Below are 57,671 nucleotides of genomic sequence, written 5' to 3'. Positions count from 1 at the left end.
AGGTGGTTGATTAAAATCAGTGTTCCTAATTAAATTTTCCATTTCTTGCTGTAAATCATTGGTCAAATCAGCAACAGCCTGTCTTGCGGTCAAACGACTTTCTTTATATAGTGGGTAACGTTCCGATACTGATATGGGCTGACCAATGGTAATTTGGACTCGTTGTTTACCTAACTGAGGCATGACAGCTTTATTACCCTTAATTTTAGCAATCATCTGCCACAAAATTAAAGTTGTCTCGGCAAACCTTTCTACTGTAGGTTTTTCCCGGATGTAACTACCGGAAACCGCCACAAAACTTTCCACTAATCTCATGTGCCACATTCGCGCATTGGCTTCGTTAGCAACGCGATCGCCTAACGCCTTTTCTACAGCAGATAATGCTTTAATATCTTTAAAATCTTCCCTAAAGATATAATTCCAACCCGCTTGTTCTACTCGACGACAGCGATCGTTTAATTGTCCTTTGGGCTGTAATCCAAAATATTCCTCTGATATGTGTAAGGCTTTATTTAACAAGGCTTGCAACCGCATGGCTAGGGCTTGATTGCGATCGCTTGTTTCTTGAGCTATGGTTTGAGCGTCGGCAAAATTTTGATGATAAAATCCCTTGTAAAACTGTTCCATTAAGCACAGTAGATGTTCTGCTAAACTTAATAACCTGGGGTAAAGTGACTCGCAACTAGGAAGCTGATCTTGTGCTGAGGGATTGACCACTGCACCACTAGCAACTTCTAACTCACTTAACAGATCGGCAATGGCACTCCAAGGAGTTGTTACATAACTATATTTGATTCCAACTGGTACAATGAGAACTTGTTCAGAGCGTTGCTGCTTTTGCAAATCTTCTGCACACCAAAAACCTAATTGGGCGATACCGGGTTCCAAAGGGCTAATAATTTCCGATAGATTATTAGTAGCACCTTCAGGCGCAGCAGCCATGGGGAATTTCCCGTGAGCGAACAAATCACGCGCCGAACGTAACCCCGTCCAGTCAGCTTTACCGCGTTGAATGGGAGTTCCACCCAACCGAGAAGCTATCCAGCCCACATGGGAACCCGCCCAAAGAGGAATGCCGCGATCATAGATAAAATGAGCATGGATGGGCATTTGTAAGGGTGTGTGGTGTTTGCGTGCTACTTTTGGCATAATTTGGGAAAACAAGTAGCCCAAACAAAAGGGATCTTCTGTTTTGGGATGGCGAAATGCCAACAAAAAGCGGATCTTACCCTCTTGAAACTGGCGATAAAGATCCACCAACACCTCCACGTTATCTGCTTCAATTTGGGTAATAGCTGTTTGCCACCTGATCCAACTTGGTAGTAATAGATGACAACCTCTGAGAACTAAGGGATTAAAAGCCGGAGGAATAAATTCTAGGGGTGCTTGTGCTTGGTAAATGACATCTAACATGGAAAATTATCAAATTAAGTGTTTTTTTAAATTAGCAATTTTGAAAAGGAAAAATAACGATGCGACTGTCACAAATATTATTCGTTACACTCAGGGATGATCCGGCTGATGCGGAGATTCCCAGCCATAAATTATTACTGCGTGCAGGTTACATTCGTCGCATCGGTAGCGGTATTTATGCTTACTTGCCTTTGATGTGGCGGGTATTACAAAAGGTTTCCCAAATTGTCCGGGCAGAAATGAACGCCACAGGGGCGCAAGAATGTCTCTTACCCCAATTACAACCATCTGAATTGTGGCAAGAGTCGGGACGTTGGGATACCTACACCAAAGCAGAGGGAATCATGTTTTCCCTCATCGACCGCCGCCAACAAAAATTAGGACTGGGGCCGACCCATGAGGAAGTGATCACGACTATTGCCAGGGATATGATTCGCTCTTATCGGCAACTGCCGTTACATTTATATCAAATTCAAACTAAATTCCGCGATGAAATTCGCCCCCGTTTTGGTTTGATGCGGGGAAGGGAATTTATTATGAAGGACGGCTACTCCTTCCATGTGGATCAAGTCAGCCTTAAGGCAACCTACCAAGATATGTATCAAGCCTATAGTAATATGTTACGCCGTTGTGGTTTGGCGTTTCGGGCAGTGGAGGCTGACTCTGGCGCTATTGGCGGTTCTGGTTCTACAGAATTTATGGTGTTGGCGGAAGCAGGAGAGGATGAGGTTCTCTACACTGAAGATGGTAAATATGCCGCTAATGTGGAAAAAGCCATTTCTTTACCCATTGATGCGGAGCTTTCACCCTTTACAAGCTACGAAAAACAGGAAACACCAGGAACAGAAACCATAGAAAAGGTTTGTGGTTTTCTCCGGTGTTCTCCCACGCAAGTTGTTAAAAACGTGATTTACCAAACAGTTTATGACAATGGACTGACGGTGTTAGTACTGGTGAGTATTCGCGGTGATCAAGAAGTCAATGAAGTTAAGTTACAGAATGAGTTGACTAAACTAGCTGGTAATTATGGCGCTAAAACCATAATTTCTTTGAGTGTACCCGATGGGGAAACTCAAGAAAAATGGGCAAGTAAATCTTTACCTTTAGGTTATATTGCCCCGGACTTGGCAGATGAGTATATTAATGGTCATAAACAGTTACATTCCCAGTTCCTGCGCTTAGTTGACCAAACAGCAGTTGATTTAAAAAACTTTGTCACTGGTGCTAATCAAACCGGGTATCATGTTGTTGGTGCTAACTGGGGAGAGCAGTTTAAATTACCAAATGCAAAAGTAGATGTGCGTAAAGCCAGACCAGGCGATCGCGCAATTCATGACCCCAGCCAAACTCTACAAACAGCCAGAGGAATTGAAGTAGGGCATATTTTCCAATTGGGTACAAAATATTCCCAAGCCATGGGAGCAACGTATACAAACGAACAAGGAGAAGAACACCCCCTGTTTATGGGTTGCTATGGGGTGGGTGTATCTAGATTGGCACAATCTGCTGTGGAACAATCTTATGATGAAAACGGCATTATTTGGCCAGTGGCCATCGCCCCTTACCACGCCATAGTCACAATTCCTAACATCAAAGATGCTCAACAAGTGGAAGTTGCGGAAAAACTTTACACTCAACTTAACCAAGCTGGTGTAGAAACATTACTGGATGACCGAGATGAACGAGCGGGAGTAAAATTCAAAGATGCCGATTTAATAGGCATCCCCTACAGAATAGTCACGGGTCGGGCTATTGCCAATGGTAAGGTAGAAGTGGTAAAACGAGCCACTCGTGAATCTCAAGAAATAGCCATTGAGGAAGTGGTAAATACACTGCAACAGTGGATTACAGCAGATTCAAGATAAGGGAAATATAAGTATAAATTCTTACTATTTTGTGGCGCGGGCATCCAGCCCGCTGTAGTACCTGGTGTGTGAAATGCACTCATGAGAAACTGATCGGGCGATCGCGGTATTTTCAGGGTAGAATGATTCCTTGAGATATAGGAGGGCAACAGAGATGACTCGTGTCATCATTGTGCGCCACGGACAAAGCAGCTATAACACCGAGCGGCGCATCCAAGGACGCACAGACATATCAATTTTAACAGACAAAGGTTGTGAGGATGCCAGTCAAGCAGGAAAAGCCCTCAGCAATATTTTATTTAGTGCTATTTATAGCAGCCCTTTGCAACGGGCTAAAAAAACAGCAGAAATTATTTATAGTGAGTTAATCACTAATTCCACACAGTCTGTTAGTCCGCAAGTTTCCCATCATCTAATGGAAATTGACTTGCCTTTGTGGGCAGAAATGCTTAGTGCTGAGGTTAAAGACAAGTTTAGCGAAGACTACCAAATCTGGAAAGAACGTCCTCATGAACTGCGGATGTTAGTGAAAGATGGGCAAGGTACAAGAGAACATTTTCCTGTCTTGGCTATTTATGAACAAGCGCGGTTGTTTTGGCAAGAAATTCTGCCCCTTCATCAAGGACAAACCATTCTCATAGTCGCCCATAATGGCATTAATCGCGCTCTCATCAGTACAGCTTTAGGTATTCCCCCTAGTCGTTACCATTGCTTACAGCAATCTAACTGTGGTATTAGCGTACTGAATTTTACTGGCGGTTTAGGAGAACCAGTGCAGCTAGAATCCATGAACCAAACGCAACACCTGGGAGATACTCTTCCCTCCTTGCGACCCCATCATCAGGGAGTGCGGTTGTTATTAGTACGTCATGGAGAAACAGAATGGAATCGCCAGACCAGATTTCAGGGTCAAATTGATATCCCCCTGAATGATAATGGCAGAAAACAGGCACAAACAGCAGGAGAATTTCTGCGGAAAGTGCCTATTGACTTTGCTGTTAGTAGTTCCATGCAGCGTCCCAAAGAAACAGCAGAGTTGATTTTAGCCCACCATCCTCAAGTGAATTTGCAATTACAACAGGGTTTAAAAGAAATCAGTCATGGACTTTGGGAAGGAAAACTAGAAACAGAAATAGAACAAGAATTCCCCGGAGAGTTGCAACGCTGGCGACTCACACCAGCAGAAGTACAAATGCCTGAAGGAGAAAATTTACAGCAAGTTTGGGAGCGTAGTGTGACAACTTGGCAGTTAATTGTACAACAGGCATTAACAAATCAACTCAAAACAGGATTAATAGTAGCTCACGATGCCACTAATAAAACCTTACTCTGCCATATTCTAGGTTTGCCAACAACTAACTTCTGGAACTTCCGCCAAGGTAACGGTGCTGTTAGCGTCATTGATTACCCATCTGGATTAAATGGTTTACCAGTGGTACAAGCAATGAATATTACCAGTCATTTGAGTGGAGGAGTACTAGATAAAACGGCTGCTGGAGCTTTGTAAAAAACAAAAGATAAATAAACTACATATCTGAGGAAAACTTACGGAAAATTTACTCCATCAGCCGCGGATATGTTTAATTTCTTCTCCCGTTACATCCCCAGGGATTAACGGGAGTATCTTGTGTCTCAAGATGATTTACGTAGCTTTGACCTACTCACAGACCCAGAAGGTAGGTGATTCTTGACGGTTCACTGCAACCTGCTACCGAAGTAGTCTGACCGATGCCCCATGGGGACTGCTCCTGCATCATAACTAAAAAGCCGTCCTAGAAGGACGAGCTTTTTATCCCATTCTTGTGGTCATTGCTAATCTTCTACAGGATTCAGCACAACGACGACACATATCCGCGCAGGCTTTCATCTGACCATTACTGCCTATACTGTCGCAGTCATCTGCACAGCGCTCACATACCATAGCACAAACATCGCAGGTACGAGTGTGTAAATCCGAATTTCGCAGCATAAAATTAGCACTGGTGCTGCAAATCTCGGCGCAATCAAGCATGAGCCGGATGTGATTGGGGTCTGCATGACGACCGCCTTCTTGCAGGCAATATGTCACAGTATTTAGGCAAATACTATGACAGTCCCAGCAGTTTTGAATACAATCCCTCAGATCGCGGTTAACTTGATTTAAGCTTAGTTGTTCTATAGACATTAGTGTCAATCCTGGAATTTTTGAATTGATTGATGAGGTGTCTTGACCCCTAAACTCACCTTAAAAGTTGATGGGTGCAATTACTTCTAACTAATGCCATAAAGAAAATATCTAACTATTGAATGAGGAAAATATCAAACTTGTCCTGAATTTCGACTGCGCTCAATTACCATAAACTACCGGGGGGTTAGTTCCTAACCCCCCAGACGCAGATGAGAGAAGCTCAATACCAAAAAATGTCAGGGAAAACTATCCCCTGGAAGCGTGAAAAATCTCAACCTATTTTCCTAATGCTTACAACCACCTTGATCATGATGGTGGTCATGACTGTGACCGTGGGTGCAGCCTTGTAAATTCTGACTCATGAGGCTTTCGCTAAGTGCTTTTAAGGAATCATCCACAGGCTGTAAGCCAATCCAAGCATCTATTGTTTCCACATCGAAACCTACTTCACGACGACTGTCTACTTCTATTAAGGGACGGCGAATTAACAAAGGATCTTCTAGCATTAGTTTTAAGGCTGTTTGTTCATCAATGATTTCTGGAACGACTTCACCAGATTTGATTTTGGGCGCAGAACGATTAAACCATTCAGCCACGGGGCGATGACCAAAAAAAGACCGCAAGCGCTCAACTGTCCAAGGTTCTTTCAGCAGGTTACATACTACAACTTCATGACCAGCTGCTGTGAGTAAAACTTTTTGCTTTACACCACCTTTGCAACCAGGCTTTTCATAGAAAATCACTTTAGCCATTGCATTTACTCCCAATTTTGAAATCATCAAAACTTTTTAGCCTTATGGGTAACTGGGTCAAACTCAAACCTCTGTTCTGGGTCAGTTTCCCCATACACGTTAAAAGTCACAGTTGGTTCTTCACCCATTGCTTCCACACTATGAATTGCATCAGGGGTTAAGCTGACAATATCTCCTGGAAATAAAGTTATTTCTCCGGTAGGTGCAATTTGGTCTGGAAAGTCAGGGTTATGAACACGTCGCCAAAATGTGTTTTTTTCCTGACCTTTTAAGACTGCGACTACTCCCCAGGTTCCATGATTATGTATATTTGAACGAGTTCCCGGCGCAAATGTTACCGTTTGCACAGTTAGGGGAAAACCCAATTCATCATACAAAAGTAAAACTGAGTATCCCGTTTGGGAAGAGGGTGATACATACTGAGTTTGTACCCAGTAGGAATTGACAATTAAGCGTCTGACAAGCATACGGATTTCTGGTAGATGACTAGATTGATCTTCTACCCCATTGAGAACATCCTCTACTTCGGTTAAAAACCGATATAGACGATAATTTTCCCGTAATAAATTCCATGCTCTGAGGGATTTACAAGCCTGATATTTACCGTTGGCAGTTACTAGCCAATCCTGACCTTTAATCATTATTAAATCATAAGTTGGGAAGATTGGGAAAGCACCAATTTAGGAGGAGTTAAGTTATTAGGGATTGGGGGAATGAGAGGTAAAGTATTGATGGGTAGCATCGGCAGGAAAGGGTTAGAATTTTCCGATATTACCACTGGTTGATTAATGGGAAAATTATTCATGGCTATTGATGGTTGATAGTGAATTTATTCATGGTCATTATCGGCTGGACGTGTTAAAATATCCAGCAGGATTCCGGCACCAAAATCATTGTGTTTGTCAATTTGTTTGACTTTGTTCATGATTTCTTTGGCCTGCTCGATTTCCCCTAATTTTGCTAATACCAATCCAGAAGCGGCATAAGCGTTTAAGTATAGTCTGATTTGGGGCTGCTCTTGCCGTTGCATTAATATGGGCTGGAGTTGTTCCCAATCATCTGGAAAGTTCTCTACTTGTTTAATCTTATCTAAAACTTTAACTGCTGTTTGTAGCGCTAGGGGATAATTATTCTTGTAATAAAAAAATCTGTAGGCTGATACTAAAATATCTGTATTTTCCCCGGCTTTAGCTAAGGCTTGATGAATATATTGTTCTGATTGTGAGGTGTTTTCCCAGGTTTGTGTTGCCAAAATTAATAATTTTTTGACATCTTCTGGAACCTGAAACCAGGAAAATTTATTTGTTTCCAGCATAACAATTTCTTTAGTTGGTTAAGGTGTACAGAAGGTAGGGAATAGGGTAAATCAATAATCCCTACTCCCTCATACCTTAAAACAAGGTCAAAATGTAGATTAAAGTGAATAAAACAATCCAGATAATATCTACAAAGTGCCAATAGATTTCTGCCATTTCAATACCAGTGTGTTTGGTAGCAGAATAATGACCGGGACGACGCGATCGCCACACTACACCTAAAATCAATAACAGTCCCACAAACACGTGTAGACCGTGGAACCCAGTCATGATATAAAAGCAGTTGGAGAAAACGTTAGCAGTCAGCCCATATCCCAAATTCATGTACTCATAAACCTGACCAAATAGGAAAACTGTTCCCATCACTGCGGTGACAAGATACCAAAACCGCATGGCTTTGACATTATTCTTTTTAATCGCCACATCACCTAAATGAATGACGAAACTACTAGATAGCAGAATAATGGTGTTAATGGTGGGTAAAAACAGTTCTACTTCTGTTCCTTCTGGAGGCCAAACTTCAGTAATGCCTCTAAAGAATAAGTAAGTGGCAAAAAAGCCCCCAAACATCAATGATTCAGAACAGAGAAAAGTCAATAGCCCCCAGATGCGTAAATCTGGGTGATGTTCTTCGTGATCTTCCCTTGTTGTCGCTATGGTCATATTTTTTTACCCTCTAAGAACATGGTTGAACTTAGGCGCTAATTTCTGGTGTGCCAACTTCTGTTTGACTATGGCCGTAGTCATAGGGACCATGAGTGACAACAGGTAATACTTCCCAGTTTTCAATTAGGGGTGGTGAACTGGTTGTCCACTCTAAACTTAAAGCCTGCCAAGGATTATCACCAGCTAATTCTCCTTTGCGCCAACTTTGAATAATGTTGATGGTGAAGGGAATTACTGAAATACCCAGTACAAATGCACCTATAGTACAAATTTGATTGAGGTTGACAAATTGGGGGTCATACATAGCCACTCTGCGGGGCATTCCTTGTAAACCCAATTCGTGCATAGGTAAAAAAGTTAAGTTTGTGCCGATGAAAGTTAGGGCAAAGTGAATGCGTCCCCAGGTTTCATTCAACTTACGTCCGGTAATTTTGGGGAACCAGTGATAAACACCGGCATAGATGCCAAACACCGAACCACCAAATAAAACATAGTGGAAATGTCCCACTACATAATATGTATCGTGGACGTGAATATCAAAGGGCGCAGTTCCCATGGTGACACCGCTTAAGCCACCCATGACAAACATGGACAGTAGGCCAATGGCAAATAGCATGGCACTGGTGAAGCGAATCTTACCACCCCAAAGGGTAGCAACCCAGGCAAAAATCTTTACGCCAGTGGGTACAGCGACGATGAGAGTGGAGATGGTGAAAAATATCCGCATCCAACCGGGTGTACCACTAGTAAACATATGGTGTACCCAGACGAATAAACCAACAATACAAATAGCTACACTAGAGTAAGCGATCGCCTTATAACCAAAGATTGGCTTACGGGCGTGAACTGGTACTACTTCCGACATAATGCCGAAGATGGGCAGAATCATTAAATATACTGCCGGGTGAGAATAGAACCAGAACAAATGTTGATAAATAACAACGTTACCCCCTGCATCTGGTTTAAAGAAAGATGTGCCAAAGTTGAGGTCAAACAACAACAGCACCAAACCAGCAGCTAATACAGGTGTAGAAAGCAAAGCCAGAACAGAAGTTGCTAGGATTGCCCAGCAAAACAAGGGTAGTTGATCCCATTTCATACTGGGAACCTTCATCATCAGGATGGTAACAACAAAGTTCACAGAACCCAAAATTGAGGAAGTTCCCACTAAAACAATGGCTAATATCCACAGAGTTTGAGCGATGGGTGCTGTTACTAAGCTCAATGGTGGGTAAGCTGTCCAACCTGATTGGGAACCACCAAAGATAAAACTAGCTAAAACCAGCAGTCCGGCCACTGGGTTTAACCAAAAAGCGATCGCATTTAACTTTGGAAAGGCCATATCCCTCGCCCCCACCATCAAGGGGATGAGATAGTTACCAAATCCCCCAATGGCACTGGGAACAATCCACAGAAAGATCATAATCGTTCCGTGGTTGGTCATAAAGGCGTTATACAGATTAGGGTCGAGGAAGTCTGATGCTGGCGTTGCTAGTTCAACGCGGAGAGCCACAGCCATCAGTCCACCGATGAGATAAAACACAAATGCTGTGACTAAGTATTGGATCCCAATAACTTTGTGGTCAACATTAAATGTGAAGTAGTCGTACCATCTCCAGGACTGGGGATGATTTTCAGCGCTGGATTTTTGGGGTGGGATGTTGGGGGCAAATTCTACTTGTGTCATAAGTTATTTTGCTCCAGTTGTGCGAGGGTTGCTGCACTAATCCCCAAATCATGAACATGGGGAGCGAGAAATTCTGATGTTGATAACTCAGCTGGATTAACTGCAACTAAGGAGTTGAGGTCTTGCTTTTGAGCAATTTGGCTTTGTGCTAACCAGCTATCAAATTCTTCTGGGGTGTGGACAATGACTTGTGTCCGCATGGAACCGTGATAACCACCACACAATTCTGCACATACTACGGGATATGTACCTGGTTTAGTGGCCACAAATCGCAATTGGGTAGCCATACCGGGAAGAGCGTCTTGCTTCAAGCGGAATTGTGGAACCCAAAATGAGTGAATGACATCTTGCGCTGAAAGATTCAGTTGCACATCTGCACCAACGGGAATGTGTAACTCGCTGGTGGTAATTCCACTATTGGGATAGTTAAATATCCAGGCGTACTGCATTCCTTGAACATCCACAAGCAAGTCCGGTTGTTTTCCTTGGGAGTGGGGAGATGCACCAATGCCGATATTTGTATTAGTTGTAGGTGGTAAGGTGTCATCCAAAGTAGCTGCGAGGGCTGTTCCCCTTACATGGGTAACATGGGCTGAACTGTGGGGATGACTCCCTGGTTCAAATCCCCCCATTTGGTTATAAACATCTACACTATAGATGCCCAAACCAATTACAATCACTGCGGGAATTGCTGTCCAGAAAATTTCTAACTGAAGGTTACCTTCTACGGGTACGCCATCGGTATTATCACCCTGACGGCGACGGTATTTCACCAAAAAAATCAGTATAGTTCCTTCTACTACCAAAAACAGAGCGATGGCAATGGTAAACATGATATTGAAAAATCCGTCTACCAAGGGCGCTTGTTCCGAGGCTTGTACTGGCAGTAGATTGTGATTTTGTCCGAGCCAAATACTGATTACTGTAACTATTACCCCAGCAACTAGAGTCCATAGTGAAACAGGAATTTTTTGCATATATACTACCTGCTGTTTAAGCCATGATTCAAGGTGTGATTTTCCGTTTTCACTTATTAACTTTCTAGCTTACTCTGACAAAAATTGGGGGAATTTTCCAGATATTTTCATATCCTTCCCCCAAAAATTAATACTATATTAAATTATTTGACCAGATGCCTCTACCACCAGAAATTTAGGTACTCAAAAGCAAGTATTAATTTGTTAATAACTAACAACTTAAGATTTACAATTCTGTTTACTGTTAACTTGTGGCTTGTAACAGTAAGTCTCTATTATTCCCCTCTAGTTACCTTGCTTTGTGCTGATGCGCTTGATTTATAAAGTACCTCTTGTAACTAGAACAATTTTGAGCAAATTCCCAAAAACTTAATTGTCTAATACAGTATGGGTGTAGCAATTCTTAGGACATATCCGAGAACAAGCTTCACAACCAATACAGTTTTCTGGGTGAGCAACAACCATTACTTTACGCTCAATTTCATCATCATCTTCATCCTCGACAAATTCCCCTTCTTCGTTGAGGGCTTGCAATGCCAATACATTGTGGCCGCATATCTTAAAGCATCTGCCACATCCTATACATTTTTCTTGGTCAATTTCCTGGGCGAATTTTGGTATCCAGGTATTACCTCCAAATGTCAATCCTGTTAGTTGTGCCATGAATAAACGCCTACGAATTTCTTTGTACCTTAATCATCATCCTAACCTAAAATTATTCTTTTGCTTTACGGTTAAGCAATTATTTTTTTATCAATTTAATTTTTCCTGACTTGTGAAAATATCGGTGATTAATTTAGATATTTAACCATTAGTTGAAATTTATTATCAATAACTTTAATTTCAATTAAATTATTTAACCTCTAAATACTCCTTTATACCGAGTTTTTTTAGGTAAAATAGCTCTAATAATAATGAAATTTTTTCTTTTATATTAATATCAAATATATCACTAATAGTGTTGATTAATACACTGTTTATGTTTATTTATTACATTTAATATTTTTTCACTAGAGTAAATGGTATCTTTAGTAACAGAAGAGTTGCTTGGGTTAAATATTAAAATTTTTAATAAAGAAGATTACATTTAGTCAAATACATCTATGTTCTAACCAAACAATTTAAAAATAGTTTTTAACTCAGGCTCATTATGAACAAACTTATCTAATTACTTATGAAATTTATAGTTAATAAAGAAGTCATCTAAGCCTCCCATTAAGAGATGAAAATACCTTCTATTTGGATGTGTTATTTAAATATGGATCTGGGGAATTTTGACAGCAAATAGAAATTATTTTAGCTGAAAATATAGTTGGGTGGCAAGTGATAAACACAGAGGAAACATCCAGGGAAGATTTAAACCAAACATCTCAATGATTAAATTGGGAACAAGTTCTATAGCCTTATGCCTTATACAATTCCTAACAACAATTGCGTTGGATGTGACAACTGCCGCCCCCAATGTCCTACGGGTGCAATCAAAATAGAGAATAATGAATACTGGATTGATCCTGGTCTTTGTAATAACTGTGAGGGTTATTATCCTGAACCGCAATGTGTAGTAGCTTGTCCTAATAATTCTCCCATACCTTGGCAAGCAAAAAAAGGTAGATGCAAGGTTGAACCGAGAGAAGCGCCAAGCCCAGATTTATTTGCCAATGGTAAGAATAATCCCTTTGCTTCGGCTATTGTGATTTGGGAAGCCTGCAATGTATTGGCACAACGTACATCCCTTAATTGGGAAAATGATCCACAAGGTAATTTATGTTATCAACGAAAAGTCAAACAAGGACGGGGTGCGATCGCTTTTCATCTCCAAGATCCATTTCCAGTGAATCAGAGCATGAATAGCATAACTGATTTACCAGCAATTGCTGCACTTGATATTAGAGCCGCTGTTATTCATCTGATATTTGCCGCTTATGCCACCTTATTAGATCAACCTTGGCAAGAAGAATTCGCCATTGATGAACGCCAAATTGAGAAATATTTAGGTTTAGAAAAGCGCAAGGACTTAAGCAAAAATGCCAAACTAGCCTTAATTAAAAATATCGTCAGTCAAGCTTGTTCGTTGATGGTTTCCATTGACTGGCCGCAACAAGGTCGCATTTTAGGCTTTTCAGTCAAAAAAAGCCGTTTATGGCACTTAATCAATATTCAGCATCACTTTCAAGAAGATGATTTGGGGTGTAAATATTTGGTGGGACTGACTTTTAAAGTAAAACCGGGAATCTGGACGCAATACTTCTTAAACAAACAAGCCTGTAAAGAGAGAACTGCATTTTATCAATATGGCAGTTTACCCAAAACGCTATTAACCACAGTCATGAGCATTTGGCAACAACATGAAGGTGCTGTAAGACTGATGCTATGGTTACTGTTTAAAACCAAAATGGGCAAAGAACAGCGCATTACCATTCCCACATTACTACGTATTGCTTACGGTGAAGAAAAAATTGCCATTGCCTGTAGACAGAGAGAAGAACGTAAACGCTTAGTACGGACTTTTGAAAGTGACTTGGAAGTTCTCAACCATCATGGAATTAAACCTATTTTTGACCCCATCACTTACCCCTTAGAAATTCAACCATTGTGGGCTAAGTTAATGAGTATTCCGGAAGATCCAGACGAGGCTTTAGAATTTTGGATTAATGATGGTGGTTCTAATACCAGTATCACAGATTCAGCCCCCCGTGGTAAGTGGAATCTGTTGATGAATGCTCGCATTTTGTCTTTTGAACTACCGCCGGAATGGCAACAGCACACCTCGGAATCATCAAAAAAGCCACGGCGAACTGTAAAAAGGAGAAGAAAGACCCCTACCAGTAGCAACTTACCCGGTGAGGAAATTTTACAAGCACGAAAAAATTTACATCTATCCCAGAGGGAGTTGGCAAAGTTGACGGGTAAAAGTCAAAGCTGGATTCGCGATGTGGAAAATGGGCGTTTGAAAGTTAAAGTGGAAGACCAAGCACTGTTACGGAAGGTGTTAAATATTAGATGAACTACCCCGGCTTAAATAACCGAGGCGTTTACGCTTCGACTGGCTTTCATCCCTTGCCTAAAGAAGGTTTCTCCGCGCATTTTCTTATAAAATCCCACCCAGGCATCGGCTTGGATGGGTAACACTATTAAATGGCGGTAAATTTTACAACTACTTGCTTTCAGTAAAATCAGCGTCAATCACATCATCACCGCCGCCGGGTGGGGTTGAACCAGCATCTTGAGGCCCAGCACTAGCACCAGCATCACCACCAGCTTGTTGATAGATATTGCTACCAACGGCGAATAATGCTTGTTGTAATTCTGGTGTCAGCTTCTTGATTTGCTCGTCGTCTTCTTTGGCCACGGCTTCCCGTAGGTCTTTGACCAAACCTTCTATTTTGGTTTTGTCAGCTTCAGGAACTTTATCACCTAACTCCTGCAACTGCTTCTCGGCTTGGTAGGCTAAGGAGTCGGCTTGGTTTTTGCGTTCGATTTTTTCACGGCGTTCTTTATCAGCAGCAGCGTTTTGTTCTGCCTCTTTCACCATGCGGTCAACGTCGGATTTATCTAAGGTAGAAGCGCCAGTAATGCTGATAGATTGTTCTTTACCAGTACCTTTGTCTTTAGCGGTAACGTTGAGGATACCGTTAGCATCAATATCAAAGGTAACTTCAATTTGTGGTACGCCCCGTGGTGCTGGGGGAATACCATCAAGTCTAAAGGTTCCTAAGCTCTTATTATCATTGGAGAATTCCCGTTCACCCTGAAGAACATGAATTTCCACATTGGTTTGTCCATCCACTGCGGTGGAGAAAACTTCGGATTTTTTGGTGGGGATGGTGGTATTGCGGGGGATAATTTTAGTCATTACACCGCCCAGGGTTTCTACACCTAAAGACAGTGGAGACACATCTAATAATAAGATGCCTGTGACATCACCTGCTAGCACACCCGCTTGAATAGCTGCACCAACCGCTACCACTTCATCAGGGTTAACGGTTTGGTTAGGTTCTTTACCTAATATCTGCTTCACCACTTGTTGTACAGCAGGAATACGGGTAGAACCACCAACTAGTACAACTTCATTAATATCACCTTTGCCTAACTTGGCATCGCGAATGGCGTTTTCAACCGGAATGCGGCAACGGTCGATTAAGTCTGAGCAGAGTTCCTCAAACTTAGCACGGGTGAGGGTTGTATCCAGGTGCTTGGGACCGTCTTGGGTAGCAGTGATAAATGGTAAGTTTATTTCTGCTTGGGAAACGCTAGAAAGTTCAATTTTGGCTTTTTCTGCGGCTTCAGTTAAACGTTGTAAGGCTTGTTTATCTTGACGTAGGTCTATACCTTCTTCTTTTTTGAATTGTTCCGCTAAGAAGTCAACTATTTTTTTATCAAAGTCGTCACCACCTAGGTGAGTGTCACCGGAAGTGGCTAGTACTTCAAATACTCCATCACCTACTTCTAGGATGGATACATCAAAAGTACCACCACCAAGGTCAAATACTAAAATGGTTTCGTTGCTTTTCTTATCAAAACCATAGGCTAGAGAAGCTGCTGTCGGTTCGTTGATGATCCGCAGAACTTCAATACCTGCTATCTTGCCAGCATCTTTTGTGGCTTGTCTCTGGGAATCGTTAAAGTATGCAGGAACGGTGATGACAGCTTGGGTGACGGTTTCACCAAGATATTTGCTGGCATCTTCAACGAGTTTACGCAGAACTTTGGCAGAAATTTCTTCTGGTGCAAAGGGTTTACCGCCTATGGGACAATCTAGCTTGACATTACCGTTGCTGCTCAGGACTTTGTAGGAAACTTCTGTGGTTTCCTTACCAACCTCGTCGTAGCGTCTGCCAATAAAGCGTTTGACTGAATAAAAGGTATTTTCAGGGTTCATCACCGCCTGGCGTTTGGCGATTTGACCAACTAAGTTATCACCATTTTTGGCAAATGCCACTACTGATGGTGTTGTCCTAAACCCTTCTGCGTTAGCAATAACTGTGGGCTTACCACCTTCCATTACTGCTACGCAAGAGTTCGTTGTACCTAAGTCAATTCCAACTACTTTTGCCATTTTAAGTGCTGGCTCCGTATAACTACAAATGAATGAATGGGAATATAAGGGACTAACAACCTTTAATTCGGCTTCCCTGGGGTTAACACCTCAAGTTATCCTGATATATATACTGATGAGTTCAGTTATAGTCAGTTGATTAGGGAGGGTTTACCGAACCTTGGACGGGACGGTTAATTTTAAAGGATGTATTTAGTTCGTTGATTGAGAAATTTACTTTCACTCTGTCTAATGTATGAGAATTAATACTTTCAGTAATTAGGGTCAACCGTAATCTCAAAGTGGTGTTTGCCGTCTTTGAGCGAATTATAAAGAACTTAAAGTAGTGTGATAGAATATTTAAGTATATTTTTTATTTATAAAAAATTTAATATTTTAAATGCTGGAAAAAGGTGCTAGTAGTGGCAGACCCTTCGATCCATCAAGGGCGGGTGGCAAAATCCTGAATCTCTTTTATACAAAGGTCAGGATTACACACAAAGGTACTGATATCGTTGAAGCGCATATTCGGAGATTTAATCCTGTTGGTAATGAAGAAATGAAAATGGTAGAGAGATTAAGAAAAATTGCAGCAGATGAACTTGAAGCAGAACCAGTAGATATCCGTTTTTATACTCATGAGTTACGGGAATATCTGAGATACAAAAAACTTAAATACCCAATTGGACAACCAGATGATCCAGATGCAGCTTATGAACTCTGGAATAATGCTCACACAGCAACACTAGAGGATTATGGGCTAAAGGAAGGCCCAGGTGTTTTATTTTTTGAGTAAAACTTTGTCAAATAATTCTCTTCTAGCATATTCAATTTTTAAACTTAATCAAATCCTTTTACAATTGCATATAGGAGGAATATTTATGAAAAACTCAATTCAATTAACTCAACTGGAGTTAGTACTTCTCAAATTAGTTGCCAAAGGACAGGGAAATTTTAGCTGGTATGAACTAGCCAATTCTCTTTCTCGTCTGGATGTACCAAGAGAACCTGATATGATGACTGTTCTCAAGAATCTGGTGGCTAAGGGTTTGCTAAAAAGACACATACAGCCTGGATCACCACGAGATAGTTGGGACTTGACTCCAACAGGTATGAAGATGGTGATGCAATGTGAATAATATAGCGGTTTTCGCGCTTAGTGACGTATGTCATTAGCAAGCAGGACTTGTAAAGATTAAAGGCCCGTAAATAACCTTAAATATCATCATCTTTGATTTTCACAACTTTAAGTTCTATGGTGACACTATCTCCCACTTTAAAAGCTACTCTGTCTCAACCCCTAAAAATCGGCTCTTTTGAGGTAAAAAGTCGAGTTTTGCAGTCACCTTTATCTGGGGTGACGGATATGGTGTTTCGTCGTCTGGTGCGTCGCTATGCGCCGGATTCTATGTTGTATACGGAAATGGTCAATGCTACGGGATTACACTATGTGAAAGAGTTGCCCAAAATCATGGAGGTAGACCCCAGGGAACGACCAATTAGTATTCAATTATTTGACTGTCGGCCAGATTTTTTGGCACAAGCAGCTATTAAGGCTGTGGGGGAAGGTGCTGACACTGTTGATATTAATATGGGTTGTCCGGTGAATAAAATTACTAAAAATGGGGGTGGTTCATCTTTGTTACGTCAACCAGAAGTGGCTGAAGCTATTGTGCGGGAGGTGGTGAAGGCGGTTGATGTTCCTGTGACAGTTAAAACCCGTATTGGCTGGAATGACCGGGAAATCACTATTCTTGATTTTGCCAAGCGCATGGAAGATGCGGGGGCGCAAATGATTACGGTGCATGGACGCACCCGCGCTCAAGGTTACAATGGTAATGCTCGATGGGAATGGATAGCTCGTGTAAAGGAGGTGCTTTCTATCCCGGTAATTGCCAATGGTGATATTTTCTCCGTGGAAGCTGCTGTTAAATGTTTGGAACAAACTGGCGCTGATGGGGTGATGTGTTCTCGTGGGACTTTAGGTTATCCTTTTTTGGTGGGAGAGGTTGACCACTTTTTGAAAACAGGGGAAATATTGTCGCCACCAAGCCCAATTCAGCGTTTAGAATGTGCCAGAGAGCATTTACAAGCTTTATGGGAATATAAAGGCGATCGCGGTGTCCGTCAAGCCCGTAAGCATATGACTTGGTACGCTAAAGGTTTTGTGGGTGCTGCTGAGTTGCGGGGACAGTTAAGTGTCATTGAAACAGTGCAGCAGGGTTTGGATTTAATTGATCGAGGGGTAGAACAGTTAAATCATAGTTATCAGCCCATGGAGGAAGCTAGTAACTTTCAAGTCGCTTAATTATCTATCAGCAGAGGACATAATCAGCCTTTTTGTTGCTCAAACCTTTGATACGGGCTAACATTAATTCATCCCGTTGTTGCCAAACTGTAAATATGTTCTCTCTACCATCAAATAAAGTTTCTGTATCTATTTGATAGCAATCATTTACCTTTCGTAACTTTAACCCCAAGAGAGCTAAAAGTCGGCTCAGTATTTTTATTGGTGAAATATGCCCGTTCCCTTTGATTAAATCAATACCCAGTAATCTTTTGATGTGTTTACTATGCTGAAATACTACATTTTTTAGCAAGAGTAAATCAACATCATGTTCTGTAAATTGTCTTTTTGGTTCTAACAATTGAAGCATTCCTAATGCTCTCATAGCTTCAACTTTGCAGGTATAAATTGTTAAATCTGGTAGAAAAACTTTACCATCCCCCCACAATAATTGTTCACGCCATTCTTGCTGATCTTTAACATGAAAAAACTCGCTTTCATGTGTGAGATAATAGTGAATTAGTAATTGAGAATAGTAACCTTTATCATCTTTTAATTTCAATAAAGGAGTAATTGGAATACCATACCTCTGTTTGAGGTTATATTTATGAATTTGGTGACGTTCTGCTTCTGAGAGAGAATGTTTATTTAATAATTCCTCATACTCCATATAATTAATATCTCGCGCTGTAGCCACAGCAGTGGCGGACGTGAACTGATGTTGTTGCTTAATTTGTCTAATTTTGTGTTTAATATCTTTGGCTTTCTGACGCTTTTCTGCCCAATCTTTTTGCACTTTAACTATTTCTAAAACTAATCTTTTGCGGTTTTCTACATCCTGGGAATCTGTTGCTAAAAATGCTAGGCGTAAATCTCTAATAATATTATTGTGAACCGCGTTACTGCGTAACCAAATTTGATGTCCATCTGCTATTAAACCATCTTGCATGGATTGACGATATAAACTCATAGAAGCGTTTACCCTAGCAGATAGTTTTGCCCATGTCCGCAAATGCAGAGGGTCATAAACTAATGGTAGGTCTACATCTATTTTATGTAAGGGACTGAGCAAGGCTAGGTTTTCTTTCTGATTTTCTTGATACCAGTCAGATAGTAGTCGGTAATTAGTGCTACCACTACCAATTAAACCTATTCCTCGCTTGGCGCACCAAATAATACGTGGTACATCATCTCTTACTCTTGCTAATGCTTGTCGTGCTTCTGAATCAGGAATTACTCCCTGAAAAATGCCATACACTCGGTCGAAGTGTTGCACATCAATACTAATTCCTGTACCCACACTAGGAGTCACAAAAACTGTATCATATTCCGCAATTCTTTGATTAATATCTCTGACAAAATCAACTGCTGGATGACCGGGTGTGCTGGTTGTGTGGCTACTAATTACTAAAGATTTGGGAAATTGCCGGCGTAATTTTTCTAAACGTTCTTGGAGGTAGCTTTCAATGGTTTCACAACTATAACGCCCTGAACGACTATCAGTAGTAACGTAACATTTACGCCCGGCTATTAAATCTAATTCCAGTTGATGAATTAAGGGTGTGGGGTTGGGAGAGTCATAAAAGGTAACATCCCAGCCTTTGTGGGGTTTCCATTGATTTATTAACACCCAGGGGGTTAGTTTAATGTCTGATAATCCTTGCAAATATTCTAAAGATATATCAGATAAGTCAGCATCTTGAGCAATTACTAATCCTCCAGTAGTCAAAACTGTATTAATTAATTGTTGAAATAATTTTAAAATTTTGACTCGTTTATGTTTACAAGTGTTGCTGTTGAGTAAATGCCACAAACTCTGTTCTACTTCATCCAAAATTAATATTGCCCCTTGCCAGTCTTTAGGGTTAAGTTTCCAAATTGAATCAACACATAAACCAAAAGCTTTATTAGCTAATTTGTTATCTGTTATGGTTAAATCTTCCCTAGAATTTAATCCCCATTGAATCCCAATTTTATCACACAAAAATCTACCTAGCTGAATCCTATGTGTAATTAATAATATTGGTCTATCGGCAAGTTTAGCTTTGTTAACAATAGTTTGCAGTGCTGTGGTTTTTCCTGTGCCTTTGGCTGATTTTATCCCTACTAGTCCAGTGGTGGGATAAGATACATTTTCTAGGTAAGGACAGTTGACTGTGAGTGCTGGGGGAATGGTTAACTGAGTATGGGGTTGGCTTTGGGATAAATAAATTTCTAAATCAGTACTTTGGCGATACAATTTATCGAAAGCACCTGCGCCTTTAGCAACAATGAACTCATCAACACCTTTTTCTGTTCCTGGAAGTTCTATGACTTTGACCGGGCATTTTTTGGACTGGAATAAATAACCTAACTGAGAAATAGCATTGTTGATAGCAGCAATTTTTCTGGGTTGAGTTTCAAAATCAAAGCAAATCAAAAAAGAGCGCTTTGTTATGGCGAATGCTCCTAAGTCGGGAATTAGTTGGCGACTGGTGACTTTACCAAATATATCTTTGACGACCCGGTAACCACTGGTAATACCTGGAATGGCGATCGCCGTATATCCTTGTGTTAATAGGGCTGCTGCTTTTTTTGCTCCTTCGCAGATAATCACTGGTAGGTTATGTTGCATTACCCACTGCCAAAACCCTTCGGCTGCGCCATGGGGGTCAATGTTGATACTATTGGGCATGGCTAGATTATAGCGTTGAGAAACTAGCTGCCAGATTTTTAATGTCACCCGCAAACAAAATACTCGTGTTGGGGTGCTGGGTGGATGTTCATATTTGATGGGTTTGCCATTTTGATTGCTTCGGGGTTGGTTGGGCTTAAAGCATCCCCATTCCATTGATTGCCAATTATTGAGGGGATCTAAACCAGAACACCACCAACCACCTGCGGTGACATGATTATAACGTTGTAACCAACTATTTTTCACCATACCTGTGTTGGTACGGGGCAGATGCTGAGAAATTAAGAGATATTCTAAGGCTGATGCGTCTTGGAGAGATTTAAAGTTGAGTTGAGCTAAGTCTACATCTATACTGCTTTTCTTGACTAATTCCTCAAGGTGTTTGATGTGTAAGGATTGCAGAGGCATGGTAAGACCCTTGAACGGAATACGACGGATTTAAAACTTATCATGCCTGGCCTGGATTTCTATGGGGATTATTACTAAGTTTAAATGATGTTTTTTTAGCTATGCACGACTAAATACATCGGTAAATGAGCAAGTGCATAACTCTATCAGAGTATATTGCTGTATTAATAAACTTGTATTGTCAGATTTAAGGGGGATTATTTTTGATATTTCAGTAAATTTGCTCAATAATCCTGATTAGCAGCCAGGGAAAATATAGCTTTAAATTCCCTGTCTAATAGCTTAAGTCGGTTAAAACCCACTAGTAACACAAGCATCCTGCTTGTTTGATTTATTGTGCGATCGGTTAGCGGGCGGTGGGGGGGAGCCAGGGAATAAATTCCCTGTCTAATAGCTTAAGTCGGTTAAAACCGACTGGTTTATGGTTTGTGTTTTATGGTTTGGATGTGTGGGGAGGGGGTTTTATGGTTTGGGTTTTAGCTTGACTAAAACCGACTGGTAACACAAGCATCCTGCTTGTTTGATTTATTGTGGGGTGGGATGGGTTGGCGATCGGTGGGGGGGGAGCCAGGGAATAAATTCCCTGTCTAATAGCTTAAGTCGGTTAAAACCGACTGATTTATGGTTTGTGTTTTATGGTTTGGATGTGTGGGGAGGGGGTTTTATGGTTTGGGTTTTAGCTTGACTGACTTTTGCTTGGGCTTGGGTAATTTATTCTCGGACAAGCAGGATGCTTGTGTTACGTGGACAAGCAGGATGCTGGTTTGGGTTTCGGGAATAAATTCCCCGGCTATATTCCCCCGGCTATATTCCCTGTCTATATCCGGTAACTTTAAATTCGCCAGCCCTTTCTTCCTCTTCTGGTATGGGGGTAGTTTCTGGAACTACTGGTATGGTGGGTTCTTGAGGGGGAAAATATTTTTCTACTGGTTCTTCCTGTGCTGGTGACTCAGTGGGCTGTGGTGTTTCCGGTTCTTCCAGTTCCTTAACTTCAGGGGTGGGAGTTATTTGTGGTTGTGTTTCTGGTGCTGGTGACTCAGTGGGCTGTGGTGTTTCCGGTTCTTCCAGTTCCTTAACTTCAGGAGTGGGAGTTATTTCTGGTTCTTGTAACTCCGTTGGGGGTGTTTCTGTAACTTCAGTTTCAGGAATCAGCTGGGGCTGTGGTTCCGGTGTTTTTTCAACGGTGGGTGTGGGTGTTGGTTCAATAACTTCTTTTTTAACTTCTTTTTTGGCTGTGTAATCAGGGTCTACAATGCCAAGGGACTGATCCGCTTTTAATTCTCCTCTGACAATTTTCGCCAGTGTGTCTTCTCCCTGGGGCTGGTAATTGATCACTCTGGCGGTGGTATTGAAAGCATTTTTGATGGGATTGCCTTGATTATCCAGAAATTCTAGTTTTACCCAGTTTTTACCAGGTTTGAAGCCCTTGAGGTAAATTGGTTGCCAGCGATCTAAAATAAAGCTTTCATCATTAATAGTGCAACGAATACGCCAATCGCTGATGGTATCGTTGGGGTTGTCTTCAGCCACAAGGTGCAGAGGAGCGTTGGTTAAGTAAAAGTCTAGTAAAATTGGTTCTGCTCCATAACTGCCTTTAGGACGGCTATAGGTTAGGACTGGTAGAGTAGGATCTGGGTTATTGTCGTCTGTTTTGGTGAAGATATGAAATGTTGTCTGGGCATAAGCACCCTCATTTTTAAAGCTTTCGTGCCACGGACGAGAAGCAAAAACCCGCAGGGTGTGTGTACCTGGAGAAAGGTCTGGTAAAACTAGGGGCTGGTTAATATTGTAAACCGCTATATAAGGTTGATTATCCAGAATTACGTGGAGATGGGGTCCCAGTTCTAATTGAGGATCTTTAAATATGGGTAAGTCTTTCACCTCAAAGTTGACTGTAACTGTATTATCTTGAAGAATTTTATCAGGTTGGGGAGTAACTATTGTCACCTGTGGAAGGTAATTTTCTAAAGTTGGGCGTAGTTCTTGAATTACCGCCGGTGGGGAAACTTCGGAAAATTGTGCTGATATCTGAGAAATTTCCGAAGGGTTACTGGTATTGCTCACGGGTATTTCTTTGCCACCAGCTTTTTCACTACAACTGGTTACACTCAATACCAGAACAAATGTCATGAGCCACTTAAAAATAGTCAATTTCATAGAAAATATCCGATCTAACACCGCTTGCTGCCAGGATTTCATACATTTCATCCTTCTATGAGTCGTCAGTAACTGAATAAGCTATTGTGGCTTAATTGTGGCTTAATTCTGCATCTGACACCATATCCCAAAAGGTTAAATTTTTATTACAGCTTTTAACATTATTTCTTATTTCTTTATTCTTTTTTAAGAAAACTTTAGAAAAATTTAGAAAACTTAATAATTGGGTGTTTTTGTTTGTAGCAACGGAAACAGATAAATTCTTTTTCGGTTAAGTTTGGTTGAAGTTAAATCATAAGTATTACAAATTGTTATGCTTTGTAAATTAAATGCAAAATCTCTTGACTTTTTGCTCAAACCTTGAAATATCAAAAGCTTATTAGACAATTATTCCAGCTAATTTGAATTATTGTTAAAATGTGTTTAACAATTCACCAGTTATGACTCTATAATTCAACAGAAACGAAATTCCACATGGACTCATTATCACGGCTTACGGAGTTTCTGTAGTTTGCGACTGGGATTAACTGTGTGGTACTTATGATTCCTCATTCCTTATCAAGAGAGGAGGTCGAATGACGATTAGTCCTCCGGAGCGAGAGGAAAAGAAAGCAAGGGTCATAGTCGATAAAGATCCGGTTCCTACCTCATTTGAAAAATGGGCAAAGCCAGGACACTTCGACAGATCCTTAGCAAAGGGACCCAAAACCACCACATGGATTTGGAACCTTCACGCTCTCGCCCATGACTTTGATACACATACAAGCGATTTAGAAGACATTTCCCGCAAAGTCTTCGCAGCCCACTTCGGCCATTTAGCCGTAGTAACCATTTGGTTGAGCGGGATGTTATTTCACGGCGCTAAGTTCTCGAACTACGAAGCTTGGTTAAGTGACCCCTTAAATGTGAGTCCTAGCGCTCAAGTCGTTTGGCCTATTGTGGGACAAGACATTTTAAATGGTGATGTGGGTGGAGGATTCCACGGTATTCAGATCACCTCTGGCTTGTTCCAAGTGTGGCGCGGCTGGGGTATTACTAGCTCATTCCAACTCTATGTAACAGCTATTGGCGGCTTGGTACTAGCAGGCTTGTTCTTATTTGCTGGTTGGTTCCATTACCACAAACGCGCTCCCAAGTTGGAATGGTTCCAGAATGTGGAGTCAATGCTGAATCACCACTTGGCAGTATTGCTGGGTTGTGGTTCTCTGGGATGGACAGGACACCTAATTCACGTGTCAGCACCAGTCAACAAACTCTTGGATGCAGGTGTCGCAGCAAAAGATATACCTTTGCCCCATGAGTTTCTGCTGAACAAGGACTTATTAACAGATTTGTACCCCGGCTTTGCCAACGGGTTAACACCATTCTTCACTTTGAATTGGGGTCAGTATGCTGACTTCCTCACCTTCAAAGGCGGTTTAAACCCGGTAACAGGGGGCTTGTGGATGACTGATATCGCCCATCACCATTTGGCGATCGCGGTTCTGTTCATCATTGCTGGTCATATGTACCGTACCAACTGGGGTATTGGTCACAGCATCAAAGAGATCCTGGAAAACCATAAAGGTCCTTTCACAGGAGAAGGTCACAAAGGTCTGTACGAAAACCTGACCACATCTTGGCACGCTCAGTTGGCAACTAACCTTGCTTTCTTGGGTTCACTGACAATCATCATTGCTCACCATATGTACGCAATGCCCCCGTATCCGTATTTAGCAACGGATTACGCAACGCAATTGTGTATATTCACCCACCATATGTGGATAGGTGGCTTCTTGATTGTGGGCGGTGCGGCTCACGCAGCCATATTTATGGTGCGGGACTACGATCCGGTTGTTAACCAAAATAACGTGCTAGATCGTGTGATTCGTCACCGGGATGCGATCATTTCTCACCTGAACTGGGTGTGTATTTTCCTGGGCTTCCATAGCTTTGGACTATACATTCACAACGATACAATGCGTGCTTTGGGTCGCCCCCAAGATATGTTTTCCGACACGGCAATTCAGTTACAACCAGTATTTGCTCAGTGGGTGCAAAACCTGCATACTCTAGCGCCTGGTGGTACTGCTCCCAATGCCTTAGAACCGGTTAGCTATGCCTTTGGCGGCGGTATTTTGGCAGTGGGCGGCAAAGTGGCAATGATGCCCATTACATTGGGGACTGCGGACTTTTTAGTTCACCATATCCACGCCTTCACCATTCACGTTACTGTCCTCATCCTGCTCAAGGGTGTATTGTTCGCCCGTAGTTCTCGTTTGATTCCAGACAAGGCTAACTTGGGCTTCCGCTTCCCTTGTGATGGTCCCGGTCGTGGCGGTACTTGCCAAGTATCTGGTTGGGACCACGTGTTCCTCGGATTATTTTGGATGTACAACTCCCTATCTATTGTCATCTTCCACTTCAGCTGGAAAATGCAATCAGATGTCTGGGGAACAGTAGATGCAGCAGGTGATGTGTCTCACATTACTGGTGGTAACTTTGCCGAAAGTGCCATCACCATCAACGGCTGGCTGCGTGACTTCTTGTGGGCGCAAGCTGCACAAGTAATCAACTCCTACGGCAGTGCTTTATCTGCCTATGGGTTACTGTTCTTAGGCGCTCACTTCGTCTGGGCATTCAGCTTAATGTTCCTGTTCAGTGGTCGCGGCTACTGGCAAGAACTAATTGAGTCCATTGTTTGGGCACATAATAAACTGAAAGTAGCACCAGCAATTCAGCCCCGCGCTCTGAGCATTATTCAGGGTCGGGCTGTGGGTGTAGCTCACTATCTCCTAGGAGGAATTGTAACCACCTGGGCATTCTTCCACGCACACATCCTTTCAGTAGGGTAGCAATTAACTTGACTGAGTGCTGAGTGCTGAGTACTGGGTGATGAGTAATTCATCAAATCTGAAAACTTGGTACTCAAAACTCAGAACTCTACAAGTTGACACCTAATGGCTAAGGGTCAGAGGAATTATCAAAACCTATGGCAACCAAATTTCCCAAATTTAGCCAGGATCTCGCACAGGACCCGACTACTCGTCGGATATGGTACGCGATCGCCACTGGAAACGACTTTGAAAGCCACGATGGCATGACGGAAGAGAATCTTTACCAAAAGATTTTCGCCACTCACTTCGGTCACTTGGCAATCATCTTCCTGTGGGCTTCCAGCCTCCTGTTTCACGTAGCCTGGCAAGGTAACTTTGAACAGTGGATCAAAGATCCGCTTCATGTCAGTCCCATCGCCCATGCGATTTGGGACCCCCACTTTGGCGAACCTGCTATTGAAGCATTTACCCAAGGTGGCGCAAGCAATCCGGTAAACATCGCTTACTCTGGTGTTTACCACTGGTGGTACACCATCGGGATGCGGACAAACAACGAACTGTACACAGGTTCAGTATTCCTGTTGTTGTTGGCAGCATTATTCTTATTTGCTGGTTGGTTGCACTTGCAACCCAAGTTCCGTCCTAGCCTCTCTTGGTTTAAGAGTGCTGAACCCCGCCTGAATCACCACTTATCAGGTTTGTTTGGTGTTAGTTCTCTGGCTTGGGCTGGTCACTTGATTCACGTTGCTATCCCCGAATCTCGCGGACAGCACGTTGGTTGGGATAACTTCCTCACCACATTACCCCACCCAGCAGGTTTGACTCCTTTCTTTACAGGTAACTGGGGCGTTTACGCTCAAAACCCTGATACTGCCAACCATATTTTTGGTACATCTGAAGGTTCCGGTACAGCGATCCTCACATTCTTAGGCGGCTTCCATCCCCAGACAGAATCCTTGTGGCTGACCGATATGGCTCACCACCACTTGGCGATCGCAGTTATCTTCATCATTGCTGGTCATATGTACCGGACTAACTTTGGAATTGGTCACAGCATTAAAGAAATGCTCAATTCCAAATCTGGTTTAATCCCTGGTAGCAAGAGTGAAGGTCAATTTAACCTGCCTCACCAAGGTTTATACGACACCATTAACAACTCACTGCACTTCCAGCTGTCCTTAGCTTTGGCAGCACTAGGAACCATTACTTCCTTGGTAGCGCAGCATATGTACTCTCTGCCTCCTTACGCATTCATTGCTAAGGACTACACAACTCAAGCAGCGCTGTACACTCACCACCAATATATTGCTGGTTTCTTGATGGTTGGTGCTTTCGCCCACGCCGCCATCTTCTGGGTACGTGACTATGACCCAGAACAAAACAAGGGGAACGTACTAGACCGGATTTTACAGCACAAAGAAGCGATTATCTCTCACCTCAGCTGGGTATCGCTATTCTTAGGCTTCCACACCCTCGGTTTGTATGTACACAACGACGTAGTAGTTGCTTTCGGTACTCCTGAAAAGCAAATCTTGATTGAGCCTGTGTTTGCTCAGTTCATTCAAGCTGCTCACGGTAAGGTTCTGTACGGTTTAGATACCTTACTATCTAACCCCGATAGCATCGCCTACACAGCTTATCCTAACCACGGCAACGTTTGGTTAGGCGGCTGGTTAGATGCCATCAACTCTGGCACTAACTCCCTGTTCTTAACAATTGGCCCCGGCGACTTCCTAGTACACCACGCCTTCGCTTTGGCAATTCACACCACCACCCTGGTACTAGTTAAAGGTGCTTTGGATGCTCGTGGTTCTAAACTGATGCCCGATAAAAAGGACTTCGGTTATGCCTTCCCCTGCGACGGTCCAGGCCGTGGCGGTACTTGCGACATTTCCGCTTGGGACTCCTTCTACCTGGCTATGTTCTGGATGTTAAACACCATTGGTTGGGTAACCTTCTACTGGCACTGGAAACATCTAGGTATTTGGCAAGGTAACGTTGCTCAGTTCAACGAAAACTCTACTTATCTCATGGGCTGGTTCCGTGACTACCTCTGGGCTAACTCTGCTCAGTTGATTAACGGATACAACCCCTACGGCGTGAATAACTTGTCTGTTTGGGCTTGGATGTTCCTGTTCGGACACCTAGTTTGGGCAACCGGTTTCATGTTCCTGATTTCTTGGAGAGGTTACTGGCAAGAGTTAATTGAAACCCTGGTTTGGGCCCACGAGCGTACACCTCTAGCTAACTTAGTTCGCTGGAAAGATAAGCCCGTTGCTCTCTCCATTGTTCAAGCTCGCTTGGTAGGTCTAGCTCACTTCACCGTCGGCTACGTCCTCACCTATGCCGCGTTCTTAATCGCCTCCACTGCTGGTAAGTTCGGTTGATCCTAACTCTAGTTTTGTAGGTGAATAATAAAAATAGCCCCACCGTAAGGTGGGGATATTTCTCTTTTAACTTAATTAAAATAAAAAAATAATATTAATCTCAATTATCCTTCAAAATTCCTTAAATCTGTACATTCATAGACAGTTGTGTCAATTTTTCGAGCAACTTGTAAACTTCCGTAGCAATTTTACTTTGTGGATAATGTGGATCATTGGGGTTACATTCACCCAGGATTTTGGCTCTCGGAATGGCTTGTGGTATGTATTCTATTAGTTGTACATAAGATGGTTGCTTCTGTCTTTGGTGAATCATATTCCACAATTTTTTACAATATTTTGCTCTTTGTTTAATAGATTGATTTTGAATATAATCTTTTAAGGTAATATCTTCTGTATTTCCTGGAATAGCATCTTGTAACCCGGTTTCTAAATCAAAAAAGTGGAGAATCAACCAGATTTCAAAGCATGGATTGCTAATGCCTAATTTATACATAGGATTTTCACGACATATTTGCTCTATCTCAGAAATATCTGTTCTACGATTATCATATTCGTCAGTGTCTATTATCATCCATAATTCATCATATTCTGTAAGATCCCATTGTTTCTTTAACTCTTCAGAGAATTTAAGCAAAGTTTTATATACATACCGAGGAGATGAGTTTCCAGCTTCCTCTTCTTTTCTATCTATAAACTCCACATGAACATTACCAAGATTAAAATGCTGTTCATATTGTGTCTTTAAGGCCTTAAAATATTTATATTCTGTTTTATCCCCTTCCGCAGCTATGATATATAGTCTCCATTTTCCATCTTTACCACATTTACTAGCAATATAACTTGATCTACCTTGATAATCTGTGTTCCTTTCTCTCCCCATGTTATTACTCCTGACTCCATCCCAATAATTTTAAATCTTCAATAAAAGGTATTGCTCCAAATCTTCCATTAAGATATCCAGCAGCTAAATCTAGACCTTCAACATCTGTATTCGCTAGGGAATAAAGTAAAGATTGGCCGTATTTATCTTTTTCTACAAACCAAATTTCATCTTTTCTAAAAATATTTTTTATATCTAGTAAGTAAACATCATGGGTAGTTGCAATTAATTGACTATTTAAGTTTTTTCCCGGTTGATTTGGTTGATTTAGAAAATAATCAAACAGTTTTTTCATTAGTAGAGAATGTAGACTTCTTTCAATTTCATCTATTACATAAACAGCATTTCCCCGGGCTAAGTGCTGTAGCATAGGGAATAAATCCATTAATCTTTGTGTCCCATCGGACTCTTCTGATATTTCAAATTCTACTTCGCTATTTTCTTTATCGAACCTGACTGGTGATAAATTAATAACTATCAATTTGTCGGTTTCATCTTGTGCTTTAGAGATAATACATTGTAATGTGGGTATAAATATTGCGTTATTTTCACCTTCTGCATAAGGAAAGTCTTTCTTGATTTCCTCTTTAATTTCTGAGGGTATTTCTTTATACTTTTCTAAATCAATTCTCTTAGTAGTAATTTTTTTAATTCCTAAATCTAATGATTCTAAAAACTTACTTAAAGAATCTTGAACTGTAAAAAAAGGTAGTGAAGGCTTGGAATTAGGAAAAACAATTTTTAAAACATCACTAAACCATTGATATATAGGTTTTACCTCTTTTATTTTCCGTTCTTGTGAATTGGTCAAAAAAAGTAAATTTTCTCTTGTACTCTTTGCTTCATAACGAATTCTATTTTTTTCATCTTCAGAAATATTCATAAAAAACTCATGATTAAAATCATGAAAATTAATATCTTCTCCCATTCTTTCATAAATTGGTGTTTCTATATTTATACCAATTTCAAACAACCATTCTTCATGGATTTGATGTTTATCAACTAAAAAACCATAAGCATACTGTTTATTATGAGTCCTAAACTCAAACTCAAATCTAGATGGTTTTATGTAGCAGGTTTTATCTAGTTTAAAATTATTAATATTTATATTTGTATTTTTTTCAACCCCATTTACAATAAAATCTCTAGCAAATTTCATAGCTTTAATTAAGTTAGATTTGCCAGAAGCATTAGCACCATAAATTATAGAGGTTCTGAGTAATTTTATTGACTCCTGAGAATCACCTCCAACTACATGATGACTGTGATTAGTATCATGGGAAGCAATCATATTAAAATCTATCCTTTGGTTGAAGGAAAGGAAGTTTTCTACTGTAAACCGGATTAACATAATTATTGAGGTGTTTAGTAAATTCCTTCTATCGTAACTATAAGAAATTCAAAATTACATATTATTAACATTAGGCGGGCAAGATGCCCACCCCGTGACTTATAATCGCATCAGAGTTATTCTGCCGGCATTAAAAACTTGGCGACGGTTTGCACATCCTTATCGCCCCGTCCAGAACAGTTAAGAACAATGCGCGGACTACCACTCAGTTGAGGACAGAGGGTTTCCAGATAGGCGATGGCGTGAGCAGTTTCTAAAGCTGGTATGATTCCCTCTAACCTGGATAAACGCTGGAATGCTGCTAAAGCTTCTGCATCGGTGACGCTGTAATATTCAGCCCGTCCGGTATCTTTTAAATAACTATGCTCTGGTCCTACACCGGGATAATCTAAACCCGCACTAATTGAGTGTGCCTCAGTGATTTGCCCTTCTTCATCTTGTAACAGATAGCTCATGGCACCGTGCAATACACCAACTTGTCCTTTTGTCAAGGTGGCTGCGTGTTTGTCTGTGTTGACACCTTCACCTGCTGCTTCTACACCAATTAACCGGATAGAAGCCTCATTAACAAACTCGTGAAATAAGCCCATAGCATTGGAACCACCACCCACACAAGCCATGAGAATATCAGGTAAACAGCCCCACTTTTCCAGGGATTGGGCGCGAGTTTCTTGACCTATCACAGCGTGGAAATCCCGTACTATCATGGGGTAAGGATGGGGTCCCGCTACAGAACCCAAAATGTAGTGAGTTGTTTCTACATTGGTTACCCAATCCCGGATGGCCTCAGAAGTAGCATCTTTCAGGGTTCCCGTTCCCGCTTCTACTGGACGAACCTCAGCCCCCATCAGTCGCATTCTGAATACATTTAGGGACTGGCGTTCCATATCATGAACGCCCATATAAATTACACATTCCAGCCCAAAACGAGCGCAAACCGTGGCCGTTGCTACTCCATGTTGTCCAGCGCCTGTTTCAGCAATAATTCTTTGCTTACCCATGCGCTTGGCCAATAATACTTGACCTAATGCGTTATTAATTTTGTGAGCGCCTGTGTGATTTAAATCTTCACGCTTTAAGTAAATTTGCGCTCCAGTGCCATCTGGTCGGGCATAATGAGCGGTCAGGCGTTCAGCAAAGTATAAAGGTGTTACACGTCCTACATAGTCTCGCAGTAGTTGTTGTAATTCTAGTTGAAAACTGGGGTCATGGCGGTATTGCTGATAAGCTGTTTCTAATTCAGCCAAAGCCGGCATAAGTGTTTCCGGGACGTACTTACCGCCAAAGCGTCCAAAGCGTCCTTGTACGTCGGGAACTTGAATATTTAATCGGGAATTTGGAGAAAGGGGTGTAGTAGTCACGGAAATTTTTTGATTACAGCAGGGACATTATCATTTTGACATACTCACCGGCCTTGAAGGTCGGTGATTCTTGACAGTTCACAGTAACTCGCTGCCGAAACAGTCTTACAGTCACTCCCTGTCCATTTTAGGTCGTGCCGATGCCCCATGCCGACCATTTATTTTTATATTCTTAGCACCATTCTCATTTCTGTCTGCAAGAGTATTGCAATTTAAACACAACACTGAGCAAACAGATTTGTGCTAACATTAGTCTGTTGATAACATAGCCAATAGATTCTACACTGTTTAAGCAAAAATCACAAGTGGTTTAAGACATGAAACACATAGTATCTCAGACTTGAAAATACACTGGGTTTGTGTTACTAACTATAGAAGAAAAGTTTTACGCATGAAAGTCTTGAACTAATTTATAGTTACTTTGTGTCTTCTGTTGGTGGTGCGCCATTTGAGGTGCTGAAGAAATATATCCAGAATCAAGAAAAGCCGTCGTTCTACAACGGGGTTTTCAACCCATTTTTTAGATATAAAGCATAGATGGGAGTGCAAGTCCCATCCCAATTCATGTTAGATTTTTTCTGTTCAAAAAATTTATGTCTTCTTCTCAACCTTCCCAGCAACGTTTTGTCTACCGCGAATTTGGCGATGATAATTCTGCGGCTACAGAAAGAGCGACTCCTGAACTACCCCCACAGCAACAAAACCTCAAGGTACAGGCTTCTCGTAAAGGACGCAAGGGTAAAACTGTGACAGTGATTAGCGGTTTTCAGACCAAGCCAGAAGTTTTAGCAGGTTTAGTTAAGCAGTTAAAAACTCAATGCGGTAGTGGTGGGACTGTCAAGGACAATGAAATTGAAATTCAGGGAGACCATAAACAAAAAATTTGGGAAATTCTCACCAAGTTAGGTTACAAAGCCAAAATTAGCGGTGGTTAATGGGTGTGGGTTACTACACTTCCATAAAACCATTTACTCACCAATCTAATGGTACTGGATGAGCAGATTTGAATATTAACAGGAGGTTGTAATGGATATAATTCGGATCTTATGTGCTATTTTCTTCCCACCTCTGGGAGTATTTCTACAGGTTGGTTTTGGTATGGATTTTTGGATTAACATCCTGTTGACCCTGTTGGGTTATATTCCAGGAATAGTTCACGCAGTGTGGATCATTGCTAGGAAATAATAGTTAGGGGAGATGGGTGTGTTAGCTGATCTCCCCTGGTTGAGTATTATTAGTAAAATTAGTGGGACGGGGTAGCAGAAGATTAGAGGAAAATACTACTTGCTCAAGACGTGAACACCGATCCAGGTAAATTATCCCCGGTTCTTAGAATATTGATTAATCATAGAAGTTTGAAGTCGGCAGAGCCAGCAGTTACTCTTGGCAATTCCTCTTTATTATTGCAAAAGCCTATGCAGCCTACTAATCCTAACCAATTTACTGAAAAAGCCTGGGAAGCCATCGCCCAAACTCCAGATATAGCTAAACAACATCAGCAACAGCAACTAGAAAGCGAACACCTGTTAAAAGCGTTGTTAGAACAGGAAGGTTTAGCTAGTAGTATTTTAACTAAAGCGGGTGTGAATTTGCCAAAAATTCGCGATCGCACCGACCAATTCATCCAACGCCAGCCCAAAGTATCTGGTAGCAGCACATCTGTATTTTTGGGACGCAGCTTAGATACCCTGTTAGATAGAGCAGAACGATATCGTCAGGATTTCCAAGACGAATACATCTCCATCGAGCATTTATTGTTGGCTTACGCCAAAGATGACCGCTTTGGTAAAAGTTTATGCCAAGAATTTGGGTTAGATGAAGGCAAGCTAAAAAACATTATTAAGCAAATTCGTGGGAGTCAAAAAGTGACCGACCAAAATCCAGAAGGAAAATACCAGTCACTGGAAAAATACGGGCGTGACCTGACAGAAGCAGCACGTAAAGGTCAACTTGATCCAGTGATTGGTCGGGATGATGAAATTCGCCGCACTGTGCAAATACTCTCCCGTCGTACCAAGAATAACCCCGTGCTAATTGGTGAACCGGGGGTTGGTAAAACAGCCATTGCTGAAGGACTAGCACAACGCATTATTGCTGGAGATGTCCCCCAGTCTCTCAAAGACCGGAAATTAATCGCCTTAGATATGGGGGCTTTAATCGCTGGGGCAAAATTCCGGGGGGAATTTGAGGAACGGCTGAAAGCAGTATTAAAGGAAGTGACGGAATCAGGTGGGAATATAGTTTTATTTATTGATGAAATTCATACGGTGGTGGGTGCTGGGGCGACCCAAGGGGCGATGGATGCTGGTAACTTGTTAAAACCGATGTTAGCCAGGGGTGAGTTGCGTTGTATTGGCGCTACCACTTTAGATGAGTATCGTAAGTACATCGAAAAAGATGCGGCTTTAGAAAGACGGTTTCAACAAGTTTATGTGGGTCAGCCCAGTGTAGAAGATACAATTTCTATTTTACGCGGGTTGAAAGAACGCTATGAAGTCCACCACGGTGTGAGAATTTCCGATAGTTCTTTAGTGGCGGCTGCTACATTATCTAGTCGGTATATTAGCGATCGCTTCCTCCCAGATAAAGCCATTGATTTGGTAGACGAAGCAGCGGCCCGGCTGAAAATGGAAATTACCTCTAAACCAGAAGAACTGGACGAAATTGATCGCAAAATTTTACAATTAGAAATGGAAAAGCTGTCTTTACAAAAAGAAACAGATGCAGCTTCCAAAGAACGTTTAGAAAGAATTGAAAAGGAACTAGCGGATCTTAAAGAAGAACAAAGGACCCTAACGGCTCAATGGCAGTCTGAAAAAGATATTATCACCAAAATTCAATCAATTAAAGAAGAAATTGACCGGGTTAACTTAGAAGTCCAGCAAGCAGAAAGAAATTATGACCTCAATCGGGCGGCTGAATTGAAATATGGCAAGTTAACCAATTTACACAGCAAATTAGAAACAGCAGAAGGAGAATTAGCCAACGCCCAAAAAACTGGTAAATCACTATTGCGGGAAGAAGTGACAGAAGCCGACATTGCCGAAGTTATTTCTAAGTGGACAGGCATCCCCATCAGCAAATTAGTAGAATCGGAAAAAGAAAAACTGTTACACTTGGAAGAAGAACTACATCACCGCGTAGTTGGGCAAGGGGAAGCCGTCACGGCTGTGTCCGATGCTATACAGCGATCGCGTGCTGGACTGGCGGACCCTAATCGTCCCATAGCTAGCTTTATCTTTTTGGGACCTACAGGGGTAGGTAAAACAGAATTAGCCAAAGCCCTGGCGGCTTATATGTTCGACACTGAAGAAGCTTTAGTGCGAATTGATATGTCCGAGTATATGGAGAAGCACGCAGTTTCCCGGTTAATTGGTGCGCCTCCTGGATATGTGGGTTACGAAGAAGGGGGACAATTGACAGAAGCCATTCGTCGTCGCCCTTATGCTGTGATACTGTTCGATGAAATCGAAAAAGCACACCCAGACGTTTTTAATATCTTCCTGCAAATTCTCGATGATGGTCGTGTCACTGATGCCCAGGGTCATACTGTAGACTTCAAGAATACAATTATTATCATGACCAGTAATATCGGTTCTCAGTATATTCTGGATGTGGCCGGGGAACCAGCCCATTACGACGAAATGCGTCGCCGAGTCATGGAAGCTATGCGGAATACTTTCCGCCCAGAATTCCTCAACCGTATTGATGAATTTATTATCTTCCACAGTTTGGATAAAAAACAACTGCGGCAAATTGTTCTGTTACAGGTTGAGAGACTAAGGGAAAGACTAAGCGATCGCAAGATGTCCTTGAGATTATCAGATGCTGCCCTTGACTTTTTAGCTGAAGTAGGATATGACCCAGTTTATGGGGCGCGTCCACTCAAGCGGGCTATCCAAAGAGAATTAGAAACTCAAATTGCCAAAGCTATCCTGCGTGGAGAATTCAACGACGGTGACACTATTTTTGTTGACGTAGAAAATGAGCGCCTTTCCCTCAATCGTTTACCTGCGGAGGTATTCACAGTCTAAAAAAGGCCGGGGAATGAGATTTTCCTCACCCCGGCCTCTCTTATTCAACTTTACATAGAACTTGTCGCATTTTACGCATATTTGCGGGCAACTCATAATTCATGGCTTGTTGAATAAAAACTGCCGGGATGGGAATATTCGGTGTAGCTTTGACTTGATATGCCAACAAAGTGCCATTGGCAAAGTCTTTTAAGTCTAAATTAGCTGTAAAATCCAGAAAGCTCCCTTTTTGCATCCGAAATTGAATTTGCTGCCCTAGTAGTTCTACTACATCCAGATAAATTTCCACTTGAGCCGTAAAAAATAAAAAACTCTTTTGTGCCGCCTGATACAAGCGTTTGACTTCACCTTTAGATAAAACTTGGCTGGTGGTGATGTCAGGAAAATACTGTACCCAACGGGGGTAATCAGTTAATTGCTGCCATACCTGCCAGCGCAGCAAAGGTAAATACATACAGGCTGTCACACATCCACCCCAGGCCGTGTGGGATTCCGTTTGCAATAATATTTCACCCTGCATCAAAGACGATTGCCTTTCTTGACTCCAAGGCATATTCAAACCTTTAATAATTGAGTCCGAGATATTAGACGCAGACATATTAATTTTACTTACTCCTCAACTTCTCCATCGGTTAGGGATACCGAAAGTTTACTGGGATAACTGTATTTTTTGTCACTTTTTTACAACCATAGGTTAGTACTTCTGAAAATAGTAGCACTTGTGGAGGAAAATTGGACTTGAAACAGCTAGAATGGCACAAATACAATCTGATATTTTCTGATTGTGGGTTAGCAAATTGATATTGTCAACATCAAAAAATAAATATTCAAATGTGTCTGGCATCAAAAAATCGGTTTTTACCACTAATTTGGGCTAAAAATCTCCATATAAGCTAAAAAAATGATTTCTTGGGTGCTGGTTAATCTTGATGTGAGAGGTAAATTATTGTAATGAATCGTTCTTCCTTAAATCGGACATTAACGCAAATTTTTGGTGTTTTGCTGGGTATTGGATTAGCCATCTGGATACTAAGAGGTTTTGGTATTTTGACCTTTATTCCAGGGGGAGTAATTGGTCTGTTGTTCCTAGGGGCTATCACCACAGGGATTTTTAGCTATATGCAAAGGACTTGGTGGCGCTTGTAGTCTGTATGTTGGACTAAAGGAGGTTATTATCATATATAAAAACCTTGTTGTTGTTGAATATTAAACCGTTGCCATTAAACATAGTCGTTATTGGGGGAGGGGCTGCGGGATTTTTCGCCGCCATCGCCTCTGCTCAAGTTAATCCCGGCGCTCAAGTCACTTTACTGGAAGCTAGTCGTCAACCACTAGCAAAGGTATTAATTTCTGGTGGAGGGCGTTGTAATGTTACTCATGCTTGCTTTGAACCCGCTAGATTGGTACAAAATTACCCCAGAGGTGGTAAAGCCTTGCGGGGTGCTTTTAGCCGTTTTCAAGCCCAAGATACTGTAAATTGGTTTAGAGACCATGGTGTCCACTTGAAAACAGAAGCCGATGGGCGGATGTTTCCCATTACAGATAGTTCAGAAACTATCGTAGAATGTCTCATCAAAACTGCGGCTCAATGTGGGGTAGAACTACGCATGGGGACAGCAGTAGTTGCTGTGAAAAAACTTGCTTCAGCAGATGGTTTTGAAATTAGTTTAAAATCAGGAGTAAAGCAACAGTGCGATCGCCTACTATTGGCCACGGGAAGCAACCCCATAGGTTATAAAATCGCCAGAGAACTAGGTCATCATATAGAACCCCCCGTACCTTCTTTATTTACCTTTAATATTCCCGACCCTAAGCTAAGGTGTTTAGCTGGGGTGAGTGTCAACCCAGTACAATTACGTTTACCTGATACAGTCAAACCCCAACTAACACAAACAGGGTCATTATTAATTACCCACTGGGGTATGAGTGGTCCTGCTGTCCTCAAACTTTCGGCTTGGGGTGCAAGATTTCTCCATGAAAACCGCTATCAAGCCAGATTATTAATCAATTGGCTACCTGATTTCCATCAAGAACAAGTGCGGCAAAAAATCTTAGGAATTAAGAGCCAATGGGGACAAAAAGCCATAGCTTTACATCGGGGAGTTGAGCTACCCCATCGCCTCTGGCAATATGTTATTGATCGGGCAGGTATAACCACAGAAGACCGTTGGGCGGAACTATCCAACCAAAAATTAAATCAGCTACTGCAAGAAATAACTCAGGGAGAATATTTAATCACCGGTAAAGGAGTTTTTAAAGAAGAATTTGTCACCTGTGGTGGTGTTAACCTGAAAGAAGTTAACTTTAAGACTATGGAAAGTAAGTTAATTCCAGGTCTTTACTTTGCCGGAGAAATTTTAGATATTGATGGTGTCACCGGTGGTTTTAACTTCCAAAGTGCTTGGACAACAGCATATTTAGCGGGTAATGCTATGGGAAGTAGCGACTGTTCGCAAAAGCAGCCCCAAAATAACTGTTGCAAAGCTTAAACAAAATATTATCTGTAGTTTAGCCTAATTAGCCAATAGAAAGATTACAATCAAGACGGACAAATTAGCACTGTAACAAAGGAGGATTACAAAGCTATGTCCGATTTAAACCGAGGAATTATGAAATTTAAAGGTGCGGACTCACCCAAAGTAGTCACTATCTCTACTGTGCTGCTATTGGGTTCCATTGCTGCCTTGATTATCTGGGCGCTGCAATCCGCCTATGCCTTAAACTAACCTAATTAGCATTGAATGAGGACACTGGCAACAACGGTTACCACCGTGGCCAAGTGTCCATCCACCACAAGGAAAAAGTGCCAAAAAACTTGAGAATTTCTGATTTGCGGTTTTAGATGGAAAATAAGTCTAAAATCTAAAATCCATAATGATTGAACTTTGGGGTGTCCTAATCATTTTCATTACCTGTCCTATTCTGGGCGCATTGCCAATTATCGGTTGGATTACCAACGCCCTGAAAGGCAGGCAGTTGTCACAAATTGGCACAAAAAATATCAGCGTTTCAGCTGCTTTCTACCATGGTGGTACATGGGTAGGAATTTTGGCTGTTTTATCAGAAGCATTCAAAGGAATTACCGCAGTGTTGCTGTGTCGGCTGTTTTTTCCCCCTGGATCGGTCTGGGAATTAATAGCACTGATTACTTTAGTATTAGGTAGATACGGGGTAGGCAGGGGCGCAGGTACAACTAATGTGGTTTGGGGGTTCTTGGTGCATGACCCTCTGGTTACGGTATTTACAAGTTTGTTGGCAATTATCAGTTTTACCCTTTTAAAATCTAAACAACTGGTAAAATTCGGAGTTTTATTTGTGTTTCCTCTGTTCGTAGTACTTCTGAATGTAGAGAACTTCCCTAAAATCATGGCGGCCATTGTTCTGGCCGGAATGTTGGGGTGGATTTACACAAAAATTCCCGATGATTTAAAGCTACCGGCAGAAGCAGCCGACACAAACTCCCAAGTAGCCTTTACATATCTACGAGGCCAAGGCCAGATTCTTTCTCTGGATGACGAGTTAGATCCGGCTGTAGTTGGACAAAAAGCAGCAGCCTTATCTCAAATTAAGCGCTGGGGCTATCCAGTCCCCAAAGGATGGGTGATTTCTCCTGTGGATGATCCCCAAGAGTTGGTTGCTATGCTTCAACCCTCTGATTTATCGCCTTTAGTGGTGCGTTCCTCTGCCATCGGTGAAGACTCGGAACAAGCCTCTGCGGCTGGACAATACACAACAATTTTGTCTGTCACCAGCCAAGAGGAACTACAAGCCGCCATCGCTCAAGTCCAAGTTTCTTACCATCAGCCATCTGCTGTAGAATATCGTCGCCATCGTGGTTTACCAGATACCGCTATGGCTGTGCTGGTACAACAACAAATTCAAAGTGTTTATTCTGGGGTTGCTTTCAGTCGTGACCCTGTTACCCAGCAAGGGGATGCTATTGTGATTGAAGCCCTACCAGGTAGCCCTACTCAAGTAGTTTCCGGCCAAGTCACACCAGAACAATATCGCGCCTTTGTCATGGAAACAGATAATATTTCTTCTGTGCAAGTGGAAGGACAAGGACAAGTACCACAGGCATTAATTAAACAAGTAGCCTATTTAGTCCGGCGATTAGAAAAACACTATCATGGCATCCCCCAAGACATGGAGTGGACTTATGACGGCCAGAATCTCTGGGTTTTGCAATCCCGACCGATTACTACTCTATTACCTATCTGGACAAGGAAAATAGCAGCCGAAGTTATTCCCGGTGTGATTCACCCCTTAACTTGGTCAATTAATCGCCCCTTAACTTGTGGAGTGTGGGGAGATATTTTTACCATCGTTTTAGGCGATCGCGCTTCAGGGTTGGATTTTACCGAAACTGCAACCCTGCACTATTCCAGAGCTTATTTTAATGCCTCCCTCTTAGGAGAGATTTTTTTGCGGATGGGCCTACCACCGGAAAGTCTGGAATTTTTAACCAGAGGCACAAAAATGAGCAAACCGCCCTTAAAGTCTACCTTAGAAAATTTGCCTGGTTTAATCCGTTTGGTAAAGCGAGAACTCAGCTTAGAAAAAGACTTCAAGGGGGACTATGGTAATATCTTTGTTCCAGGTTTATCACAATTAGCACATGAGTCTGTAGAAGAACTACCAGCAACCCAGCTATTAGAAAAAATAGACTTGATCCTGGAATTGCTTCGCAGTGCAACTTACTACAGCATTTTAGCCCCCTTGAGTGTTGCTCTCAGACAAGCAATTTTTCGCGTCAAAGATGGGCAAATTGATAACAGTATTACCCCAGAGGTGTCAGCGTTGCGATCGCTCACTGTTTTAGCCGCAGATGCCAAGGCAATATTACCTAACTGTCCACCAGAACAAGTATTTGAGCAATTGGCACAAACCCCAGCAGGGAGTAAAATTATTGCTGAATTTAACGAACTCCTGGAAGATTACGGTTATTTAAGTGATGTGGGAACCAATATTGCCATTCCCACCTGGAAAGAAAACCCCCAACCCATCAAAGAATTATTTGTCCAGTTATTACAAAACCAACCACCAACAAAAGATGTAGATTCCATAACCAAACGTAAACGAGGAGTAGTGCAGCGACGAGTGGATATTAAAGGACGAGTTACAGAACTTTATTCTCGCCTATTAGCCGAATTGCGCTGGCGATTTATCGCTTTAGAGCAAATTTGGTTAAACTCCGCCTTACTCCAACAAACCGGAGATATCTTTTTTCTAGAATTAGATGAAATTCGCCGCTTAGTAACTGATGATGATTTTCAACTCAGAGAAAATCTATCTGCAACAGTGGAATTGAGGCGATGGCAATTCCAACAAGACAGTGAATTTAATCAAATCCCCCTAGTGGTTTACGGCCATACACCCCCCCATCCTCTACCCCCTTCTCCTCTTTACTCAGACCAAGTATTACAGGGTATTCCCGCCAGTCACGGTCAAGTAGAAGGAAGAATCAAAGTCTTACGAAACTTACAAAATTTACCAGAAATCAACCGTGAGACCATCTTAGTAGTACCTTACACAGATTCCGGCTGGGCTCCCTTGTTGGTTAGGGCTGGGGGCTTAATTGCTGAAGCCGGCGGGCGACTTTCTCATGGTGCTATCGTAGCCCGTGAGTACGGTATCCCCGCTATCATGGATGTTCACAATGCCACCTGGTTATTACAAGATGGGCAACGAGTTAGAATGGATGGAACTAGAGGAATTGTGGAATTATCTAAGGACTTAAGACCAGATTAATCTTTTGTGAACTTTTCCCTCTTCTTAGTCAGGAGAGGGTAAGCAGTAATGCTCATCTGGTTGCCAAACTTTGGGGATGTCCTCCCCTAGCTTGCTTGGCAAGATTTAAAATATTTACTGCTGCATTCACATCTCTATTGCAACTCACACCCACAACTAGATTACTTCAAGGGTTTTCCGCCTGTTTTCTGATAATGGCTCTGCCACTTCAGTAAAATCTTGGTACACTGAATTCTGATATCTACAGCCCAAAGATTAAAGTTATTTAGTCTATCATGCTGTGTTTTGCCAAATCCAAGAAAGTTTATATTAAGGATAATGATTTCGGTGGAAATACGCTACAATTGGGAGAAAGCAGAAATTCAGGCGATATACAATACCCCCTTGCTAGAGCTAATTTATCAAGCTGCTACCGTACATCGCCAATATCATGACCCCAAAAAAATACAAGTTTGTAAGCTGATCTCAATTAAAACAGGTGCTTGTCCGGAAGATTGCAGTTACTGCGCCCAATCTTCCCGTTATAAAACGGAGGTCAAGCCCCAAGCACTGTTAGAAAAACAAACCGTGGTTGACATGGCCCAAAAGGCTAAAGCATCGGGGGTAAGCCGGGTTTGCATGGGTGCGGCCTGGCGGGAAGTGCGAGATAATTCTCAATTTGAGACAGTATTGGAAATGGTGAAAGCAGTAACTAACATGGGTTTAGAGGTCTGCTGTACTCTGGGAATGCTGACCGCAGAACAAGCAAAACGCCTAGAAGCTGCTGGACTATACGCTTATAACCATAACTTAGATACATCACCAGAGTATTATAATACCATTATTACCACGAGAACCTATGGCGATCGCCTTAATACCATAGAAAATGTCCGCCAAACAAAGGTCACTGTATGTTCTGGTGGTATCTTAGGTTTAGGCGAAAGTGTAGATGATCGTATGGGAATGTTACAGACCCTCGCCAATTTACAGCCTCATCCTGAGTCAGTACCTATCAACATTCTTTCCCAAGTTCCGGGTACACCCCTAGAAAATCAACCAGATGTACCCATTTGGGAAGTAGTACGCATGATCGCCACCACCAGAATGATCATACCTACTGCTGACGTGCGTCTCAGCGCTGGTAGGGCGAGACTGTCCCCAGTGGAACAGTCCATGTGCTTTATGGCGGGAGCAAATTCCATTTTTTCCAGCGACGATCATAAAATGCTCACAGTCACCACACCCTGTCCAGATTACGACGCTGACAGAGAAATGCTGAACCTACTGGGCTTAGAAATGCGTCCTCCCCACGTCAAACCAGAACAAGCTCATTACTCTGAACAACTACCATCACAGGAGTTGGTTTGATTGAGTTAGGAATATTTGACTTGACATTTCCCCTGGTTGAAACACGGGGGATTCTAAACTGATGTTGCTACGCGGTCATCAGACACCCTAGGCAAGGTTTACGACATAATTTATTTAACCTACTAAATAAATCATATTGTTTTGGGAGTTTCAAAGCTCCCCTACTCATCTTAACTAAGATTGTACTTAGCTGTGTGACTACTTGATTTGGCATCTTATGGATCTTTCACCGACTCGTGGATGCTTTTTTTATTTTAACTGAACAAAAATGCTTTGTAAATACCCATGGCCTTTTGTTAAGGATGCAACAGGATAAATCCTAGGGTAGGGTTTCTCAGGCTCTTACTATGTTTTGATAGACTTTTTGATTTTTCTTAACCTTTTGTTAACCTTTAAAGTTACCACTTAGAGGTATCCTGGTATCGCCCGTATTATTCAATTAACCAAAAATTGACAACAATGTTATCAATCTGCACTGTAATCAATAAGAGTCGTTTAGCTACCACAGCTTCCCTGTTAGCACTAACCATCGGACTAGGAGCGTGTGGCGGCGGACAGCAAGCCTCAGACACCACTGGTGGTGCTGCTACAGATACTACGGCTACCAGTCCTGTGAAATTGGACTTAGGCGGAGACATAGCATTAACTGGTGCGGGTGCTTCTTTTCCTGCACCTTTATTTCAGAGTTGGTTTGTAGATATCAACAAAAAATACCCGAACTTGCAGGTTAACTATCAATCAGTGGGTAGTGGTGCTGGCGTTGAACAATTTACTAAAGGTACTGTAGACTTTGGTGCCAGTGATGTGGCCATGAAGGATGAAGAAATTCAGCAAGTACCAGCAGATAAAGGGGTAATTTTGCTCCCGGTGACAGCAGGTGGCGTTGTACTAGCTTACAACCTGCCCGATGTTCCCGAACTCCAACTACCTAGGGACTTATACGTAGATATCATTTTGGGTAAAGTGACAAAGTGGAACGACCCCAGAATTGTTGCAGCTAACCCAGGTGCCAAACTTCCCGACCAACCAATTACATGGATACATCGTTCTGATGGTAGTGGTACTACAGGTGTGTTTACAAAACACCTAGCGGCTATTAGCCCAGAGTGGAAAGACAAAGTGGGCGAAGGTAAAACTGTAGAATGGCCGGTGGGCGTAGGTGGTAAAGGTAACGAAGGTGTAACAGCCCAAATCAAACAAACTCAAGGATCCCTTGGTTATATTGAGTATGGCTACGCCAAGCAAAACAACCTCAGCTTTGCTGCTTTAGAAAACAAAGCGGGCAAATTTGTTAAGTACAATGATGACTCAGCATCTAAGACTTTAGCTGCTATAGAACTACCAGAAAATCTCCGCGCCTTTGTACCAGATCCCGAGGGTGATGAATCCTATCCCATTGTTAGTTTCAGTTGGATTTTAGCGTACAAAAATTATGCTGATGCTAACAAAGCAAAAGCAATGGAAGCAGTAATTGAGTACGTTTTAACTGAAGGACAAAAAATATCTGGAGAATTAGGGTATATTCCCGTACCTGCATCTGTGGCAGAAAAAGTGGCAAAAGCAGCAGATCAAATCTCTTCAGATTATCAAATATCCATAGCTGGCAGTGGTTCTAGCGCTAGTAATTAGTGTTAATAAATTGTCAGGTGTACCTAAACTTTAGGGTTAATTAGTTGATTAACTAGGCTGTCGCTTTATTAACATTCCCAACTAGCAACCCTTGCAGATTTGATAGAGCGACAACTTTAATAATCTGGTTCGCTCGCACATTTTTTTTCCGTGATTTAACTTTTGTATTGAGTAGTTATGACTACAAGTTCTTCAAGTCTGCTATCGGAAGAAACTAAAAAACGTTCTCAACTCAGAAATTCTTTGGACCAGTCCTTTATCTGGTTAACTCGAATTTTTGCCCTAGCGGTGGCTGGTACTTTATTATGGATTGCCCTCCAAGTTACTGTTGAAGCTTGGCCTGCTATTCAAAAATATGGCGCAGCTTTTTTAGTTCAAAGTTCCTGGAACCCAGTTGTAGATGAATATGGGGTGCTACCGCAAATTTATGGAACTCTTTTAAGTTCCTTGATTGGGTTGTTAATAGCTGTACCCATTGGTGTGGGCACTGCTATATTATTGAGCGAGAATTTTCTCCCCACTCAAGTGCGGACAGTAACAGTATTTTTAGTAGAACTGCTGGCGGCAATCCCCAGTGTTGTCTACGGTATCTGGGGAATTTTTGTTTTAATTCCCATTTTGAACGAAGTTGGAAAATGGATTCATACCTATTTTGGCTGGATACCATTGTTTAGCACTCCTCCCACGGGTCCATCTATGTTTCCGGCGGGAGTGATTTTGGCGGTGATGATTGTGCCAATTATCACGGCTATATCTCGTGATGCACTAATTTCTGTCCCTTCTGCCCTGCGTCAAGCATCCATAGGATTGGGCGCTACTCGTTGGGAAACCATTTTTCTAGTGATTATTCCATCTGCCTTTTCTGGTATCGTCAGTGCTGTTATGTTGGCTCTTGGTCGCGCCATGGGGGAAACAATGGCAGTAACAATGTTGATTGGGAACGCCAACAAAATTAACATCTCAATTTTTGCTCCTGCCAATACCATAGCCTCTCTACTAGCAAATCAATTTGCTGAAGCCAGTGGGTTGCAAGTTGCTGCTTTAATGTATGCAGGCTTGATTTTGTTTTTGATCACACTGTTTGTCAACATCATGGCAGAGTGGATTGTTCAGCGCGTAAAGCCGATCTAGGGTAGTTTGGAATTTAATTATGACATCGAAATTTCCGGAACGTAGTTTGACCTATTCTCCTACATCTCCCCGGACCCTGTTTAATACAGTGATGACAGTGGTATCATTTATCTGTGGGGTGTTGGTGTTAGTGCCTTTGGTGGCGGTATTGAGTTACATTGTGATTAAAGGCTTCGGCAGCCTATCACCTAGTGTATTTTTTGAACTCCCACCCCCACCTGCTAGAGGGGGAGGAGGCTTTGGTAACGCCATTTTGGGAACTCTCATCATGGTCACCATTGCCGCATTAATTAGCATTCCTTTTGGTGTTTTAGCTGCAATTTACTTAACAGAATTCAGCACTGGCAGTCTAGCTAGATGGGTTAGGTTTGCTACTAATGTCCTGAGTGGAGTTCCGTCAATTATTGCTGGAGTGTTTGCCTACGGGATTGTAGTTTTGGGATTGGTAAAACTTAATTTAGGCTCATACTCAGCCATTGGTGGTGGCTTTGCTTTAGCGATTTTGATGCTGCCGATTATTATAAAAACCACAGATGAAGCGTTACAGTTAGTATCGCAAGACTTACGACAAGCATCTGTAGGTTTAGGGGCGACAAATTTTCAAACAGTAACACAAGTTGTCTTACCAGCCGCACTACCAGCTATTGTCACTGGTTCCAGCTTGGCTATAGCCCGCGCTGCTGGGGAAACAGCCCCGTTATTGTTTACGGCTTTGTTCTCCCAATTCTGGCCTAGTGGCTTACTTAAGCCTACTCCTTCCCTAGCTGTTTTAGTTTATAACTTTGCCATTTCTCCTTTTGAAAATTGGCAGTCGCTGGCTTGGGCGGGGTCATTGGTATTGGTATTGATGGTTTTAATTACTAGTGTCTTTGCTCGTTGGGCAACCAGTCGTAATGGTTAGTTAAACTCTATCTCAAGTCAAAATTCACACCACATAAGAATAAATCATGGCTACTAACACTACTACGGTGAATGACACCGAAACTGTTTTACGGACGGAAAATCTCAATGTGTACTATGGCAAATTTTTAGCTTTGCAGAACATTTGGCTAGATATCCCCAAAAATAAGGTGACATCTTTTATTGGTCCTTCGGGCTGTGGTAAAAGTACATTACTGCGATGCTATAATCGTCTTAATGACTTGATTGAATCATTCCGCGCTGAAGGTAAAATCTATTTCTACAATGATAATTTGTATGCTCCAAACATAGACCCAGTAGAAGTGCGCCGCAGAATTGGGATGGTGTTTCAAAGACCAAACCCGCTTCCTAAATCAATTTATGACAACATTACCTTTGGACCGAAAATCAATGGCTACAAAGGTACTAAGGAAGATTTTGATCAATTAGTAGAACGAAGTCTGCGACAAGCAGCGTTGTGGGATGAGGTCAAAGATAAACTGCGGCAAAGTGGCGCATCTTTATCTGGGGGACAACAACAACGCTTGTGTATTGCCAGAGCGATCGCGGTGCAACCGGAAGTTATTCTCATGGATGAACCATGTTCAGCCCTGGACCCGGTTTCTACTCTGCGGGTTGAAGAACTTATTCACCAACTTAAAGAGAATTATACTATTGTCATCGTCACCCATAATATGCAGCAAGCAACACGGGTTTCTGACTACACGGCATTCTTTAATGTTAAAGTCTCAGAAGGTGGTCGCAGTGGTTACTTAGTTGAATACAATTCCACAGAAGCCATTTTCAATGACCCCCAGCAAGAAGACACCCGCAATTATGTTAGTGGTAGATTTGGCTAAATTGCTAAATTTCCAAATTCCTAAAAATCCTCATCATCCACAAAAAACTCGGCATCTTCATTCCATTGAGATTGACTCTGCTCAAAACTGCCAATATCCCACAGTGGCTGCAACAGCGCCATACCAATTAAACCCACCCCCATAGAGAAAGCCAGCAGTAAACCCACTGGTATTTGAATGGACTGAAACATTAAAAATTTCAAAGATACAGGGGTGGCGTTTTGGACAGAGACAATGGCTATGGCCATTACCCATGTAGCCATCACTAAAGATATGGCAATAGGAATCAAAATTCTCATAGTTCAAAGGCCCCTCTCCGTTAAGGAAGAGGGGTTGATGCTAATTTACTAATGAATTGCTACAGGTTCTAGTTTGGTGATGGCATTTTTCATTGCTTCAGCAACTTTGGTTAATTTCTCGGCTGAATTAGTTTCCATGTAAACCCTGACCAAAGGTTCTGTACCGGAGGGACGTAGCAAAATCCAGCTACCTTCTTCTAGGTACAACTTAATTCCATCTTTCCGTCCTACTTCTTTAACTTTAATCCCAGCTACCTCTGAAGGAGGATTGTGAGTAAAAGAGTCTATGACAGTGGTTTTATGTGCTTCAGTTAGATGTAAATCTAGACGCTGATTGTAAACCGGACCGTCTGCTTCGGCTATGGCTTCTTGTACCAATTGACTCAAGGGTTTACCTTCATAAGCAATGGCTTCTGCCACGAGCATATCGGCCAAAATACCATCTTTCTCAGGAATATGCCCAATTACACTTAAACCGCCGGACTCCTCACCGCCAATCAACACTGTGGTTTCCCGCATTTTTTCGCCAATGTATTTAAAGCCTACAGCTGTTTCATAAATTGGCAGCCCATGTTTAGCTGCAAAATTATCTAATAAGTGAGTTGTAGCGACGGTGCGAACGATCGCCCCTTGTTTCCCTTTGTTTTTCATTAAATGACGTGCGAGTAATAGCAGCACAGTATTAGGGGTCAGCACATTTCCCAACTCATCGACAATCCCAAAGCGATCGCTATCCCCATCTGTAGCCAAGCCCACATCGGCTTTATCTCCTTGTACTGCTGCTACTAAGCCTATTAGTTGTTCACCTTTTGGTTCAGGCATTCCCCCACCAAATAAAACATCTCGCTTAGTATTAAAACTTTCTACCTGACAGCCGCAATATTGCAAAACTTCATCTAAGTATCCGCGAGAAGTAGAATAAAGAGCATCATATTTTACCTTTAAATTGGCGCTCTTAATTCTTTCTACGTCCAACAAAGTGTAAATAAACTTGAGATACTCTGGTTTAGGGTCAAAGGTAGAAATCTGACCCACAGGGTTACTGCTGGGCAGTCCATCCCATGCCCCTTCAATGTTGGCTACAATGGTATCAGTAATTTCCGGGGTGGCAGGTCCGGCATAATCAGGAATATACTTAATACCACAGTAAGGGGCTGGATTATGGCTGGCAGTAAACATCAAAGCCCCAGCAGAATTTAACAACCGGGCATTATATGCGATTACTGGTGTTGGGCAATCCCGGTCAGTAATTTTTACGTTCCAACCCAAGTCAGCCAACACTCCCGCCGCGGTTTGGGCGAACTGGTCAGCTAAAAACCTAGTATCGTAAGCAATTAAAACCGGTCTGTCTTTTGCATAAGCTGTTTCTAAATAACTGGCGATGGCTCTGGTTACCTTCCGTACATTAGGGAAGGTAAAATCATCGGCAATAATTCCTCTCCAACCGTCAGTACCAAACTTGATTTGTTTAGAATTGCTACTAGCGCTCATGTTTACCACTTTCTCCCGCACAACTTTACTACTATAGGAAGCTTCTCGCAAAGGGTGCGTAGCCGCAAGTATCCCCTAGAGTATTTTTTCTCATTTTCTGTAGGGACAGGTTAAATTGCCCCTACATTACTTGTTTGAGTTGACTAATCACTGCTCATCAAAAGGTGGCAGTTCCTTAAGAATTGTAAAGCGAATGTGATTAATTGCTAAATCCCCAATGGGTAAATCTTCTTTGGTGAGCCGTACTCCTTGACTACTCAAACTTTCAAAGGTTATTCCTTTGCCAATTTCAATGTGATACCAGGATAAACCCATAAAAAACCTGGTGGGGTAGGGTCCATTATTCCCCAAATCATCAGGATTAGATTCCATGGGTAACCAACCAAGACCGGGTATGTAGAACTCTAACCAAACATGATTAAAATCTGGTTGTAAGGGGACTCCTTGATGTTCGCTATGGGGGGGACATTTATATCTGCCCACTGTTCGGCAAGGAATACCATTTAAACGGCACAAAGCCAGTAAAACCCCTACATACTCACCACAAGAGCCAATGCCCCGTTCTAAGACTAAATCAGGAGTGTCAATATAGGGTTTTATGCCATAGGACAACTCATCATAAACATAATTGCGGATATTGTACATTTTTCGCAGCAGATTGGTTTCCGAACCAATGGCCTCACTAGCAGCCCGGCGAACAATGCCAGTATCCATAGCCAAATCATCGTCATCAACTAAATAACGACTTTCAAACTCTGGGGATAATTCCGGTATATCTTCTACATCCCTGGGAGTAATGCGATACTTAATGCCCCGCACTTCTAACAGTGCTTTCCACCCAAATATATGCCTTTCCCCAGGAGTCAAAGCATCAAACTTAAAGACTGCGACACGTTGTCCATCTATCACTTCTTCTGTGAAGGGAATACCAATAGGTTCGACGTGTTGCAACTTTTGCCTTTCGGTGTCTGAAGGTAAAGCAATGCGCCATTCCACATCTGGTAAATACACCTCTTCTAAAGGAGCAATTTCTTCAACATAGGACATTTCTATTAAATAGCCATTAGACAAGGCATATTTTTTGTCCTCATTGTGATGGTAATGTAGAGGGTGAATAAAAGTGCGATCGCGGTAGGTTAGCTCATGACTGGGATCAGCATTGGGATTATCCCGGATATAAGGCTCATCTGAAGCATAGGCCACAAACAAGGTTTCCTTTCCGGTTTGTTGATGCTTGTGTATAGCAATGCCTGTAGGACATTCAAAGGGGGTTAATAAACTAAACTGTATTTCTCCCGTTGCCCTATCCATAGCATAAACTGTTTGTTCCGTGCGATCGCACACCCACAGAGTGTCATGGCTAACTGCCAAATTTTCCACACCCACCCCTGGAGCATAAAACCGAGTAATTTCCTTCCGGCTCTGGCGGTCAAAAATCAAAATGTAACCCAACTTCTGACAGCTTACATAAACTGTTGATTCCCAAACGGCCACTCCATCAGCAGTGTAAGGCAATGTGACAAAATGTTCCAGCCCCAAGGACGGGAGTTTAGACACATAAACACTATTTTCCCGCGTTACCCAGAGAGAATCTGACCATACAGCTAGACCCGTGACATCTCGAAATTCCCTCACTTGATGGGGATTTTTAATTTTGCTGTTGTCTGAAGCTGGATCAATCTCCAGTAAATGCCCTTTAATACTATCAACAGCAATTAGTGTATCTTTGATAAAAGCAATCCCACAAAGAGAGGCTGCTGTTAACGGTCGAATTGTTCTTTGACCAAACATTTGGCTGGTAATCAAACTAGGAAGTGCAAAACTCATATTAAGCATATTTATTTAATGATTTACCACGCCCCCAATTAATTTGGGCATATTCATCTAAATTTAATGGGTAAGGGCTTATTACGTTTTTGGCTGCTTAGTGAGGTACATCATGAGCAAGCTGGATGCTCGCGCTACAATTAACAAATTGGTAAAAAAACCATAAGATGCAAACTCAAGTAGTCACACGGCTAAGTATAATCTTAGTCAAGGTGAGTGGGTGAGCTTTGACAATCCCAAGACGATATTATTTAATAAATCATATCGTGTGCGTTGCCTAGCTTGTCTGATGACGGCGTAGCAACATCGGTTTAGAATCCCCTTTGTTTCAACTAGGGGAGATGTGGAAACTACTTCAGTGACATATACAATGTCTGCTAACTCTCAGCCTGAAAATACTAGCCCTTCCCATAGTTGGGAAATTGACGAGTCCCTAGACTTGCTCAATAGTGACCCAAACAACGGCTTAACATCTCAACAAGCCCAAGAGCGCCTAGGAAAGTATGGACCCAACGAACTGGAAGAAAAAGAAACTCGCAGCCCTTGGGAAATTTTTTTAGACCAGTTTAAAAACATCATGTTACTGATGTTAATAGCTGTGGCTTTTATATCAGGTTTTTTAGACCTCATCGCCTGGCAAGCGGGAGAATTTAAACCCGGTGAAGTACCCTTCAAAGATACCATTGCCATTTTAGCCATTGTCATTCTCAATGGAGCGTTGGGCTATGTCCAAGAAACCCGGGCAGAAAAAGCGTTAGCAGCCTTGAAAAAACTTTCCTCCCCCCTAGTGCGAGTCATCCGCAACAGTACCACTATGGAAATAGCGGCTCCAGAAGTAGTACCAGGGGATATTATGCTGCTAGAAGCCGGAATGCAAATAGCCGCGGACGGACGGTTAATTTCACAAGCTAATTTACAGGTGCGAGAGTCAGCGCTCACAGGCGAAGCAGAAGCGGTTAACAAGCAGGCTAATTTAATTTTACCGGAAGAAACATCATTAGGCGATCGCCTCAACTTAGTTTATCAAGGTACAGAAGTAGTCCAAGGACGGGGTAAAGTCCTGGTTACCAATACGGGAATGCAAACGGAACTAGGTAAAATTGCCACGATGTTGCAGTCTGTAGCTAACGAACCTACCCCTCTGCAACAGCGGATGACACAGCTTGGCAACATCCTAGTTACGGGTTCCTTAATTCTGGTAGCCTTTGTGGTCATAGGTGGAGTCATTCAAGCTAGGGGACTGAGCAATATCCGGGAATTATTAGAAGTATCCCTGAGTATGGCAGTAGCTGTAGTCCCAGAAGGCTTACCAGCGGTGATCACAGTTACTCTAGCACTGGGAACCCAGCGCATGGTACGCCATCATGCTTTAATTCGCAAACTACCCGCAGTGGAAACCTTGGGTTCAGTCACCACCATCTGCTCCGACAAAACCGGCACATTGACCCAAAATAAAATGGTAGTCCAGTCAATGTATGCCAACAATCATATTTTTGCCGTCACAGGGGAAGGTTATACACCCACAGGGGAATTTTACCTCAATAATCAAACGATCGCCATAGAAGATTACCCAGAAATCCCTGCAATTCTGATCGCAGCCGCCATTTGTAACGATTCTGTACTACAAAAACAACCAAAAGAATGGACAATCATTGGCGACCCTACTGAAGGCGCATTAGTCACTGTCGCCGCCAAAGCCGGCATTGAACAGGACCAATGGCAAAGCAAATTACCCCGCATCAGCGAAATTCCGTTTAACTCCCAACGGAAACGCATGAGCGTAATTTGTCAAATAGAACAGGTAGCCACACCAGAACCATCTTTAACAGACCTAGACCCCCTCATTGCCAACCTCACAGCAAGTCAACCTTACCTAATGTTTACCAAAGGTTCGCCAGAACTAACCCTAGGTAATTGCACTCATATACATTTAGGTAATGAGTTTGCCCCTTTAACGGACTCACAACGCCAACAAATCCTGGAGGAAAACAACCGCATGGCTCAAAAGGGTCTGCGAGTCCTGGGATTTGCCTACAAACCTTTCACTGACACCCCACCATCAGCACCAGATGAAACATGGGAGCAAGAAATGATCTGGCTGGGGTTAATAGCAATGCAGGATGCTCCCCGACCAGAAGTGAGAGCAGCAGTACAAGAATCCCGCACGGCAGGTATTCGCCCTATCATGATTACAGGCGACCACCAACTAACAGCCAGAGCCATCGCCGTTGATCTGGGAATAGCCGGGGAAACAGATCGGGTCCTCACTGGTCAAGAATTGCAGCACATGAGCGACCAAGAACTACAACAACAAGTTGATTTGGTGAGTATTTACGCTAGAGTCGCCCCGGAACACAAACTCAGAATCGTTCAAGCACTACAACAACGGGGCAAATTCGTAGCTATGACCGGGGATGGTGTCAACGATGCTCCAGCATTAAAACAAGCAGATATTGGGATTGCCATGGGCATCACTGGCACTGATGTTAGTAAAGAGGCTAGTGATATGATATTGCTAGACGACAACTTCGCCACCATTGTCGCCGCTACTAAGGAAGGGAGGGTGGTATATACTAATATTCGCCGCTTTATTAAATACATTCTCGGTAGTAATATCGGCGAAGTCCTCACCATCGCCTCGGCACCACTGCTAGGATTAGGAGGCGTTCCCCTCACACCATTACAAATTCTCTGGATGAATTTAGTCACAGACGGTTTACCGGCTTTGGCTCTGGCGGTTGAACCCCCAGAAGCAGATGTCATGAAGCGCCCCCCGTTTAGCCCTCGGGAAAGCATTTTTGCTAGGGGACTGGGTGCATACATGGTTCGCATAGGAATCATTTTTGCCATCATCACTATTATCTTAATGCGGTGGGCATATGATCACACCCAGGCTACAGTTAACCCGGACCTTGACCCGGAACGTTGGAAAACAATGGTCTTCACATCCCTATGTATTGCCCAAATGGGTCACGCCATCGCTATTCGTTCTAACAATAAACTCACTATCGAAATGAACCCATTTTCTAATATTTTTGTACTGGTGGCGGTGGTGGTGACAACAATCTTACAACTGATGTTAATATACATACCCCCCATCCGCGCTTTTTTTGGGACGCATTTCCTACCTCTACCAGAATTAGCCATTTGTTTTGGCTTTAGTTCGTTAATGTTTGTCTGGATTGAACTAGAAAAAGTTTTCTTTCGCCTCACTGGTAAAAAAAGTGTATGAAAACAACCATAAATCCAGTCTTCATGATCTATGTATCTGAAAAACCTACACCTTAAACAATTTCGTAATTACCAAGACCAAAAAATTCAGTTCACCGCCCCTAAAACAATCATCCTGGGTAACAACGCCCAGGGTAAGTCCAACCTACTGGAAGCTGTGGAAATCTTGGCTACATTGCGATCGCATCGCCTAGGACGCGATGGGGACTTTATTCAAACGGGACAGGATACAGCCCAAATTCACGCCCTCATCGACCGAGATAACAGCATCACAGAAGCCACATTAACCATGCGCCGCAACGGTCGCCGCACCGTGGCCATCAACGGTCAAACCCTGCGGCGACAAATGGATTTTCTGGGTGTACTTAATGCGGTGCAATTTTCCAGCTTGGATTTAGACTTAGTACGCGGTAGCCCAGAAAACCGTCGTCACTGGCTAGATACACTCCTGATGCAACTGGAACCCATCTACGCCCACACTTTGCAGCAATATAACCACATCCTCCGCCAACGCAACGCTTTTCTGAAGAAAATTCAACACTCAGAAAACTCACCCACCCAGATAAATCACTCCTCTAGCCAAAAATCAACACTGGCCATCTGGGACACCCAATTAGTCACCACCGGTACAAAAATCATCACCAGACGCGATCGTATCCTACAAAGACTAACCCCCATCGCCGCCGCCTGGCACAAAAAAATTAGTGGTGACACTGAAAAATTACAAATCAACTACCTCCCCAATGTCCCCATCACCCAACCCCATCCACAAGAAATACAAACTTCCTTCCTCAGCAAGATTCACCAACGGGCAGTAGCAGAATTATACCAAGGCTCAACCCAAGTCGGGCCACACCGTGACGAAATAGAACTAACCATCAACCAAACACCAGCCCGTCAATACGGTTCCCAAGGTCAACAAAGAACCCTGGTCTTGGCTTTAAAACTAGCGGAACTACAACTAATAGAACAAATCATCCAAGACCCGCCCCTATTATTACTAGATGATGTTCTCGCTGAACTAGACCCATACCGCCAAAATCAACTACTAGAAGCCATTGAAAATCGTTTTCAAACTTTAATTACCACCACTCACCTTAGTTCCTTTGACTCCCAATGGTTAAAAGGCTCACAAATTCTCTTAATCAAATCTGGTCACATCAGCACTAAATTTTAGATTTTGGATTTGAGATTTTAGAAGGTCTCCCACACCCCAACAAGATTACAAAATGTAAAGCCCACCAAATAGCCCAAAACCCCCAAACCCCAGTCACTGTTACAACTATATTAAGAAATGTAAAGCCTGCCTCAAAACCGTCGCAAGGGGATGGAAAATTGAATAAGTAGCACACTCTTCTAGAGTGTATTCAACACCCCAATTCCCCCGCAAGGGGATGGAAACATCAATAATTGAAACTAGCAAGGATTAACAGAGGATGATTATAAAATCAAAAAATCACAGCATCGGATTAGTATAAGTTCCCGGTTTGGGATTATATGACCAAGAAGTACATAATTGGACGGCATTATATAGACGCAATACCTTATTAAGTAACCAGGTATTAATGGCATATGTACAAGCTGGTGGTTTTGATGCTCAACTTGTGAATTTGAAAGCTGGTGATTGCGTCGATTTTAGACTGGTTCTACAAATTACCAAAGGTGCAAGAGAAATGGGAATACCACTTCTATGGACTAACGGTTTAGAACTTGGACAAATGAAAAAGGATGGTTTGGATTGATTTTGTGTTAAGTTAGGTAAATTTTGTTGATTTTTGAGATCAAAAAATGCAATAAAAACATTAAGTATTAGCGGGGATAATTATGACCTCAACATCTCATAAAAGACCAACAATTGGATTAATTGAAGTTCCTGCCACTGGACTATACGATGCAGAAGGAAAGAATTGGACATCTTTATATAGACATCGTTCCTTAATCAGTAAACAAGTGTTGATTCCTGACTTGCAAGCGGGAGGATTTGATGCCCAATTGGTCAACCTCAGAGATGATAATTATAGTGAAGAATTCGGTGATGTGTTCTGGAAAGGAATGACCTTGCGGAAAACTTATGTGGGGGGCAAAATTTCCGCCCTTGATCCTGAAGCTTTTGATGCTTGGGGTGTGACAGTTAATTTTTCTCAAGATCGTCAAGTTACCTGTATGCTAATTGAACATTTGGCTCAAGGAAATCGCCCCATTGTTGTTGGTGGTTCTGATGCTTTGGCTGAACCCCATCACTATTTAAAAGCAGGTGCAACAGCAGTTGTTCAAGATAAATCTGGGGCGGCAAATTGGGCGCTTTTTGATTATGTATTGGGAAGAACACCAAGAGAAGAACTCTCTGGGGTGATTTTTGCCGATGGTAAACAATATCCTAGAAAGACTAAAGCCAAAAGTCCAGAGGAGTGGGCGTTACCTTCGGTGGAAGTGGCCAGGGAATGTTTAGGGACGCTACCTAATGTTCAAGGAAAAGCACCTGTTGGTTCACTGGTGGCGGATATTGGTTGCGATCGCACCTGTGATTTTTGTATGACTCCTACCTACGGTACAGGCTATCGCAGAATGTCCCCACAAACAGCCATGAAATGGTTGGCTATACAGAAAGAAGCGGGGGCGCTGGCTATCAATATCGGTTCTGATCAATTCCTCGCCCGTGGTCTGTTTCCTGAAGGACGACAAGAGATCATAGAAATTACCAATGGTGCGCGGGAGATAGGTGTATCTCTAATGTGGCCGAACGGTTTGGAACTGAGGAAAACAACCTTGGGAAGTGGGCGTAACTACGAAAGCACCGATCTTAGACCTGATGAAGAACTGATTCAAGCTTTGCAGGACTTACGCAACTGGCACAGGCGATCGCTAGAATATAGTATTATTGTACTACAATAAATAACATAACTGGCACAATCAGTCTCGGTGCGGCGGAAGCGTCGCGCCGAGACTAAACTCCAGTAAAAAGCCAATTTTGC

General features: G+C 42.3%; 45 protein-coding genes and 1 pseudogene (2 of these 46 only partly in view). 26 read left to right on the top strand and 20 right to left on the bottom strand.

Translation table 11 applies throughout. The features are described from left to right. Positions 1-14, top strand: partial view of a DEAD/DEAH box helicase gene (locus NWP17_RS05800; protein WP_280653966.1) — the end only. Its footprint begins 2,683 nt before the window's first position; the window shows 14 of its 2,697 coding nt (coding positions 2,684-2,697); its start codon lies off the left edge, out of view; its stop codon occupies positions 12-14. Here NWP17_RS05800 and NWP17_RS05795 read toward each other — a convergent pair. Further along, positions 1-1,413, bottom strand: partial view of a 1-acyl-sn-glycerol-3-phosphate acyltransferase gene (locus NWP17_RS05795; RefSeq protein ID WP_280653965.1) — the 5' portion only. The gene continues 6 nt to the left of window position 1, outside the view; the window shows 1,413 of its 1,419 coding nt (coding positions 1-1,413); it begins with the start codon at positions 1,411-1,413; its stop codon lies off the left edge, out of view. The genes NWP17_RS05800 and NWP17_RS05795 overlap by 20 nt on opposite strands. A 59-nt stretch (positions 1,414-1,472) precedes the next feature. On the opposite strand from NWP17_RS05795, the gene proS reads away from it, so the two are divergent. Together proS and NWP17_RS05785 are read left to right on the top strand one after the other, a co-directional pair. Further along, entirely contained in the window at positions 1,473-3,278 is a 1,806-nt protein-coding gene (gene proS, locus NWP17_RS05790; RefSeq protein WP_280653963.1) for a proline--tRNA ligase, read from the top strand. A gap of 154 nt (positions 3,279-3,432) precedes the next feature. Beyond that, positions 3,433-4,785, top strand: a complete 1,353-nt coding sequence (locus tag NWP17_RS05785; protein ID WP_280653962.1) for a histidine phosphatase family protein — start codon at positions 3,433-3,435, stop codon at positions 4,783-4,785. Positions 4,786-5,067: 282 nt separating this feature from the next. On the opposite strand, the gene NWP17_RS05780 is transcribed toward NWP17_RS05785, so the two are convergent. From NWP17_RS05780 to fdxB, 9 genes are all read right to left on the bottom strand, one after another. Further along, entirely contained in the window at positions 5,068-5,442 is a 375-nt protein-coding gene (locus NWP17_RS05780) for a four-helix bundle copper-binding protein (protein WP_280653961.1), read from the bottom strand. A gap of 287 nt (positions 5,443-5,729) precedes the next feature. Beyond that, positions 5,730-6,197 carry an ArsC/Spx/MgsR family protein gene (locus NWP17_RS05775; protein ID WP_280653960.1) on the bottom strand — a complete coding sequence of 156 codons (468 nt, stop codon included), beginning with the start codon at positions 6,195-6,197 and terminating at the stop codon, positions 5,730-5,732. Positions 6,198-6,223: 26 nt separating this feature from the next. Beyond that, the gene (locus NWP17_RS05770) at positions 6,224-6,835 is read right to left on the bottom strand and encodes a cysteine dioxygenase family protein (protein ID WP_280653981.1); all 612 of its coding nucleotides are present in this window, start codon (positions 6,833-6,835) and stop codon (positions 6,224-6,226) included. Positions 6,836-6,840: 5 nt separating this feature from the next. Continuing rightward, positions 6,841-7,002: a hypothetical protein gene (locus NWP17_RS05765; protein WP_280653959.1), complete on the bottom strand. Its 162-nt coding sequence runs from the start codon at positions 7,000-7,002 to the stop codon at positions 6,841-6,843. Positions 7,003-7,026: 24 nt separating this feature from the next. Beyond that, positions 7,027-7,512 (bottom strand): hypothetical protein, encoded by a 486-nt coding sequence (locus tag NWP17_RS05760; RefSeq protein ID WP_280653958.1) that lies wholly within the window; start codon positions 7,510-7,512, stop codon positions 7,027-7,029. A 76-nt stretch (positions 7,513-7,588) separates the two neighbouring features. Next, positions 7,589-8,176, bottom strand: a complete 588-nt coding sequence (locus NWP17_RS05755) for a cytochrome c oxidase subunit 3 (protein ID WP_280653957.1) — start codon at positions 8,174-8,176, stop codon at positions 7,589-7,591. A gap of 31 nt (positions 8,177-8,207) precedes the next feature. Then, a complete protein-coding gene (gene ctaD, locus NWP17_RS05750) occupies positions 8,208-9,866 on the bottom strand; it encodes a cytochrome c oxidase subunit I (RefSeq protein WP_280653956.1) in 1,659 nt (552 codons plus the stop codon). Further along, on the bottom strand, positions 9,863-10,843 hold the full coding sequence (locus NWP17_RS05745; protein WP_280653955.1) for a cytochrome c oxidase subunit II: 981 nt from the start codon (positions 10,841-10,843) through the stop codon (positions 9,863-9,865). The genes ctaD and NWP17_RS05745 overlap by 4 nt, the downstream gene beginning before the upstream one ends. Positions 10,844-11,212: 369 nt before the next feature. Continuing rightward, positions 11,213-11,506, bottom strand: a complete 294-nt coding sequence (gene fdxB, locus NWP17_RS05740; RefSeq protein WP_280653954.1) for a ferredoxin III, nif-specific — start codon at positions 11,504-11,506, stop codon at positions 11,213-11,215. A 742-nt stretch (positions 11,507-12,248) separates the two neighbouring features. On the opposite strand from fdxB, the gene NWP17_RS05735 reads away from it, so the two are divergent. After that, positions 12,249-13,847, top strand: a complete 1,599-nt coding sequence (locus NWP17_RS05735; protein ID WP_280653953.1) for a helix-turn-helix domain-containing protein — start codon at positions 12,249-12,251, stop codon at positions 13,845-13,847. Positions 13,848-13,997: 150 nt separating this feature from the next. Here NWP17_RS05735 and dnaK read toward each other — a convergent pair whose 3' ends face one another. Beyond that, complete coding sequence (gene dnaK / locus NWP17_RS05730; protein WP_280653952.1) at positions 13,998-15,899, bottom strand: molecular chaperone DnaK; 1,902 nt, start codon at positions 15,897-15,899, stop codon at positions 13,998-14,000. A gap of 379 nt (positions 15,900-16,278) precedes the next feature. Here dnaK and NWP17_RS05725 point away from each other — a divergent pair, with 379 nt between their 5' ends. The 3 genes from NWP17_RS05725 (at position 16,279) to dusB (ending at position 18,186) form a co-directional block, all read left to right on the top strand. Continuing rightward, entirely contained in the window at positions 16,279-16,674 is a 396-nt protein-coding gene (locus NWP17_RS05725; RefSeq protein WP_280653951.1) for a hypothetical protein, read from the top strand. Positions 16,675-16,759: 85 nt separating this feature from the next. Then, positions 16,760-17,017: a hypothetical protein gene (locus NWP17_RS05720; protein WP_280653950.1), complete on the top strand. Its 258-nt coding sequence runs from the start codon at positions 16,760-16,762 to the stop codon at positions 17,015-17,017. Positions 17,018-17,133: 116 nt separating this feature from the next. Continuing rightward, positions 17,134-18,186 (top strand): tRNA dihydrouridine synthase DusB, encoded by a 1,053-nt coding sequence (dusB, locus tag NWP17_RS05715; protein WP_280653949.1) that lies wholly within the window; start codon positions 17,134-17,136, stop codon positions 18,184-18,186. Positions 18,187-18,193: 7 nt separating this feature from the next. On the opposite strand, the gene NWP17_RS05710 is transcribed toward dusB, so the two are convergent. Together NWP17_RS05710 and NWP17_RS05705 are read right to left on the bottom strand one after the other, a co-directional pair. Further along, positions 18,194-21,247 (bottom strand): plasmid replication protein, CyRepA1 family, encoded by a 3,054-nt coding sequence (locus NWP17_RS05710; RefSeq protein ID WP_280653948.1) that lies wholly within the window; start codon positions 21,245-21,247, stop codon positions 18,194-18,196. 804 nt (positions 21,248-22,051) lie between these two features. Beyond that, positions 22,052-23,446 (bottom strand): hypothetical protein, encoded by a 1,395-nt coding sequence (locus NWP17_RS05705; RefSeq protein WP_280653947.1) that lies wholly within the window; start codon positions 23,444-23,446, stop codon positions 22,052-22,054. Positions 23,447-23,979: 533 nt separating this feature from the next. Here NWP17_RS05705 and psaA point away from each other — a divergent pair. Both psaA and psaB read left to right on the top strand, forming a co-directional pair. Then, the gene (gene psaA, locus NWP17_RS05700) at positions 23,980-26,238 is read left to right on the top strand and encodes a photosystem I core protein PsaA (RefSeq protein ID WP_280653946.1); all 2,259 of its coding nucleotides are present in this window, start codon (positions 23,980-23,982) and stop codon (positions 26,236-26,238) included. Between the two features lie 137 nt (positions 26,239-26,375). After that, complete coding sequence (gene psaB / locus NWP17_RS05695; protein ID WP_280653945.1) at positions 26,376-28,607, top strand: photosystem I core protein PsaB; 2,232 nt, start codon at positions 26,376-26,378, stop codon at positions 28,605-28,607. Between the two features lie 121 nt (positions 28,608-28,728). Here psaB and NWP17_RS05690 read toward each other — a convergent pair whose 3' ends face one another. From NWP17_RS05690 to trpB, 3 genes are all read right to left on the bottom strand, one after another. After that, a complete protein-coding gene (locus tag NWP17_RS05690) occupies positions 28,729-29,487 on the bottom strand; it encodes an RloB family protein (RefSeq protein ID WP_280653944.1) in 759 nt (252 codons plus the stop codon). A gap of 4 nt (positions 29,488-29,491) precedes the next feature. Further along, entirely contained in the window at positions 29,492-30,838 is a 1,347-nt protein-coding gene (locus NWP17_RS05685; RefSeq protein WP_280653943.1) for an AAA family ATPase, read from the bottom strand. Positions 30,839-30,954: 116 nt separating this feature from the next. Further along, complete coding sequence (gene trpB, locus NWP17_RS05680) at positions 30,955-32,199, bottom strand: tryptophan synthase subunit beta (protein WP_280653942.1); 1,245 nt, start codon at positions 32,197-32,199, stop codon at positions 30,955-30,957. Positions 32,200-32,497: 298 nt separating this feature from the next. Here trpB and NWP17_RS05675 point away from each other — a divergent pair. The 4 genes and pseudogenes from NWP17_RS05675 (at position 32,498) to clpB (ending at position 36,233) form a co-directional block, all read left to right on the top strand. After that, a pseudogene (locus NWP17_RS05675) lies at positions 32,498-32,736 on the top strand (hypothetical protein). Positions 32,737-32,792: 56 nt separating this feature from the next. Further along, the gene (locus NWP17_RS05670) at positions 32,793-33,134 is read left to right on the top strand and encodes a translation initiation factor (RefSeq protein WP_280653941.1); all 342 of its coding nucleotides are present in this window, start codon (positions 32,793-32,795) and stop codon (positions 33,132-33,134) included. Between the two features lie 91 nt (positions 33,135-33,225). Beyond that, positions 33,226-33,384 carry a YqaE/Pmp3 family membrane protein gene (locus tag NWP17_RS05665; protein WP_280653940.1) on the top strand — a complete coding sequence of 53 codons (159 nt, stop codon included), beginning with the start codon at positions 33,226-33,228 and terminating at the stop codon, positions 33,382-33,384. A gap of 230 nt (positions 33,385-33,614) precedes the next feature. Continuing rightward, positions 33,615-36,233, top strand: a complete 2,619-nt coding sequence (gene clpB, locus NWP17_RS05660; protein ID WP_280653939.1) for an ATP-dependent chaperone ClpB — start codon at positions 33,615-33,617, stop codon at positions 36,231-36,233. 40 nt (positions 36,234-36,273) lie between these two features. Here clpB and NWP17_RS05655 read toward each other — a convergent pair whose 3' ends face one another. Beyond that, the gene (locus NWP17_RS05655; RefSeq protein WP_280653938.1) at positions 36,274-36,831 is read right to left on the bottom strand and encodes an SRPBCC family protein; all 558 of its coding nucleotides are present in this window, start codon (positions 36,829-36,831) and stop codon (positions 36,274-36,276) included. Between the two features lie 353 nt (positions 36,832-37,184). On the opposite strand from NWP17_RS05655, the gene NWP17_RS05650 reads away from it, so the two are divergent. The 9 genes from NWP17_RS05650 to pstB all read left to right on the top strand — a co-directional run bounded on the left by NWP17_RS05650 (position 37,185) and on the right by pstB (position 47,851). Beyond that, positions 37,185-37,379: a hypothetical protein gene (locus NWP17_RS05650; protein ID WP_280653937.1), complete on the top strand. Its 195-nt coding sequence runs from the start codon at positions 37,185-37,187 to the stop codon at positions 37,377-37,379. A 59-nt stretch (positions 37,380-37,438) separates the two neighbouring features. Then, positions 37,439-38,722 (top strand): BaiN/RdsA family NAD(P)/FAD-dependent oxidoreductase, encoded by a 1,284-nt coding sequence (locus NWP17_RS05645; protein ID WP_280653980.1) that lies wholly within the window; start codon positions 37,439-37,441, stop codon positions 38,720-38,722. Positions 38,723-38,818: 96 nt separating this feature from the next. Continuing rightward, positions 38,819-38,959, top strand: coding sequence for a hypothetical protein (locus NWP17_RS05640; protein WP_280653936.1), 141 nt, complete (start codon positions 38,819-38,821; stop codon positions 38,957-38,959). 148 nt (positions 38,960-39,107) lie between these two features. Continuing rightward, a complete protein-coding gene (locus NWP17_RS05635; RefSeq protein ID WP_280653935.1) occupies positions 39,108-41,984 on the top strand; it encodes a glycerol-3-phosphate acyltransferase in 2,877 nt (958 codons plus the stop codon). Positions 41,985-42,302: 318 nt separating this feature from the next. After that, positions 42,303-43,331: a biotin synthase BioB gene (bioB, locus tag NWP17_RS05630; protein ID WP_280653934.1), complete on the top strand. Its 1,029-nt coding sequence runs from the start codon at positions 42,303-42,305 to the stop codon at positions 43,329-43,331. A 459-nt stretch (positions 43,332-43,790) separates the two neighbouring features. Continuing rightward, positions 43,791-44,960, top strand: a complete 1,170-nt coding sequence (gene pstS / locus NWP17_RS05625) for a phosphate ABC transporter substrate-binding protein PstS (protein WP_280653933.1) — start codon at positions 43,791-43,793, stop codon at positions 44,958-44,960. 177 nt (positions 44,961-45,137) lie between these two features. Further along, a complete protein-coding gene (gene pstC / locus NWP17_RS05620) occupies positions 45,138-46,091 on the top strand; it encodes a phosphate ABC transporter permease subunit PstC (RefSeq protein ID WP_280653932.1) in 954 nt (317 codons plus the stop codon). Between the two features lie 19 nt (positions 46,092-46,110). Further along, positions 46,111-46,992 carry a phosphate ABC transporter permease PstA gene (gene pstA, locus NWP17_RS05615; protein ID WP_280653931.1) on the top strand — a complete coding sequence of 294 codons (882 nt, stop codon included), beginning with the start codon at positions 46,111-46,113 and terminating at the stop codon, positions 46,990-46,992. Positions 46,993-47,038: 46 nt separating this feature from the next. Beyond that, positions 47,039-47,851 carry a phosphate ABC transporter ATP-binding protein PstB gene (pstB, locus tag NWP17_RS05610; protein ID WP_280653930.1) on the top strand — a complete coding sequence of 271 codons (813 nt, stop codon included), beginning with the start codon at positions 47,039-47,041 and terminating at the stop codon, positions 47,849-47,851. 20 nt (positions 47,852-47,871) lie between these two features. Here pstB and NWP17_RS05605 read toward each other — a convergent pair whose 3' ends face one another. From NWP17_RS05605 to NWP17_RS05595, 3 genes are all read right to left on the bottom strand, one after another. Next, positions 47,872-48,150, bottom strand: a complete 279-nt coding sequence (locus NWP17_RS05605; RefSeq protein ID WP_280653929.1) for a LapA family protein — start codon at positions 48,148-48,150, stop codon at positions 47,872-47,874. Between the two features lie 48 nt (positions 48,151-48,198). Further along, entirely contained in the window at positions 48,199-49,641 is a 1,443-nt protein-coding gene (locus NWP17_RS05600) for a phosphoglucomutase/phosphomannomutase family protein (RefSeq protein WP_280653928.1), read from the bottom strand. Positions 49,642-49,788: 147 nt separating this feature from the next. Then, positions 49,789-51,477, bottom strand: a complete 1,689-nt coding sequence (locus tag NWP17_RS05595; protein WP_280653927.1) for a transglutaminase domain-containing protein — start codon at positions 51,475-51,477, stop codon at positions 49,789-49,791. Between the two features lie 361 nt (positions 51,478-51,838). Here NWP17_RS05595 and NWP17_RS05590 point away from each other — a divergent pair, with 361 nt between their 5' ends. The 4 genes from NWP17_RS05590 to NWP17_RS05575 all read left to right on the top strand — a co-directional run bounded on the left by NWP17_RS05590 (position 51,839) and on the right by NWP17_RS05575 (position 57,591). Next, on the top strand, positions 51,839-54,700 hold the full coding sequence (locus tag NWP17_RS05590) for a cation-translocating P-type ATPase (protein WP_280653926.1): 2,862 nt from the start codon (positions 51,839-51,841) through the stop codon (positions 54,698-54,700). Between the two features lie 30 nt (positions 54,701-54,730). Then, a complete protein-coding gene (gene recF / locus NWP17_RS05585; protein ID WP_280653925.1) occupies positions 54,731-55,876 on the top strand; it encodes a DNA replication/repair protein RecF in 1,146 nt (381 codons plus the stop codon). Positions 55,877-56,264: 388 nt separating this feature from the next. Then, positions 56,265-56,441, top strand: a complete 177-nt coding sequence (locus NWP17_RS05580) for a hypothetical protein (protein WP_280653924.1) — start codon at positions 56,265-56,267, stop codon at positions 56,439-56,441. Positions 56,442-56,523: 82 nt separating this feature from the next. Then, positions 56,524-57,591, top strand: coding sequence for a radical SAM protein (locus tag NWP17_RS05575; RefSeq protein WP_280653923.1), 1,068 nt, complete (start codon positions 56,524-56,526; stop codon positions 57,589-57,591). Positions 57,592-57,671: the final 80 nt, after the last annotated feature.

The organism is Chrysosporum bergii ANA360D (genome assembly GCF_029891735.1).
Classification (GTDB): Bacteria; Cyanobacteriota; Cyanobacteriia; order Cyanobacteriales; family Nostocaceae; genus Umezakia; species Umezakia bergii.
The sequence above is the reverse complement of the archived record's forward strand: the minus strand, read 5'-3'. Positions and strand labels throughout refer to the sequence as shown.

Bases quoted from the DNA above. Each gene is read 5' to 3' on its own strand.
- proS (WP_280653963.1), top strand. From the start codon at position 1,473: ATGCGACTGTCACAAATATTATTCGTTACACTCAGGGATGATCCGGCT.
- NWP17_RS05785 (WP_280653962.1), top strand. From the start codon at position 3,433: ATGACTCGTGTCATCATTGTGCGCCACGGACAAAGCAGCTATAACACC.
- NWP17_RS05780 (WP_280653961.1), bottom strand. From the start codon at position 5,442: ATGTCTATAGAACAACTAAGCTTAAATCAAGTTAACCGCGATCTGAGG.
- NWP17_RS05775 (WP_280653960.1), bottom strand. From the start codon at position 6,197: ATGGCTAAAGTGATTTTCTATGAAAAGCCTGGTTGCAAAGGTGGTGTA.
- NWP17_RS05765 (WP_280653959.1), bottom strand. From the start codon at position 7,002: ATGAATAATTTTCCCATTAATCAACCAGTGGTAATATCGGAAAATTCT.
- NWP17_RS05760 (WP_280653958.1), bottom strand. From the start codon at position 7,512: ATGCTGGAAACAAATAAATTTTCCTGGTTTCAGGTTCCAGAAGATGTC.
- NWP17_RS05755 (WP_280653957.1), bottom strand. From the start codon at position 8,176: ATGACCATAGCGACAACAAGGGAAGATCACGAAGAACATCACCCAGAT.
- ctaD (WP_280653956.1), bottom strand. From the start codon at position 9,866: ATGACACAAGTAGAATTTGCCCCCAACATCCCACCCCAAAAATCCAGC.
- NWP17_RS05745 (WP_280653955.1), bottom strand. From the start codon at position 10,843: ATGCAAAAAATTCCTGTTTCACTATGGACTCTAGTTGCTGGGGTAATA.
- fdxB (WP_280653954.1), bottom strand. From the start codon at position 11,506: ATGGCACAACTAACAGGATTGACATTTGGAGGTAATACCTGGATACCA.
- NWP17_RS05735 (WP_280653953.1), top strand. From the start codon at position 12,249: ATGCCTTATACAATTCCTAACAACAATTGCGTTGGATGTGACAACTGC.
- dnaK (WP_280653952.1), bottom strand. From the start codon at position 15,899: ATGGCAAAAGTAGTTGGAATTGACTTAGGTACAACGAACTCTTGCGTA.
- NWP17_RS05725 (WP_280653951.1), top strand. From the start codon at position 16,279: ATGCTGGAAAAAGGTGCTAGTAGTGGCAGACCCTTCGATCCATCAAGG.
- NWP17_RS05720 (WP_280653950.1), top strand. From the start codon at position 16,760: ATGAAAAACTCAATTCAATTAACTCAACTGGAGTTAGTACTTCTCAAA.
- dusB (WP_280653949.1), top strand. From the start codon at position 17,134: ATGGTGACACTATCTCCCACTTTAAAAGCTACTCTGTCTCAACCCCTA.
- NWP17_RS05710 (WP_280653948.1), bottom strand. From the start codon at position 21,247: ATGCCTCTGCAATCCTTACACATCAAACACCTTGAGGAATTAGTCAAG.
- NWP17_RS05705 (WP_280653947.1), bottom strand. From the start codon at position 23,446: ATGAAATCCTGGCAGCAAGCGGTGTTAGATCGGATATTTTCTATGAAA.
- psaA (WP_280653946.1), top strand. From the start codon at position 23,980: ATGACGATTAGTCCTCCGGAGCGAGAGGAAAAGAAAGCAAGGGTCATA.
- psaB (WP_280653945.1), top strand. From the start codon at position 26,376: ATGGCAACCAAATTTCCCAAATTTAGCCAGGATCTCGCACAGGACCCG.
- NWP17_RS05690 (WP_280653944.1), bottom strand. From the start codon at position 29,487: ATGGGGAGAGAAAGGAACACAGATTATCAAGGTAGATCAAGTTATATT.
- NWP17_RS05685 (WP_280653943.1), bottom strand. From the start codon at position 30,838: ATGTTAATCCGGTTTACAGTAGAAAACTTCCTTTCCTTCAACCAAAGG.
- NWP17_RS05670 (WP_280653941.1), top strand. From the start codon at position 32,793: ATGTCTTCTTCTCAACCTTCCCAGCAACGTTTTGTCTACCGCGAATTT.
- NWP17_RS05665 (WP_280653940.1), top strand. From the start codon at position 33,226: ATGGATATAATTCGGATCTTATGTGCTATTTTCTTCCCACCTCTGGGA.
- clpB (WP_280653939.1), top strand. From the start codon at position 33,615: ATGCAGCCTACTAATCCTAACCAATTTACTGAAAAAGCCTGGGAAGCC.
- NWP17_RS05655 (WP_280653938.1), bottom strand. From the start codon at position 36,831: ATGTCTGCGTCTAATATCTCGGACTCAATTATTAAAGGTTTGAATATG.
- NWP17_RS05650 (WP_280653937.1), top strand. From the start codon at position 37,185: ATGAATCGTTCTTCCTTAAATCGGACATTAACGCAAATTTTTGGTGTT.
- NWP17_RS05640 (WP_280653936.1), top strand. From the start codon at position 38,819: ATGTCCGATTTAAACCGAGGAATTATGAAATTTAAAGGTGCGGACTCA.
- NWP17_RS05635 (WP_280653935.1), top strand. From the start codon at position 39,108: ATGATTGAACTTTGGGGTGTCCTAATCATTTTCATTACCTGTCCTATT.
- bioB (WP_280653934.1), top strand. From the start codon at position 42,303: ATGATTTCGGTGGAAATACGCTACAATTGGGAGAAAGCAGAAATTCAG.
- pstS (WP_280653933.1), top strand. From the start codon at position 43,791: ATGTTATCAATCTGCACTGTAATCAATAAGAGTCGTTTAGCTACCACA.
- pstC (WP_280653932.1), top strand. From the start codon at position 45,138: ATGACTACAAGTTCTTCAAGTCTGCTATCGGAAGAAACTAAAAAACGT.
- pstA (WP_280653931.1), top strand. From the start codon at position 46,111: ATGACATCGAAATTTCCGGAACGTAGTTTGACCTATTCTCCTACATCT.
- pstB (WP_280653930.1), top strand. From the start codon at position 47,039: ATGGCTACTAACACTACTACGGTGAATGACACCGAAACTGTTTTACGG.
- NWP17_RS05605 (WP_280653929.1), bottom strand. From the start codon at position 48,150: ATGAGAATTTTGATTCCTATTGCCATATCTTTAGTGATGGCTACATGG.
- NWP17_RS05600 (WP_280653928.1), bottom strand. From the start codon at position 49,641: ATGAGCGCTAGTAGCAATTCTAAACAAATCAAGTTTGGTACTGACGGT.
- NWP17_RS05595 (WP_280653927.1), bottom strand. From the start codon at position 51,477: ATGCTTAATATGAGTTTTGCACTTCCTAGTTTGATTACCAGCCAAATG.
- NWP17_RS05590 (WP_280653926.1), top strand. From the start codon at position 51,839: ATGTCTGCTAACTCTCAGCCTGAAAATACTAGCCCTTCCCATAGTTGG.
- recF (WP_280653925.1), top strand. From the start codon at position 54,731: ATGTATCTGAAAAACCTACACCTTAAACAATTTCGTAATTACCAAGAC.
- NWP17_RS05580 (WP_280653924.1), top strand. From the start codon at position 56,265: ATGGCATATGTACAAGCTGGTGGTTTTGATGCTCAACTTGTGAATTTG.
- NWP17_RS05575 (WP_280653923.1), top strand. From the start codon at position 56,524: ATGACCTCAACATCTCATAAAAGACCAACAATTGGATTAATTGAAGTT.